Raw genomic sequence first — 57,671 nt, forward strand, 5'->3', positions numbered from 1 at the left:
CGCTAATGCTAAAAGTTACAACGTCACGTTAACCCGCGATAAAATTCGTCTTGAAGATCGTGCGGTGAAGTCGGAAGTGATCGCGCGCGGCGAAGATAAAATTGGTGTACTCACGGTACCGGGGTTTTATGTCGGCTTAGCCGATGATACCAAAAAAGAATTGGCAAACTTACAAGAGAAAGATGTCAGTGGCATCGTTGTCGATTTACGTAATAACGGTGGCGGGGCGCTGAGTGAAGCAACGGCGCTCAGTGGTTTGTTCATCGACAAAGGCCCGATTGTGCAAGTAAGAGACAGCTACGGTCGAGTGAAAGTCAACGCCGACAGTGATGGCAAAAGCTATTACGATGGTCCAATGACCGTGCTGATAAATCGCTATAGTGCCTCTGCGTCGGAAATTTTTGCCGCTGCCATGCAGGATTATGATCGAGCGGTAGTGATTGGCGAACAATCGTTTGGTAAAGGAACAGTGCAACAGCATCGTTCGCTCAACCATATTTACGATTTGTTCGATAACCCACTGGGTTACGTGCAATATACAATCCAAAAGTTTTATCGCATCAGTGGCGGCAGTACCCAAAATAAAGGTGTCGTACCTGACATTGCGTTTCCATCGCCTGTATCGCCTGATGAAACCGGTGAAAGTATGGAAGACAATGCATTGCCTTGGGATCGTATTGAAAAAGCGGATTATCAGGCACAGTCTTTGCCTGAATCAGTGATTGATACCCTCGCGCAACGTCATCAAGCAAGGATTGCTGACGATCGAGAGTTCGGTTTTATTCGTCAAGATATCGCGCGCTATCAAAAAGAGAAGGACGACAATACCTTGTCTTTAAATGAGAAAGTACGACGTCAAGAGATGGATGACGAAGATGCAGACCGCTTAGCGCGTTTAAATGCACGTCAAGAAGCCATGGGTGAGCCTCGCTTCAAGTCACTCGATGATGTACCTAAAGAGTATGAAGAGCCCGATGCCTACCTAGACGAAGCCGCCAGTATTACGCGAGATCTGGTTAATCTCACGACATCGCTTAACAAGTCATCTCTTAACGAGTCATCTCTTAACGAGTAGTGCGCCCGAAAAAGACACGACTGTGATCACTACAAGCCTGGGTCATCCGACCTGGGCTTTTTTTCACTCAAAATGAGAACTAGGTCTAATCTTAGTAATAAGGCATCACCATCAGTAGGGGGAAGGTATGCGTTATTTCTACGGGATCACACTTGCCATGTTTATGGCATGGCCAGTGCATAGCGAGGATTTAGGGCGCTTTGACGTTCCTTTGCTGCTGGGGCAATGGTACTGGTTTAGTGAAGCAAGCGAAACATCAACCCCTCATCCTTATAAAGCAATTAATATCTCCTTTAACTCCCACTATGAATTTCGTATCGATATGTTACGTCGTAACGGAAAGCTGGAAACAGCGGCCGGCCAATATAGCGTTACTCAGCAAACACTGAGGCTTTATGATGAGAATGGCACGGATCAGGTACATGCTTATCAACTGAATCATCACCAGTTGCAATTACAGGGGGCTATCTTTACGAAGTTGCTTCCAGACAACCTGAGTGGTTTGTGGCGTTCAAACAGTATTGAAGGTGATGATGTTAGCGAAGACGTAGACGGTGTGTCGCTAAAGTTGCGTCCAGACTTTTTGTTTGCGATGCAAGTAAGAGGCGATAGTGGCCGTTCAGTGACCCATCGAGGCGTCTATTTGGTCGAGGGGGATCACTTAATGTTGATTTACAAAGAAGGGCGTCATTCGTCGCAATACCAACTGGCCGCTGATACTTTGCGATTAACCAATGATGTATTTGGTATGGAAGCGGTATTACAACGGCAACGCCAAGAATAGCAGTGTCAAGAATCGTTCAGCCCTTAAAAGTCGGTTATCGTCACGGCATTTTACGGGCCAAAGCAGTGATTCACGGCGACAAATTAAATGCGGCCTTTAGTGCCGATAAATGCGCCTCATCCTTACAAATCGCCTTGTTCGGTTCATCCGATATTTTGGCAACCGGTTTGCCTTGGCAGCTGGTCAGCTTGATCACCACATTTAGTGTTTTCACATTGGGTAGATCACAAGTCAGTTGTGTGCCAATCCCAAACGACGTACTCGCCTTACCCGCAAAGTGTTGATAAATATGAATGGCTTTAGCCAGTGTCAAGCTATCTGAAAAAACGAGTGTTTTATCTTTGGGATCGATATGGTGGTGGCGATAGTGCGCAATGGCTTTTTCGCCCCAGATGATGGGATCGCCGCTGTCGTGACGTAAGCCACTGAATGCCTGAGATAGAGACGCATCAAGATCGCGCAAAAAGGCATCCATATTGATACAGTCGGTAAGGGCGATCCCAAGACTATTCGGATACTCGCGTAGCCATACATTAAGCGCGAGCTGTTGAGAATCTGCTAGATCGCCCGCCAGTTGTTGGTGGGCTTGAAACCACTCATGCGCTTGTGTGCCAACCGGAGGAAGCCCTAGCTGCTTTGCTAACCAGCAATTCGAGGTCCCCTTTAGCGGTGGATAAACGGCGTGTAAACGCGTGACGATAGCCTGATGGACATCGCGCGAAAAACGACGGCGTGTACCAAAATCAACCAGATGAAAGTCATCCGAGTAGCCATCGGCCGGTAAGTGTGCCAGTTTGTCGTCAAGGCGCGCTAAGGCATCCGCGACTCCCAATTCTGGATAGCAAGCGCGATTGCGTAGCTCACAGATAATCGCAAGCAGTGGCACTTCCCACAGAATAACGTCACACCATGGCCCATCGATATGCACAGCAAGTTGCCCCTCTTCAATGGACACCGTCACCTGTTGAGGGTTGAGCTGGAAGTGCGAGAGGTAGGCGAGAAAATCAGCCTGATACAAATCTAACGAGGAGAGATAATCAATCTCGTCCGCTTGGAAACGGAGTGTCCCCATGTGGTGAATATGGTCGATAAGCTGTTCGCGCAGATAGGCAAGGTTTTCATCACTGCGGCAATAAAAGTCCGCACTGACATGAACGTCAGGGTAATGATGAAAGACAGCCTGCTGCATATTCAGTTTATAAGCATCAGTATCCAAAAGCGATGTGATGATCGGATTGTGCATGCGTGAGGAACGCCTTACGGGTTACAAAACGAAATTGGCTTCATAGTACCGTAATTTTCAAAAAATTTAACCGTCGTCACATTATATTTCCGCATGGATTGGCAGGCTTCGTTGACATTTTGTTGCGCTTTTAACCACTACCGTTTGTTTTTAGTACAGCGATGTGTCTTTGTCTGTCTCCCATTGAGCGGGCGTTAATCCTTTGTCGCCATCGCGTTAAATGTAAACGCAAACATTTGATAACAAACTGTTAAACCTATAGTCATCTTTGCTCAGCCGCGGTATGGTATGGCATGCACATCGTCCTAAAGGCGAATGAATACAATTCGTTGGCTGAGGTACACCCGATAAAAAGGAAATAACATGTCTCAACAACCTACCGCCAAATACCGTGATGACTACCGCGCACCGGACTTTACTATCACGGATATCAATCTTGAGTTCGATCTTGATCCGAATAAGACCCTGGTGACAGCAGTCAGTCAGATAAAACGTCTTAATGAACGCGCGACGGATCTCGTACTCGATGGTGATGATCTGACTCTGGTGCGCCTGGATATTAATGGTGACACCTGGACGGCATACAGCGAAGAAGCGGGTAAATTGATTATTCGCGATGTCCCCGCCGCCTTTACTTTGACCATTCAAACCCAGCTAGATCCGGAGAATAACTCTGCGTTAGAAGGGTTATACATTTCTGGCGGTGCGTATTGTACCCAGTGTGAAGCAGAAGGCTTCCGTCGTATCACCTATTACCTAGACCGTCCTGATGTACTGGCGCGATTTACCACCAAAGTGATTGCGAATAAAGCGACGTACCCTTATTTGCTTAGTAACGGTAATAAAATGGCGGCGGGTGATCTTGATGACGGCCGTCACTGGGTTGAATGGCACGATCCCCATGCTAAACCAAGCTATCTATTCGCCTTGGTGGGCGGTGATTTTGATGTCTTGCGAGACACGTTTGAAACGCGCTCAGGGCGCAATGTCGCGTTAGAAATATTCGTCGATAAAGGCAATTTAGATCGTGCCGACCACGCCATGGTGTCACTGAAAAACGCCATGAAGTGGGACGAAGAGCGATTTGACTTAGAATACGATCTCGATATCTACATGATTGTTGCCGTCGACTTTTTCAATATGGGCGCGATGGAGAACAAAGGCCTAAATATCTTTAACTCCAAGTATGTGCTTGCCAATGCAGAGACGGCAACCGATACCGATTACCTGGGTATTGAAGCGGTGATTGGCCACGAATACTTCCACAATTGGACAGGCAACCGTGTTACCTGTCGGGATTGGTTTCAACTTAGCCTCAAAGAAGGGTTAACGGTTTTCCGTGATCAAGAGTTCTCCTCTGACTTGGGGTCGCGCTCCGTCAACCGCATCAGCAATGCACGCATCGTGCGTGGCCCGCAATTTGCTGAAGATGCAAGCCCCATGTCTCATCCAATCCGCCCTGAAAAGGTGATTGAGATGAATAACTTCTACACCCTAACTGTGTACGAAAAGGGTAGTGAAGTCATTCGTATGATGCACACCATTCTCGGTGAATCTGCTTTCCAAAAAGGGATGAAGCTGTATTTTGAACGCCATGATGGTACCGCATCGACCTGTGATGATTTCGTCCAAGCGATGGAAGAGGCATCAGGCATTGATCTTACCCAGTTCCGTCTGTGGTATAGCCAGTCAGGTACACCGGTGCTGACCGTTTCATCCACCTATGATGCGGCTACCAAGCAACTGGCGCTGCATGTGACACAGCACACGCCGGCGACGGCTGATCAGCAAGAAAAGCAGCCGCTGTATATTCCGCTCGATATCGAAATGTACCGTCAAGATGGCAGTGTGATTGAGTTACAGCGTCACGGAGAGTCGGTTTCTAACGTATTGGCGGTCACACAAGCAGAGCAAACCTATCTGTTTGATCATGTCGATGAGCAACCGGTCCTATCGCTACTACGCGAATTCTCAGCACCGGTTAAACTCGAATATGATTATCAGGACGATGAGTTGGCGTTCTTATTGCAGCACGCTCGGAATGACTTTGCGCGCTGGGATGCGGGCCAAAGCTTACTGGCTAAGCATATCAAAGCGAATGTAGCGCGTGTGCAAGATGACCAACCGATCGATGTGCCCTTATCCGTAGTTGATGCCTTCCGTGGTGTGTTGCTGAGTGACAATACCGATCCTGCCTTGATTGCTGAAGTGCTCAATTTACCTTCAGAGACAGAGGTAGCAGGTTGGTTTGAAACGGTCGACGTGGATGCTATTCACCAAGTGATGGCAGCGTTTAAACAGCAGTTTGCTGATCATATGGTGGATGAGCTTGCTGCTGTGTATCGTCAGTATGCACAAACGGATTATCAAATCACACACAAAGCGATGGGTGAGCGTGCCTTGCGTAATGCCTGTTTGAGTTACTTGGCCCATACAGAAAATGGCAATGGCTATGTTGAGCAGCATTATCAAGAAGCGCACAATATGACAGATACTATGGCAGCCCTGAGCGCAGCAAACAGTGCACAATTGCCTTGCCGAGAGCCGCTGATGAAAGGCTTCAGTGATCAGTGGCAGCATGATGGGTTGGTAATGGATAAATGGTTTATGCTGCAAGGCGCCAATCCAGCCGATAATGCGTTAGAGCAAGTAAAAGCGCAAATGTCGCACCCAGCATTTACGTTGAAAAACCCTAACCGTATACGGAGTTTAATTGGTGCATTTTGTAATCGTAACCCGGCACGTTTTCATGCTAAAGATGGTGCAGGGTATCGATTCTTAAAAGAGATCTTGGTGACGTTAAACCAGTCTAACCCGCAAGTGGCGTCGCGCTTGATTGATCCGCTATTGAAACTGGCGTACTACGACTCAGCGCGTCAACAGCAAATGCGTAATGTACTGCAAGAGCTCGCCGATATGGATAACTTGGCGAACGATTTGTATGAAAAAGTGGAAAAAACACTTGAGCAGTAACCAATAAGTTGGGATAAAATCAAGACGTACGACAAGTGAACCTCAAAAGCCGCCTGGTTGGGCGGCTTTTTAACGAATAAACTTATGAGCGGATTAAAAAGTGAACCATGGAGTACTTTTTTAGCGTCTATATTGCCTATTCTGAGTATCAGCATTACTACAGTGGTGCAGCTGCGAATGTGGTTGTGACTACGGACCAAGGGCTGCGCTTACAAATCCCGGCGTCTCGCTTTCGGCCTTTTCTTTCACAGCTTGGCATTAGGGGGCGTTTTAAACTGACGACGGACGCGCACCACCGCTTTCAATCGTTAATGCGCGTTGCTTAATAGGCGTTGGTTAAAGCCTCATCCAATCTCTAATTAAATAGCCACACCAGTCACATTCTCGCGAAAATCGCGTAAATCCAGCCGTTTATCTATAACGTTTTTGCTATCCAAGCCTTACACTAGACAGTGCGTTTGTTAACGCAATGTTTACCTCTGATGACGACTCACAATGATAATGTTCTAAAAAGGACAACGGAGTGCCAGAATGACCTCGCGTGACCCTATAGTACCAGTGTTACTTGAGAAGGTTTATCAACTCATCGCTGATAAACTCGATGATCCTCAACAACCACTTGTCGATGCGTTAGCCAAAAGGATATTGGGTCAAGTATCTGATGACGATTTGCAGGAACGCAATGAGTCAGATCTTTATGGTGCAGTAATGAGCTTATGGCACCATCTCAACACGTTTGAACAAGATAAAGTCTTTGTTAAAGTTTTTAACCCAAGCCTGAGCGGAAATGGATGGCAATCAACCCATACGATTGTTGAAATCCTCGCCCCAGATGCCCCCTTCCTTGTCGATTCTGTGCGTATGGCCCTTAATCGCTTAGGTATCACAACGCACTTGATGCTGAATAGCCCGATCAAAGCGCGCAAGAATGAGCAGGGAGATGTGGTCGGCATTGGCAGTGAGGACGGCCAATTCCAAAGCACGTTCCATATTGAAATCGACAAGATGTCAGATGACTCAGAGATGGCAGCACTTGAATCTGAGCTCTCTGAAACCTTGACCGATGTCGTAATGGTGGTGAACGACTGGAAGCCAATGCGCGCGCAAATGCTTGAGCTATTAGCATCATTAAAAGAGACCCAATTACCGATTGATGATGAGCGCCGCCAAGAAGCCGTCGAATTCCTAAGTTGGATCACGGACAATAACTTTACCTTTATGGGCTACAAGTGCTTTGACCTGGTTCCGGTTGAAGGCGATTACGAGCTTCGCGCAAGCAGTGACTGTGACGCACTAGGTTTAGCTAAAAAGCACAAATCCCCCCAGGCTCTGCGTTTATCCGAAATGCCTGAATCAGCCCGAGCAGAAGCGCTGAAAAAAGAGCTGTTAGTGCTTACCAAAAGTAATGCGAAATCTCGGGTTCACCGTCCGGCTTATGTCGATTATATCGGGATCAAAAAGTTTGATAGCAACGGTAATGTGATCGGCGAGCACCGGTTTACTGGGCTCTATGCATCGTCTGCTTATAACCAGTCTACCGCTAGCATTCCGGTGCTGCGTAATAAAGTACGCCGTATCCTTGATAACAGCGGTTTTTATCGCGAATCACACGCGTGGAAAGCGCTGGCTAATATCCTAGAAAACTACCCGCGTGATGAGCTGTTCCAAGCGACAGAAGACGAAATGCGCAATGTGGGAATGGGCGTGGTACAAATGCAAGACCGCGACATGCTCCGTGTATTTGTGCGTCGTGATCCGTTTGGTCGTTTTTTCTCGTGCATGGTGTATATCACCCGAGAGCGCTATAACACCGAGTTCCGTCGTCAAACCCAGCGTATTTTTCAGCAATACTTTGGATCAGATCAGACGGTTGAATTTACCACTTTTTTCTCGGAAAGCCCGCTGGCGCGGACGCATTATATTGTCCGAGTGGAAAATAATAACTTCGATATTGATGTGAAAAAAATCGAACAAAACCTCACAGAGGCAGCGTCATCGTGGGATGATCGTTTACAAGAAGCCGTGATTGCTAATTTTGGTGAAAATCGTGGTACACCGATCGCGAAACGGTACTTGCGCGCATTTCCGCGTTCTTACAAAGAAGCGATGTTACCAGGGTCAGCAGTGGCGGATATTGAGCGCCTAGAAGGGCTCAGTGATGACAATAAACTCGATATGTTGCTCTACAGGCCGCAAGAAGTTAGCCATCAATCTAATGCCATTAGCCTAAAGCTTTTCCAAAAGGGGGAGCCGATCCATTTATCGGATGTGATGCCGATGCTAGAAAATCTAGGGCTGCGTGTGATCGGCGAATCGCCGTATGAGGTTGAAACCAGCCAGGGGGATGTGTATTGGATTCTCGACTTCTCTATGTTGCACAGTGCGGGAGCAGCGTTTGATCTTGGTAATGCGCGCGATCGCTTCCAACATGCATTTGCCGACATTTGGCATGGCCGCTTGGATAATGACGGTTTTAACCGCTTGGTATTAAACGCGGGGTTATCCGGACGAGAAGTCACGATTCTACGCGCCTATGCTCGGTATATGCGCCAGATTGGCTTTCCTTTCAGTCAGGCGTATATCGAGGATACATTAGCTTCGCACCCGCATCTTGCTGGGTTCTTGGTCAGGTTGTTTAATCGACGCTTTGACCCTGCGGGTAAGCAAAACAAGCGAGAACGAGATGCGATTATTCACGAGATTGAAGAGGCACTCGACAATGTTGAGAGTTTGGATGATGACCGTATTATTCGTCGATACATGGAAATCATGCTCGCGACCATGCGCACAAACTTTTTCCAGAAAGATCCGGACAATGGCCAAGACAAACCCTATCTATCGCTAAAACTGCAAGCATCGGATATTCCGGATATGCCTAAGCCGGTTCCCGCGTTTGAGATCTTTGTTTACTCCCCCGATGTAGAAGGGGTGCACTTACGCGGTGGTAAAGTCGCGCGTGGTGGACTTCGTTGGTCCGATCGCCAAGAAGACTTCCGTACCGAAGTCTTAGGCTTGGTGAAAGCGCAGCAGGTCAAAAACACCGTGATTGTGCCAGTCGGGGCGAAAGGGGGCTTTGTCTGCAAGCGTCAACATCAGTTAACTGAGCGGGATGCGATCATTGCTGAGGGTAAGCGATGCTATCGAATCTTTATCCAAGGGTTACTTGATATTACCGATAACATTGTCGAAGGCACCTTGACGCCGCCTGACCATGTGGTCCGTCATGACGACGATGACGCCTATTTAGTCGTCGCGGCAGATAAGGGAACGGCAACTTTCTCTGATTTAGCGAACAGTGTCTCAGCGCAATATAACTTTTGGCTGGGAGATGCTTTTGCGTCCGGTGGCTCGAATGGGTATGACCACAAAAAAATGGGGATTACGGCCGCAGGTGCTTGGGAATCGGTAAAACGCCACTTCCGTGAAATTGATATTAACTGTCAAACCACGGACTTTACCTGTGTCGGCATTGGCGATATGGGCGGCGATGTGTTTGGTAATGGCATGCTGCTGTCCAAGCATATTCGCTTAGTCGCAGCGTTTAACCACATGCATATCTTTATTGATCCCGATCCAGATGCCGCGAAAAGCTGGGAAGAGCGCCAACGTCTCTTCAATTTGCCGCGGTCAACTTGGGAAGACTACGATACTCAGTTGATAGCCAAAGGTGGGGGGGTGTTTTCTCGCCGTGCGAAATCAATCACCTTAACGCCGGAGATACAAAAGCTGCTCGGCACCCGTAAGCAGACGATGGCGCCTAACGATCTGATTAAACAGATCGTAAAAGCCAAGGTTGATCTGCTTTGGAATGGCGGTATCGGCACCTATGTTAAGTCATCGAGCGAAACCCATACCTCGGTAGGTGACCGTGCTAATGATGGTTTGCGTGTCAACGGCAATGAAGTGGGTGCTCGTATCATTGGTGAGGGCGGTAACCTTGGCATGACCCAATTAGGGCGAATTGAGTATGCGCTTAACGGCGGTCGAGTGAATACCGACTTTATTGATAATGTCGGTGGTGTCGATTGCTCGGATAACGAGGTCAACATCAAGATCCTGCTTAATGGGCTGGTGGCGGCCGGTGATCTGACCATGAAAAAACGCAATGAGTTGCTGGAGCGAATGGAAGACGAAGTGTCTGACATCGTGCTCGAGGATGCTTATAGTCAAAGTGAGTCGATCTCTGTCACCCATAACCAGCAGGCCGCTTTGTTAAAAGAGCAAATCCGGTTTATTCACTATTTAGAGAAAGAGGGTAAGCTCGATCGGGCGCTTGAATATCTGCCAGACGATGAAACCTTGTCTGAACGTAACTTGCGTGGCACCGGTTTAACGCGCCCAGAAATTGCTGTATTGGTTGCCTACGGCAAAATGGTTCTCAAAGAGCAGCTGGTTGTTGATGATGTCACGCAAGATGCTCACTTCGGACAGCTACTCCCTAGTTACTTCCCTAAAGAGTTACAACGTCACTATAGAGGCGAGATGGAATCTCATCCACTGCGTGGTGAGATCATTGCCACCGCACTGGCGAATCAAATGTCGAATGACATGGGTTTTAACTTTGTGACCCGCATGCAAGATGAGACCGGCGCCAGTGTGAGTGATATTGCTAAGTCTTATGCCATTGCCAGAGAGGTGTTTGGTTTTGAGCAGCTATTTGATGATGTGCGCGAGCTCGATAATCATGTGAGCGCCAAAGTGCAGTATGACATCATATTCCGCTGTCGCCGAATGTTACGCCGTGCAACCCGTTGGATGTTACGTAACAAACGCAAAGGAGAGAGTATTGAGGCTCAAGTTGGCTTTTATCGTCCCGCATTGCAAAACTTGGTGGATCACCTCGATCAGTATTTGGTTGAGGGTGAGATCACTGAGCATGATCAACAAGCGGAGGCATTGATAAAAGCGGGTGTACCTGATGCGCTTGCGAACAAGGTTTGTCGCCTGACGAGCGTGTTCTCGGGATTAGATCTTGCCCAAGTGTCAGAACAACTCGACAAGCCATTCGAGCTAGTGGCGCGCTTGTACTATGTACTGGGTGATCGTTTATCACTGCACTGGTTCTTGAAGCAAATCAATAACCAGCCGGTTGATAACCACTGGCAAGCGCTTGCCCGCGCCTCGTTCCGTGAAGATCTTGACTGGCAACAGCGCTTATTGACCGCTCGCATCGTTTCAGAGATGGATTCACAACACGATGCCGAGACAGGGTTAACGCAGTGGATGGATGATCATGCTGTAATCCTGAGCCGTTGGCAAAGCATTGTCGATGAGTTCAAAGTCGGTTCTATGCATGAGTTTGCCAAGTTCTCTGTCGCGCTGCGTGAATTGTCGTTACTAAATTTAAATTGAATTAGTGCGCCAATAACGCAATAATCTAGCCCCGTTTATAACGGGGCTTTTTTATTAGGAGGGATAATGCTATACCGCCTCGCCAGACCGGCTATCTTTCAGTTAGATCCAGAAAAAGCACACGACTTAACCATCAAAACGCTTTCCCGTTTCCATCACACACCGCTTCGCTTTTTATACTCTCAGCATCTTCCTCCTCGCCCAGTGACTGTCATGGGACTGCATTTTACCAATCCAGTAGGCTTAGCCGCAGGGTTAGATAAAAATGGTGAGTGTATAGAAGCGTTTGGCGCCATGGGGTTTGGCTTTGTGGAAGTGGGGACGGTTACCCCACGCGCCCAACCAGGTAATGATAAACCGCGCCTCTTTCGCCTTAAAGCGGCGGAAGGAATTATTAACCGAATGGGGTTTAACAATCATGGTGTTGAGGCCCTGATTGAAAACGTGAAACAGGCGAAAAATTTTACGGGTGTGCTCGGTATTAATATCGGTAAAAATAAAGATACACCCATTGAGCAGGGCACCGATGACTACATTGCCTGCATGCAAAAAGTATATCCGTATGCTGATTATATTGCGGTTAACATTTCCTCACCGAACACTCCCGGGTTACGAAGTTTGCAATATGGCAACATATTTGACGAGTTGCTCAGTGCGTTAAAAAAGGAACAAGGTCAATTAGCCGAAACACACGGCAAATATGTCCCCCTTGCAGTGAAGATTGCACCTGATTTAAGTTGTGATGAGATCCAACACGTCGCTGATAGTTTGGTTCGCCATAACATTGATGGCGTGATTGCGACCAATACGACGTTAGAGCGTTCGCTGGTGGATGGGATGCCGCACTACCGTGAAGCTGGTGGATTAAGTGGCCGGCCGGTACAGTTGAAAAGTACGGAAGTGATTCGTCAACTTCATCGCGCACTCAATGGAGCAATGCCGATCATTGGCGTTGGTGGTATTGACTCAGTGACAGCGGCACGTGAAAAGTTGGAGGCTGGAGCTGATTTAGTGCAACTCTATTCAGGACTTATTTATCAAGGTCCAGGCTTAGTGAAGCAAATCGTTCGTCATATTTAATTTAAAAAATAAAGTCTTAAGGCGAAAAGGGGGAGGGTTTCTTCCCCTTTTTTTTTGCCCTCAACCCATTACACTTCAGTCAATGGCAGTCTTGATATCGCCAGACCCCCAGTTTTTGAGTCTTCGCGGGAGCTGAAGTATGTTAAAACCTAACAATGCATGGAGATGGTATTTCGATGATGCATCGACATCACTGATGCTCGATTTGGGTGATGACATGGTTTTTCGCGTGGCGATCAATGCCAAACATCTCATCCCTGATGCGTTCTCGACATCCCCATTTTCAGTTGAGGACGCATCGCTTTTTCAGTATCTGACAGATCCTCTGTCATTACTGTCACTGTCCGGGCCGCGCCGGGCAGAGCTTGCTTTGAACGCAGTGGCAGCCCATCGCTTCCACAAACCTGTGCTACCCAAAAGTTGGTTTTTTGAGACGCAACAAGAAACGATCGCCGCACCCGAGTGGGGGCAGATTGTCGAACTCACGAGCCAAACCGGGGACAGGGCGCCATTTATTATTATAGAAAACGCCGGTTCAGCCTCGCTATGCATGCTCGCTCGCGAAGCCGATTTTGAACTGAGCGCAAATAAAACCATGGCGTTTTGTGGTGCGATTAAAGTAATGAACGACCGGCTATCGCAATCTAAACACCAAACTAATAGCCAAAAAGGTCGCTTTGCGTTAGTGGGCTGAGTGGCTTTCACTCAGCTCACGTTTTCTTTTATCCAACCTTCCCCCTAGATTTGACGTCACTATTCCCACTTCTTTTTGCGCGATTAATGTTTCTGATACCAAACAGGTGCGTCTAAAACCTGTGATCTCTCTTCACGTTTGAGCAAAAAGCGTGCACCAATAATGTCTAAAATTGGGTATTTTCGTCGCGTTTTTATCCGCTTTAACGGCAAATCTTTACAGCTTTTTCCTGTTTTACAGCAATAATCCTTTCCTTAATCGCTTCCTGGTATATACCAGTTTTTTAGAGGCTAACCTAATTCCTAGCGGGAAATAATCGAATTCTGCACACCTATCAACCCGCCATAACTGGCCTCTTAAGGCAAAGTGAATGCTTACACGTTATATTTTCTAACACATCATGCTAGACGTGGCGCGCCTTGATTAGGTCGTGTTTCCACCAGGAAACGTAGTCGGTCAGGGTTTGCTGAGATAGGATTCCTGAGGGAAACAATAATCATCGGGTGATTGATTCTTTACAGAAACAGTGGGGTGGCGATTAATTCACCATTCAACGGAGATTGTTTCGCCTTGGGTCAACGGGGCGGGTCAGATTGATGTATAATCGGCGCCATTATGACAACCACGCCCAGAGGGTGTAGAGACTCAATGAAACACTATCTCGCTATAACCGCTCGAGGTCTCGAGCATTTGTTGGCTCAGGAGCTTGAACAGCTTGGTGCATCCAGCCTTAAGCAAGTCCATGCCGGTGTAAAATTTAAAGCCGACGATTCCACGCTTTATCAATGTTGTTTGTGGAGTCGGGTTGCATCCCGTTTTGTGCTGGTGCTGGGTGAGTTCGCGGTTCGCGATGATATGGATTTATACCTTGGCGCTACGGCGATTAATTGGCCGGATCATTTCCATTCCAGCCAGCGGATAGCGGTTGACTTTAACGGTACTAACCAAGAGATTCGCAATAGCCAATATGGTGCCCTAAAAGTCAAAGATGCGATTGTCGATAAATTTGAAAAAGCCAATCTGCCACGGCCAAGTATTGATCGTGAGCAACCAGACTTACGCATTCATATGCGCTTGTCGAAAGATAAAGGTGTGCTCGGTATTGATATGGTTGGCAGTGGTTTGCACCAACGAGGATATCGTACTCAGGCAGGGGCGGCTCCTTTACGCGAAACCCATGCAGCAGCGTTAGTGTTACGCAGTGGGTGGCAAAGCGGGCAACCTATGATGGATATCATGTGTGGTTCCGGAACGCTTCTGATTGAAGGGGCGATGATTGCCGCGAATGTCGCTCCTGGGCTTAAGCGCAAACGTTGGGGCTTTGAATCACTGCTTGATTTTGATGACGAGGCTTTTAAAACGATCAAAGCAGAGGCGAGCGTTAAAGCTAAACGCGGTGTGAGCCAATGCCAAACGCGTTTTTATGGGACAGATAATGATGCACGTATGATTGAGACGGCCCGGGCAAACGCCCGACGCGCGGGTGTCGCAGAATTGATCGAATTTGATGTCGCAGATGCCACTGAGGTCGTCCCGCCAGAAGACTTCACCGGAGGGCATATTATCTCAAATCCCCCTTATGGTGAGCGTTTAGGCACGACGCCTGGACTGATTGCGTTGTACACGCAGCTGGGTGACCATCTTAAGCACGCGTTTGCAGGTAACACTGTCTCTTTATATTCCGGCTCGGACGAGCTGCTTAGTTGTCTGCGGATGCGTGCCGATGACAAGTTTGCACTGCGCAATGGCGCCCTTGATTGCGTAATGAAAACGTATGCCATTACCGCGCGTGGCGAGAAAGAGGCAGGAGATGCGGCCCCGACGGTTGACGTTGCCCCTGACTTTGCCAATCGGCTCCGTAAAAATATGACAAAATTGGATAAATGGGCGAAAAAAGAGGCCATCGAGTGTTATCGACTCTATGATGCTGACCTGCCGGATTACAAAGCCGCGATTGATCGCTATCGCGACTTTTTAGTGATCCAAGAATATGCGGCACCTAAGACGATCGCCCCAGAAAAGGCACGTCGGCGATTGCTGGATATGGTGCGTGCTGCCATTGCTGTCACAGGTGTTGATGCGAATAAAGTTGTGCTCAAAACGCGTGAGAAGCAAAAAGGGAATAATCAATACCAAAAGCTGTCAGGTGCCGCGCATACTATGACCGTACAGGAATACGGTGTAACACTTGAGGTTAATCTTTATGACTACCTCGATACCGGCTTGTTTCTCGATCATCGCTACACGCGTCGACTAATTGGCGAGAAAGCGGCTGGAAAAGATGTACTTAACCTGTTTGCTTATACGGGAAGTGCATCGGTACATGCAGCGGTCGGTGGTGCACGGTCAACGACCACCGTGGATATGTCGAAAACGTATCTTGCGTGGGCTGAGCGCAATATGAAGCTTAACGGAATGGTCGGGCGTCAGCATCAGTTTGAACAGGCCGACTGCTTGCAGTGGATAGAGCAATCGGACCAACAATTTGATCTTATTTTTGTTGATCCACCGACTTTCTCTAACTCGAAGCGGATGCAGACAACCTTTGACGTGCAACGCGATCACATCGATTTACTATTGGCTCTCAAAGCACGGTTGCGTCAAGGGGGCGAAATTATTTTCTCTAATAACAAACGCCACTTTAAGATGGATCTTGAGCGATTGGCCGATGCCGGACTTAATGCAGAAAATATGAGTAAGCGTTCGATCCCAGAAGACTTTGCACGTAATCCCCATATTCACAATTGTTGGATTATTCAGCATCAGGACGTGGTTGCATGACACTCGTGTTATTCAGTACCGAAGGCTGTCATCTGTGTGAGCAAGCCTGGTCACTTTATCAATCACTCGGTTATCAAACGCCACTTGCAACCCAAGATATTGCCTTTGACGATACGCTCTTTGAGCGTTACGGCGTCACTATTCCGGTGATTGCAATTCGCAATCAAGCAGGAGAGGTGAGCGCAGAGTTAGGCTGGCCGTTTGATCACATACAACTACAAGCTTGGTTATCGCAAAATGGCATTAATTAAAATTACCGCTGCGCAGTTAGCGTATGGCGACAATCCATTGTTAGACAAAACAGACTTCATTCTCCAGCCCGGAGAGCGTGTTTGTTTGGTTGGACGTAATGGCGCAGGCAAGTCTACGTTGATGAAGGTCATCGACGGACAAGTGCAACTTGATGATGGCACTATTCAAAGTCAATCCGAGCTTAAAGTCTCACGACTGGAGCAAGATCCACCTCGAGATAGCCCAGGTTCCGTGTTTGACTATGTCGCGGAAGGGCTTGCCGATGCGGGCGATAAGCTTAAGCAATACCATCAACTGATCGCAACGATCGAAACCGATCCTAGCGATCGAAACATCGCCGAGCTGGCAAAGGTACAAGAAGCGCTAGATCATGCCGATGCATGGCGCTTTGATAACCAAATTATGGTGGTTCTTGGTGCCCTTGGGCTGGATGGTAATACCGCGCTCAACGCGTTGTCAGGTGGCTGGCAGCGCAAGGCAGCATTAGCCCGGGCTCTGGTTTGCGAGCCCGATGTATTGCTCCTCGACGAGCCGACTAACCATCTTGATGTATCGACCATTCTGTGGTTAGAGCAATTTTTGAAAGACTTTCGGGGCGCGATCGTATTTATCTCACACGATCGTTCGTTCATCGGCGCCATGGCAACACGCATTGTCGACTTAGATCGCGGTAAGCTGACATCCTGGCCGGGGAATTATCAAGCCTACCTTGATGGTAAAGAAGAGGCACTACGGGTTGAAGCTGAGCAAAACGCTGAGTTTGATAAAAAACTGGCCCAAGAAGAATCATGGATTCGTCAAGGTATTAAAGCACGTCGTACTCGTAATGAGGGAAGGGTGCGAGAACTGAAAGCGTTACGTCAAGAGCGCGCTAACCGCGTAGAGTTACAAGGTAACGCCAACTTGCAACTGGATGATGCAACGCGTTCAGGAAAAATTGTTTTTGAAGCTGAAAACGTGACATTCACTTATCAAGATGAACCGTTAATTAAACCGCTGAGCTTTACGGTGATGCGTGGTGATCGCATCGCGCTAATCGGCCCCAACGGATGCGGAAAAAGCACACTGCTAAAACTGATGCTAGAGACGCTGACGCCCGACAGTGGCTCTTTACATGTTGGCACCAAGCTGGATGTGGCCTACTTTGACCAATACCGCGAAAAACTCGATCCCGAAAAGACCGTGATTGATAACTTGGCGGGAGGAAAAACAGAAGTTGAAGTCGGTGGGCGTAAGCGCCACGTGATGGGGTACCTGCAAGATTTCTTATTCCATCCACGACGTGCACAAACTCCGGTAAAGGCCCTCTCGGGAGGAGAGAAAAATCGCTTACTGTTAGCCAAACTTTTCCTCAAGCCTGCGAATCTCTTAGTGCTTGATGAGCCAACAAACGATTTGGACATTGAGACGTTAGAGCTGCTGGAAGACTTACTCTCTCAGTTCCAAGGAACCTTGTTGTTAGTCAGTCACGATCGACAGTTTGTTGATAATACGGTGACCCACAGTTGGATATTTGAAGGGGACGGCACGATCAATAAGTTTGTGGGTGGCTATCACGATGCGCAGCAACAACGTGAGCAATACCTCAAAGCGATTACCCCAAATGATAAAGGTACCCCATCAAACCGTCACGCTGATACGGAACAAAAGACGGCAAAACCGAAAAGTAAACCGCGGAAGCTTTCGTACAAATTACAGCGTGAATTGGAAGGTTTACCTGCGCAGCTTGAAGCATTAGAAAACGAAATTGAAGTCTTGCAATCAGAGATGAATGATCCTGATTTTTTCTCGAAAAGTCAGGAGATTACTCAGCCTAAACTTACTCGATTGGCAGAGGCGGAACACGAGCTTGAGCAAGCGTTTGAACGTTGGGAAGCCTTGGAGGCAATGCAACAAGAGAGTGAGTGACGGTGTCACTTTTGGGGGGAGATGACTCACAGTTTGTCTTTTACAGCAGCGATAGTGCTTGATTAAAAAATGTTCATGATCGAAGCTGTAGTTGATGCTTCATAAAAACGTCATGGACGGGAGCATTCTTGCGAATAGCAAGCGCAGCATTGAACAAGATGGAATGAAGAGGGCGACCCTATGAAAAGACAGAAGCGAGATCGTTTGGAACGCGCACAGTCAAAAGGCTTTCAAGCGGGAGTAAACGGTCGATCGTCTGAGATATGTCCTTACCAACAAACTGATGCAAGAAGCTACTGGCTTGGCGGATGGCGCGAAGGCAGAACAAGTAAATCAGAGATGATGAAGTAGTCCATTTCCGTAATATGTTTGGCCTTATCTTATGATAAGGCCTTTTTAATAGCCACCTAACGCACTATAACTTTAAAAATATAGTCTTATTTCATTAGTCACCTATATAAAAATTATAAAATCATTGTCACGTTAACGTAAGTCTCAAAAGGGAAAGGGAAAGGGAAAGGGAAAGGGAAAGGGAAAGGGAAAGGGAAAGGGAAAATTAACGGGGGAGAACAAATAAAAGTAAAGCCGGCGAAGGCACCGGCTTTACTGAAACACTTAGAATGCTGATGTGTCTTGGAAAAGACCGACTTTTAAATTTTTAGCGACGTAAATCTCTTTATCATCGACAAAGACATGGCCATCACCGACACCCATTACCAGTTTGCGATTAATTACACGCTTCATATGAATCTCATAACGAACCCGTTTAGCAGTAGGGAGAACTTGGCCTGTGAATTTTACTTCGCCAACCCCGAGGGCTCGGCCTTTGCCTTCGCCACCGATCCAGCCTAAGAAAAAGCCAACTAGCTGCCACATCGCATCCAAACCCAGACAACCAGGCATAACAGGGTCACCAGGGAAATGACAATCGAAAAACCATAGATCGGGATTGATATCCAATTCAGCGACAATTATGCCTTTATCAAAGTCACCGCCTTGATCGGTAATGTTGGTGATACGGTCCATCATCAACATGTTAGGGGCAGGAAGCTGTGGACGTCCTGGACCAAAAAGCTCACCTTGGCTCGATGCGAGTAGATCATCGCGATTATAGGAATTTTGGCGTTTCATTATATCTAAACTGCTCCTTATTCAATTGCGAGCAGTTTAGCGTACACGTGTACGCCAAACAACTCGGATCAGTACTGGCCAAACCAGTTTTTTATGCGTTTAAACAAACTGTTGCAGCTTTGTTTTTCATCAGTATGAAAATGATTTATTCGATTAGATATTTTTCTTAGTAATGTCTCGTCTTCTTCTCCTGAGAATGGGAGACCCGTCACAAGAGGTAGAGCCTGCTCGACATCATCTACCGCCCAAATATGAAACTGTCCAGCTTTAATGGCTTCAACGACATCATTGCGTAAACAAAGGGATGATAGATTCGTTTTCGGCAACACCACACCTTGCTGGCCAGTTAATCCTCGGTGTGCGCAAACTTGATAGTATCCCTCAATTTTTTCGTTGATTCCGCCAACGGCCTGAACGCGACCAAATTGATCGACGGCTCCCGTTATCGCAATGGCTTGATTAATCGGTTGTTGAGAAAGGGCGCTGACAAAAGCACACAGTTCGGCCAATGACGCACTGTCTCCATCGACCTCGCTATAAGATTGCTCAAACACAATGGATGCCGAATAAGGAAGGGGATCATCAAGATTTAGGGCCACGCTCACAAAGGCTTGCATAATCATCATTCCTTTGGCGTGAATATTGCCGGCTAATTCCGCTTTGCGCTCAACATCGGCAATATCACCGTCGCCAGAGTGAACCACACATGATATCCGAGCTGGCTCGCCGTAGCTCAATGGATGACCGGGCACCTCAATCACAGTGAGACCATTGATTTGACCAATATGTTCACCGCGAGTATCAATAAAAACTTGTCCTTTGTGTATGTCTTCAATGGCACGCTCTGGCAAATACGCAGCTCGCTGATAACGGCGCGTAATGGCCGCATCAATCGCATTGCCGTCTAATACCTCATCGACCGTCATCAGTGATTCAGCCAATAATTGATGATACCAAATAGGACAAAGTGGCATACGTAACTGATCTTCACTTTCTCGTGCACCCGCTTGGAGTAAACGCACCAGCGCGGAGTCGGAGACACTTAAAGCGGTCAGTGTGGTGACAATACCTTTTAACCAAGAAAAGTAGGGCGTGATATTACTTGCGTTGAGCTCAATGTCTTGTTCATACTCAGCATAAGCAGATAAGCCATCGTAAAGGTCAGGCTCGTTGGTTTCAAAATCGGCCAGCCACTGCCTATCGCCAACCAATACCAGTCGAACATCAAGGCTTTCATCGGGCAATTCGGTTATTTGATCGGGACGCGCTGTTTGCCAAGCCAGATTACCTGTCGATAAAAATTGCTTCAGACGCACCCAAACACGAGGTTGTTGCAAAATATCGGCAACTTTTAAAATTAAAACGCCACCGTTGGCTTGATGGAGTAAGCCCGATTTTTTTTGTGACGCTGTCACATTTTTATTATTATTATAAGCAAACCCGAATAGCGTCGACTCTGTAACGGCCTCACCAATTAAAACAGGCGAACTCGGGCATTTTGCGACTAGCTCATCCCGATATGCATTAAGATAGTGTGGAAGATCAGCAGACATGACGGTCAGGCAACGTGTCGGGCACGAAGATGACATCAACCACTGCAGAGCCTGGGTTAAACGTGACTGCAGCGACAGTAGCGTGGCGGCCTCTAAATACTCAAACTGTGCGATGTCTGGGGAAAACTGAGAATAATGTGGTTTGGCATCACGCCAATCAACTTCATGCATGTCTATGATTACTGACTAAGATTAGAATGGTTAAAGCATAAAGGATAACACACTACGGTAATAAAATGGCGCCATAACGAAGGGATAAATAACCAACGGGTAGGGTGCGTATCTAGGTGTGTGATAATTGAACAGGCAGCGAGTTAGTGTTACGCTGTCACTCATTGGCGTGACTGAAGCTTGGCATATGAAATATCAACAACTCGAAAACCTTGAAGCAGGCTGGAAATGGGCCTATTTGGTAAAAAAATGGAAAGATGGTGACGCTGTCACAAAATACATCGACGCAGACGAGGCAAATACTGCCGTTAATGCGTTGCTGGCCCTTGAGCATGAACCCACGCGAGTTGAACAGTGGATTGACAAGCACATGGCGCCATCATTAGATAAAAAACTCAAGCAAGCCATTCGTGCCAAGCGAAAACGCCACTTTAATGCTGAACAAGAGCAAACGCGTAAAAAGTCGATCGATTTAGACTATCGCGTATGGGAAAAGCTGTCGCAAAAGGCCCATGAGCTTGATGCGACCTTGTCTGACACGATTGAATATTTATTGTCTGAGGCTAACCGCTCAGAAAGTGCCAATAAGCAAGTGGATACGCTAAAGCAAGATCTTAGCAACTTGCTGGATATGTAAAACCTTTTATCAATAAGTGAGCATGCAGTATGGGCTACTTTTTACTGATTTCTTTTGCCATATTTCTCGCATTTATGTTGATCGACCGGCCATTGCTGGTGATAGCGTTTAAGGATGGCCAATTAGTGCGTCATAAAGGCAAAGTACCGAAAGGTTTTTTACATGATTGCCAAGATATCGCGAAACGTCATCCGTTTACGGGGACAGTAAAGGTATATAGCAATCGGTTTAAGCCCGCAAAAGTCGTGCTGTCGCGCAGTATTGATCATCGTACTCAGCAACGAATTAAAAATGTGTTCCCGCATCAGTCATTCAAATAATTACAATGCACACATTGAGCATCGAGGCGATACGGCGTGAATGGCTCAAACAAGACATGACTAAATGACTCATTTACACTCCCAACATCAGTGCGCATTATATAGATTATGTTAAATACGGTACTAGATAAGGTTTCTATGTGGGGTCATGCTATCGCGCACTGCTCTTTTTGATTGCCATTGAACGTAATTAGCTATTTACCATAAAATAGCTAATTACTACTTCCTTTAATCGTCATTATTCCAACACGTTTGGTCTAATTCGATTCAACTCAGCGGTAATTAGTGATCAGAAAGCGTTAACGGCTGATGCGTGTAAAGCACCGCACTCAGACTCGCTGCTCGCACTGGTTTAGTGACAAAATCGTTCATGCCAGCCCGAACACAGCGTTGCTTGTCCTCGTCCATGGCATTGGCGGTTAAAGCAATAATGGGCTGCTTAAAGCCAGATGCGCGTAACGCTTTTGTTGCGGCAATGCCATCCATGACTGGCATCGACATATCCATTAAAACAATATCAAATTCAGTCTGCTTTACATGCTCTAGCGCTTCTTCGCCGTTTGATGCAAGCACCACAGTGTGGCCTTGCTTTTCTAACATCAAACGCACAACCATCTGATTGGCGCGGCTATCTTCAGCGACTAAAATCACCATAGGTTGCACATTGCCTGCCGGTATCGCCGGCGTTGGCTGATGTTTTTCGGCATCTTGTGGGGTCGCAACAATGGGCAAGCGAACACAAAAGTCTGTGCCCTGGCCAAGCTCACTGTCTACATCGATACGTCCACCCATCATCTCAACCAGTTTTTTACAGATGGATAAACCAAGGCCTGTTCCACCAAACCGACGAGTAATGCTGCCGTCTGCTTGGGTAAAGGGATCGAAAATTCGTCCAATCTGGCTTTCATCAATGCCAATTCCCGTGTCTTTTACCCTCAGGATCAGTACATCACCATCCGTGTTAAGTGACACTGTCACACCGCCTTGGTCGGTGAACTTTAACGCGTTGGCTATTAGGTTAAGTAAAATCTGAGTAAAGCGATTCTCATCCATATAAAGCGTATCAGGAACAGAGGGAGACACTGATGCGGATAAATGGATACGTTTTTTATCGGCACGATCAATGAGCTGTTGATAAACGTTAGTGACACAGTCACTTGGCTTCATCAACGAGGGAGAGAGGGAAAAGCGATTTGACTCAATTTTAGATAAATCAAGCACATCACTGATTAATGTCAATAGCAGTTGAGCGGATTTATCCATCTGCCCTACCCACTCTTTTTGCTCTAAGGTTAGCCGCGAATGTTGTAGTGCATCAATCAAGCCCAATACCGCATTTAGCGGCGTCCGTATTTCGTGGCTCATTACAGCAAGAAACTGTGATTTGGCATTATTGGCCAGTTCAGCCTGACGGCGCGCTTGTTGCAGCTCGACAACGCGACGCTTGGTGGCGGTAATATCTTTGGCGGTGCCGCGATAGCCTGACAATTGCCCTTTTTTATTGTAGCAAGGTCGGCCAGAGAGGCTCACCCAGTAGTCATGCGCACGAGATGCAATATGCCACTCAATGTCACTAAAAGATTCTTCGCGGGATATAAGCTGTTCAAGCCGTGCTTTTAGTTCTTTATCTGATTTTATTTTCGCCAGCAATGCCTCGGCATCAATATGGATATCTGTATTAGGCGAAGATAGATACGTGAGCTGAAACGCATTATCAAGCTCCCAAAACCAGTCACTTGCTGTTTGTGCAAAATCCTGGAAGCGTTGACGACTAGCATTAAGCTCCTGGGTTCGGCTACTGACAAGCGCATGCAAGCGGTGTCGATAGTCGATATCCATAATGGTCCGCTCGATCAATGGACGAAATCGATCGACGACCTGCTGAGCTTCGTTATTGAACGAATCACGACGATGTGAAAATAAAATCAGCATGACTTCGCTGTCATTGACCGTTAAGCCGCTGATCAGTGCTGTACCTTGAAGATAACTGGCATATTGATGGGTTAAGCAGTGAAGCTCTTTGATCATGCCTGGCTTATAAATAGCAACCGTCTCTCCTTTTACACAACGGTGAAACACGTCCCCTGTTTGCCACGTTACCGTTTCTAGCAATCGCTCCGTAGACACTAAACAGCGAAACGCATCTTCCGTTTCACGATTGCGACTCAGCGCGACCGCACTATCAAAACTCACATAGCGATGAATAACGTCGAGCAATGACGCAAAGATATCTGTCTTTGATGTGGCTTCTGTCATAGCAGAAATGGCAGACAGAATTGCATCGTTCTCTTCTCTTAGCCGTTTTTCTCTGGCCTCAACGCGGCTGAGTTCAAATAAGGTTTCTTGCAACGATTCAGAGTCTGAACGTTCAGAAGCCGATAAGCGTTTCGACATCTTGATTAATCCTTATGAAATAGCACAGCCGAGATCATTAAGTTACCGTGAGATAACTCTCCCCCTTTAAAGAGCCCTTGCTCGCCAAACGTAAAGGGGCATACAAAAGGAGCGTTATACAAGGCCGTATTGATATTATCAGCCACTTGGTCGAGGCGATCTTTTACATGCAACATGCATCCAGCGCAGTAGATCGCTAATCCACCCAGAGGCTCAGGCTGACACAATGCATGATCATTTGCTGATTCCACCACTCGACTGGCTCGCGAAATGAGTCCCTCGCTGGTTCCCGACATGAAATAGACAGTTTGGCCAACCTCAAGCTGAGAAAATAACTCCATATGACCTTGCGCATTAATAAATGTCGGATGCGACAATGTGTAGTATGGCAAACCATGTATTGTGCCGGTTTGAGTGCCTAGCGGATAAAGCGTAGATTGAGAGAAAAGCGAATCTGTAGGATCAAGAGTCAATCCAGTTTCTGACTCGTACCAGCGTTTATACACTTCGGCAGCAGGTTGATGATTTAAGCTCACCAATGCGCGACCACGCACATCCGTCACCGTCGCATGCCTTTGAGTCGGCGCATAGCCAGAATGGAACGAGTAACTGACCCGAGCTGAGGGATAAAAAACGCTGATCGCGATGCCGGACGTTGCTGTTTCCTTGTGATCGAAAATAGCCCAGTTTCCACCGACTGTTTCTGCCGCTGCCGAACCACCGATGACGGGAACAGATACGCCTAGCTCTTCTCGGATTGCCGATAAGGTTGCCTCTTCTTCACCAGGCGTGCTGTGCAACGCAATCAATTTGGGTAACTCGCCGCATCGCCCACTTTCTTCAATCGCTTGAGTCAGTGCCATACGCGCCGAGTCGCGCACATGGCGGTGTGCTTGATGGGAGACTAAGGCTGAGCCATAACTCCCTTTATCATCACTGCATGCCCAGATAGCTGCCGCAGGACCGCTGGTACATCCATTTTGGGTCATCACGCCATAACACGTAGAACAGCCGATGAGTGGTACGCCCGGAAAAAGACGATATAAGGTACGTTGAAGCGCTTGAACGTCATAATGCTCAGTAAAGTAGATCATCAAAAGCTTAGGCGTACTGATACGCGTTTTGATGGTGCGCGCCAATGCATAGGCGGCTTGTACTGCGTCATCAGCTTGAGTTCGTGCCGTTGCTATCTTCATGTCACCGTTACGTTGATAGGAATATGAGTGTATGACAGTGCTAATGATACATGTATCAAGCGATCAATTCATTGTTCTCGGTGGCTGAAATAGATTCTAAACTGACGTATCCTATACGCCCTTTATATCAATTGAGCGTTGAACATGGATTGTCGACCCGTTGCGCTATTGGGTGGCGCGAGCACTTTAGGCGCCACGATTGCTTATCAACTTGCCGCTCAAGGCTATACCCCCATTATTATCGATCACAATCAGGCCTCTGCACTTGATATCGTTGCTCATGAACCTAGAGTTCGATTTAAATCAGTTCCGGCGCTTACCGTCGACGCTCTTACCGCTGCCTTATCGCAAAGTGTATCTCAACTTGCACCGCTAACTGGCGTAGTTCAGGTTGCCAAAGACGGTGAACGGTACATGCGACTGTTGGGGTATCCAGTTTTAGATCAATTTTGTCAAGCTGACGCGGCTTGTGTCATGATTTCTCCACATGGGGGGCTAATAAAGCCCCGTCTCGATGACATACCGGACACAAATTTCTTGCAACGGATTAACAGTGTCACTTTCTGGTTGGATCACAATTTTAACAGTGGTGATGAAACATTATCAGTGCGTGAAAAGTGCGAAGTTTTATCACCACTGGTTTGCTTTCTTTTAGGGGAAGAATCAAAACGCATTAATAATCAAGTTTTTAGCGTTAAACTGTAACTGTGTAAATATAAAAACCACCATAAATAAGCATTTTCTTTAGTAATAAAGCACTGCATCGATAAATACGATATAAACCGCACTTATTTATCCTTTTTCTGGGTAATTAAATTTAAATTGATACCGATCAAAGACAACGTTAAATATACCCATATCGGTAGGGAGATCGTGACGAGACCATTGCCAATTAGTCCGGTATCCTTCCCCTTCTTGAACCTGTTTTATGCTTAGCTCAGGTGATTGCTTCCCCTTTTGATCCCAGTACGCGGAGTGAGGTTTACTCTCTGAAACTAAAGAAAAATATATAGTGTCATTCTTCCTTATCCATTCATACGCGACTTTTTCTTGAGATTGTGATGTGCCACAAAAACCAGTCGCATCCTTACAATCTATAATTGTCAGTCCTGGCGTATAAATGACTGTGCGCCAAAAGAAGGCGATCACTAAAAGTGTAAGCATAACGATAATTTGCGCTAATCGCCCGCGAGTGAGTTTTTCTGCTGCCATGTGTGGCTTTCTCCATGTTACAGAGGTCAAAGTTTTATCAGAAAGGGAGGTAAGCCTCACGAAGTGTGTGGGTTAGCCCCTGTTTTTTAACCAGTATCTACAGTATGATTCTGGTCGAAAATGCCATTTTTACAAAGAAATAGCAACGGAGTGTATAAAGCGGTTAAAATCCGTACGCAGCCGAGCGATTTAGTAAAAAAGGTATGTTAATAGACGAAGCGGAGGCTTCGTCCGTATCAAACGTGAGTGTAGTTAACCAAAAGTGGAAGCATGCAATATGAGCCAAGTTAAGCAGCTTGAACAAGACTACAACTACCGCGTTGTCCGCCAATTTACTCTAACAACCATTTTGTGGGGTATTGTGGGCATGGCGGTAGGTGTACTTATTGCCGCTCAGTTAGTGTGGCCTGCACTGAACTTTGATGTTCCGTATTTGACGTACAGCCGTTTGCGTCCACTGCATACTAACGCAGTGATTTTCGCATTCGGTACCAGTGCGCTGTTTGCAACGTCGTATTATGTTGCACAACGTACTTGTCAAACACGGTTATTCGGAGGGAAGTTAGCAGAGTTCACCTTCTGGGGTTGGCAAGCCATTATCCTTTCAGCAGCTATCTCGTTGCCAATGGGATACACCACCTCCAAAGAGTACGCTGAACTAGAGTGGCCAATCGATATCGCCATTGCGGTGGTATGGGTGGCATACGCTATCGTGTTCTTTGGCACATTAATTAAGCGTAAAACCTCGCATATTTACGTTGCGAACTGGTTCTTCGGTGCCTTTATTCTGACCATTGCTGTCTTGCATATCGTTAACAGCATGGCAATCCCAGTTTCACCGATGAAGTCTTACTCCATTTATGCCGGTGCAGTCGATGCAATGGTACAGTGGTGGTATGGACATAATGCGGTCGGGTTTCTATTGACAGCTGGCTTCCTGGGTATGATGTATTATTTCGTTCCCAAGCAAGCCGGTCGTCCTGTTTATTCCTACCGTTTGTCTATTGTCCACTTCTGGGCGCTCATCTCACTGTATATCTGGGCGGGACCTCACCACCTTCATTATACGGCTTTGCCTGACTGGACTCAGTCGCTGGGTATGGTGATGTCGCTGATCTTATTTGCGCCTTCTTGGGGCGGTATGATTAACGGTATTATGACCCTCTCTGGCGCATGGCATAAACTACGTTATGACCCGATTCTGCGTTTCTTAATCGTGTCTCTGTCCTTCTATGGTATGTCGACATTTGAAGGGCCGATGATGTCAATCAAAACGGTGAATGCGCTATCGCACTATACCGATTGGACGATTGGCCACGTGCACTCTGGTGCGCTCGGCTGGGTTGCGATGGTGTCAATCGGCTCTATCTACCACTTGATTCCAAAACTGTTTGGTCAAGAGCGTATGTACTCCGTTTCACTGGTAAACGTACACTTCTGGCTAGCCACCATTGGTACCGTACTTTACATCGTCGCGATGTGGATTTCTGGTGTCATGCAAGGCTTGATGTGGCGCGCAGTGAATACAGATGGCACATTGACGTACAGCTTTGTGGAGTCATTAGAAGCCTCCTACCCGTTCTATTTTGTCCGCTTTATCGGTGGTGCAATTTTCCTATCAGGCATGTTCTTGATGGCTTACAACGCATATAAAACGATTCGTGCGCCGGAAGCTAGCTTGAAATCGCTTGAGCCTGCGGTGTAAGGAGGACGATTAAATGAGTTCAAATCGCCACGAGATAGTAGAAAAAAACACAGGCTTGCTCGCGATCTTAATCATTGTCGCCATTAGTTTTGGCGCCTTAGTGGAAATCACACCACTGATTTATCAAGAGCAAACCACTGAACCGGTTGATAACCTTCGTCCGTATACAGCCTTAGAGATGGAAGGACGTGATATTTACATCCGTGAAGGCTGTAATGTTTGTCACAGCCAAATGGTTCGTCCATTCCGGGCCGAAACTGAGCGCTATGGTCACTACGGCGTTGCAGGTGAAAGCGTGTGGGAGCATCCATTCTTATGGGGTTCTAAACGTACAGGTCCTGATCTCTCCCGTGTTGGGGATCGGTATTCTGACGAATGGCACCGCGTTCACTTGATTAACCCACGTGACGTCGTGCCTGAATCGAATATGCCTGGTTTCCCATGGCTAGCAGAAAATACGCTAGACGGAGAGACAACGGCTGCGAAGCTTGAAGTGTTCCGCGATCAATTTGGTGTGCCATACACCGATGAAGATATTAAGAACGCAGAAGCCGCGGTTAAAGGCAAAACGGAGATAGAAGCGTTGATTGCTTATCTTCAGTCACTAGGTCACGCAATGAAGTAATAAGGAGGGCCTATGGATATCGGCACCTTTCATAGTATTTGGACCGTGGTCCTATTTGTTAGCTTCATTGGGATCGTTGTTTGGGCTTATAGCAAACGTCGCAAAAAACACTTTGATGAAGCGGCTAACCTGATTTTCGACGAAGAAGAAAAGGGTCAGGATAAGCCCAATAACAAGACAGGAGATAATCGCTAATGAGTACGTTTTGGAGTATCTTCGTAACAGTCATCGTACTCGGCACGATTGCTGGCTGTGCTGCCCTTATCATTTGGACGACCAAAGATAAAATGGGCGTCGCAGAGGGCGATGACATGGGTCACGACTACGATGGTATTCGTGAGCTGAATAACCCACTTCCCAAGTGGTGGTCATACATGTTTTGGGCCACATTGGTATTTGGTTTGGGGTACCTCATCCTTTACCCGGGGTTAGGTAACTTTGCTGGTGTATTAGGTTGGAAGAGCTCTTACCAAAATGTTAGCAACGTTGATGAATCACGCGAGTTAATGGCGAAGGCACAAGAAGCTCAGCACATTAACCAATACGCGATGGAACTCGACGCTGCAGACAAAGTGTTTGGTGAGGCATTCCGTCAACTCGCTTATCAAGAAGATGGCAAGTCACTGCGTCCGATAACACAAATTGCGCGCAATGAAGAAGCCTTAAAGGTTGGCCAACGTTTGTTTAGCCAAAACTGTGCTGCTTGCCATGGGTCGGATGCACGAGGTCAAGCCGGCTTCCCTAACCTAACGGACGATGCTTGGCTATACGGTGGTGAACCTGAAACCATCAAAGCCACTTTGCTCCACGGCCGAAAAGGCAATATGCCAGCTTGGCTAGATACCATGGGTGAAGAGGGTGTCCAAGAAGTTGCCGCTTACGCGTTAAGTTTGTCAGGCCGTAAAGTCGACCCGCAAATGGCTGCAAAAGGTAAAACCCGATTTGTGGTATGTGCCGCTTGTCATGGAACAGATGGTAAAGGTAACCCTGCTTTCGGTGCGCCGGACTTAACCGACAACATCTGGCTATACGGTGGCTCACGTCGAGCGGTGGAACAAACCATTCGTGGTGGCCGTCAAGGTGTTATGCCCGCATGGGAAGCGCATCTTGGCGAAGAAAAAATTCAGATACTCTCTGCCTATGTATGGCGTTTGAGTAATCCTGAAGTAGAATAGAGACTTACGTATAAACTGGCCCCTGCTTGCAGGGGCTTCCTAATGCTCATCCCAAGGAGCTTCAGATGATACCCCCCTGGTACAAGCAGTTTTGGCCTTGGTTCCTTATCGCCCTACCAGCGACTGTCGTCGTCGCGAGTCTATCTACCTTTGCGTTATTTCAAAAAAATGCGGTTTCTCTTGTTGCGGAAGACTATTACAAGAAAGGAAAAGCCATTAACCTTGATTTATCGAAGTTGAAAGTCGCAGACCAACTTGGTATTTCAGCGCAACTGTCAGCGACTGAAGACGCAATTGCCATCGCACTTGATAAAGGGCAACTTGATACATTTCCGACGCTGAAAGTTCACATACAACATCGTACCTTAGAGCGTAAGGACGTGAATGTCATGGTAAACCCAAATCAAGCTGGGATTTATCATATCGATTTGGCCGAGCCTATGTCCGGCCCTTGGTTTATAGAACTGGCGTCGTTTGACAAACAGTGGAAGGTCAACGGTCGTATTAATTTCCCTCTCTCGAATACTCTGACGTTAAGCGGTAAACAATAACCATGACTACTCCCTGTTATCACTGTGGTGATCCTGTTTTAACAGGCGACACCTTCCAAGTCGTGATCTTCGATAAACCTCGCCTTATGTGTTGCCCTGGCTGCCAGGCTGTGGCAACCACTATCGTAGACAGTGGTTTGAGCTCTTATTATCAGTATCGTACCGAGAACGCAGATAAAGCAGAGTTGGTGCCAGAAGAGCTTAAATCACTGACTTTGTATGATAACCAAGATATACAACAAGAGTTTGTTCGTGATGTTGCCGATCAAAAAGAAGTCCCCCTTTCATTAGATGGCGTTTCTTGCGCGGCCTGTGCATGGCTGATTGAAAAACAATTGCAGAGAACCAAGGGGGTTACCCATATTCAAGTTAACACCACCACCAACCGTGCCCTGGTTCGTTGGGATGATAGCGAAACATCACTGAGCACAATACTCACACGCATTCATCATCTTGGGTATAAAGCTGCCCCTTTTGAAGCGGATAAGCAAGAGCAGCAATACCATCGTAATATGAAACAATATCTCTATCGGTTAGGGATTGCTGGCCTCGCGACAATGCAGGTGATGATGTTAGCGGTGGCAATGTATTTCGAAGTGTTTGGCGATATGGATGAAACCTTTCGCAACTACTTCCGCTGGATTAGTCTTATTTTTGCCACCCCTGTTCTACTTTATTCCGCCTTACCTTTTTACACAAATGCATGGCGTAATCTAAAAGCCAGAACGCTCGGTATGGATGTCCCCGTTTCGATTGCCCTACTCTTTGCCTATTTCTCGAGCTTATACGCAACGGTAACAGGTAAAGGTGAGGTCTTTTTTGAATCGGTGGCAATGTTCACCTTCTTCTTATTGTTGGGGCGCTTTTTAGAAATGCGCGCCAGGCGTACAGCGGCAGCAGCCAGTGCCAATTTATTGAAATTGGTGCCGAAGATGGCACGTCACCTTACGGGTGAAACCGTTCCGGCCAACAGCTTAAAGGTCGATGATCACGTTCGGGTGTTACCGGGAGAGCCTTTTCCCGCCGATGGGCGAATCCTGTCAGGCAAAACATCAGTAGACGAATCCATGTTGACCGGAGAGTCGTTGCCACAAACCAAACAAAGCGGTGATACCGTGTATGCCGGCACCATGAATGTTGAGGGCAATGTTGACATCACCGTCATTAATAACCATAAAGAATCGCTCGTCGCGCACATTGTTCGCCTACAAGATGAAGCACAGATGGCAAAGCCTAAAGTCGCTGTTTTGGCGGACCAAATTGCGCGTTATTTTGTCGCTGCTATTCTTATTATTTCTGCATCGACGTGGCTCTATTGGCACTTTTCTCGACCTGATGATGCTTTTTGGATCATGCTGTCGGTGCTCGTTGCAACCTGCCCCTGTGCGCTGTCGTTAGCGACACCTACCGCGTTGACCTGCTCGACGTCAACATTTGGTCAACTCGGCATTATGTTGCGTCGAGGACATGTCTTAGAAACGTTAACCAAAGTGAACCGATTAGTGGTCGATAAAACCGGCACATTAACCGAAGGCACCGTGCAAATCAGTACGATTGAGATCAACAGCGACACGTTGACAGAGCAACAGGTGATCAATATTGCCGCTAGCCTGGAAGCGTTCGCCAATCACCCGATAGCGAACGCATTTCAGGCTCGGGCCACGGAAAAAGTCAACGTCGGCGCTGCCGATAATCATATCGGGCAAGGCGTGAGTGGCACTATCGATGGCCAATATTGGCGCATTGGTAAAGCCAGTTTCGCGTTATCAGACGGGGCTGAAAGCTACCAATCGTATCCGGTCATACTCAGCTGCGATAACAAACCGGTCGCGGCATTCTCGCTTATCGACCCCATCCGGCCCAGTAGTGCCAGATTACTTGCCGCGTTCAAGGACGCGGGCATCCAAACGACAATGTTAACCGGCGATCAGTCACGCAATGTCAAACAAGTCGCTGATGAGCTCGGTATAGACTCTGTTGTTTCTGGCGTGTCTCCTCAAGGCAAACTATCATATCTTCAAAGCCTTGATAGTCGTACAATTACCTTGATGATCGGCGATGGTGTAAATGATGCGCCCGTTTTAGCGGGTGCTCATTTATCCGTTGCCATGGGAGGCGGAACCGATATCGCGAAGTCATCCGCCGATATGGTACTTCTTGGTGATGATTTAGAAAAACTGCTAACTGCAAGACGTCTTGCTCAACAAACGCGACGGATCATTCGAGAAAACTTAGCCTGGGCATTGGGCTACAACGTGACCATTTTGCCTTTGGCTGTCATGGGCTTTGTCGCGCCATATGTTGCTGTGGTCGGAATGTCTGCTAGCTCCATTATTGTGGTGTCTAACTCGCTGCGCCTGCTCAATAAAAAATAAGGATAGCGTTATGGCTAGTTTGTACATCTTGATTCCGATTGCGATCATGCTGGTGTGTGTCGCCGGCGTCGTCTTTATTTGGGCGGTAAAATCCGATCAGTTTGAAGATCTTGAGCGTCAAGGCTCTTCTATTCTTTTCGATGAAGAAGAACCAGAGAAAAAGCCCACTCCTCAGTCAAATGACGCTGATAACACTGACTCTTCACATCATGACAAACGTTGATTTTATCGGTGCATTAGGGATTGGCTTGCTCGGCGCTGGCCACTGCCTCGGTATGTGTGGCGGTGTCGCAGCGGCCATGTCCTTCGGGGTGCCTGCTGAGCGTGCCAAATGGCCCTATATTCTTTTGTACAATTTAGGCCGGATAACCTCTTATATCGTAGCGGGCACACTCATTGGGGGCGCAGTTGCCTCGTTGCTCGCGCTCTCTGACCTCACTCACCACCTTGCCGTATTGCGACTTTTTGCCGCAGTAATGATGCTATTGCTGGCCGCTTATATGGCGCAATTATGGAATGGTCTGAGTTATATTGAGCGTATCGGTAGCAAGCTCTGGCGCTATATTTCGCCTCTTTCTTCTAAGTTGATGCCGTTGCGCTCTCCCCTCTATGCCTACCCTTTTGGTGTGGTGTGGGGCTGGTTACCCTGTGGCCTTGTCTATTCAGCACTCAGTTGGGCTGCCGTTGCGGGAAGTGCGTCTGGCGGCGGATTAGTTATGCTAGGGTTTGGGCTCGGAACGCTACCGGCAATGTTAACGGTTGGCGCGTTTGCAGAACGAATTAAACCAATACTGAATAATCGTCTAGTACGCTTGACATGTGCCATAATGTTGGCAGTTTATGGCCTCTACACCTTACAAGGTGCATTGAAACTCCTTATATAAGGTCGACCTAGCACACGATAATGGTGTAATATGTTAATTGACGTTTTCAAAATCAGGCAGGTGTATGGTGTCGAATAAGATCATCACTCGGCGGGTTCAGTCTGGTGGCTGTGCGATCCATTGTCAGGATTGTAGTATAAGCCAGCTTTGCATTCCCTTTACGTTAAATGAGCAAGAGTTGGATCAACTGGATAGCATCATTGAGCGCAAAAAACCTATTCAGAAAGGCCAAGAATTGTTCAAAGCCGGTGATAATCTTCGAGCGCTCTATGCGATACGCTCAGGAACGGTTAAAACCTATACCATCACTGAACAAGGTGATGAGCAAATTACGGCTTTCCATCTCGCAGGCGATTTAGTTGGCTTTGATGCCATTAACGATAATGAGCATCCAAGTTTTGCTCAGGCGTTAGAAACATCGATGATTTGCGAAATCCCCTACGATACGCTCGACGATTTATCTGGCAAGATGCCAAAGCTTCGTCAGCAAATCATGCGACTAATGAGCAACGAGATAAAAGGTGATCAAGACATGATCTTGCTTTTATCGAAGAAAACAGCAGAAGAGCGTTTAGCCGCTTTCCTGTATAGCCTTTCAAAACGCTTTGCACAACGTGGGTTTTCACCGCGTGAGTTTCGACTAACCATGACTCGTGGTGACATTGGTAACTATCTGGGTCTAACGGTGGAAACCATTAGTCGTCTATTAGGCCGTTTCCAAAAATCAGAGATTCTCGCGGTAAAGGGTAAATACATTACAGTGTTAGACTTAGAAGAGCTGGCACGCCTTGCTGACGAAGAGTGTTTGGTTTAAGCCTACTTTGGGTAAATAAGTTGTTAATAAATGGCGCTTTAATGCGCCATTTCTCTTTTTTGCTATCGGAACCATGAATTATTTCGCGCTACCCGGTCAACTAGGTTAAAGTGACAGTAACCGATGCATCTGTGCAAAGGAGGCAGATATGTCCAGGTACAGCAACCTTCTCGTCGTTATTGATCCTTCCCAAGAACAACAACCCGCGTTATCACGTGCGGTCACGCTCAGCCAACGAAGTGATTCTGCGGTTAAGCTTACGCTCTTTCTCGCCATTTACGACTTTTCTTATGAAATGACCTCGATGCTTTCGTCTGATGAACGACAAGCCATGCGTCAAGGAGTCATGCACCAGCGTGAAGAATGGATGAATGAGATCATTCAGTCCCACAATGCACAAGACTGTGAGATTGAAAAAGTCGTCGTTTGGCACAACCGTCCTTACGAAGCGATTGTCGAGCGCGTACTCAGTCATCAGCATGATCTTGTCGTCAAAGCGACGCACAAGCACGACACGCTAGGTTCAGTGATTTTTACCCCAACGGACTGGCACTTACTCCGTAAATGTCCCAGCTCTGTGTTATTGGTAAAAGAGCATGGTTGGCCGGATAAAGGTAAAATTGTCGCGTCCGTTCACGTGGCTTCAGAAACAGAAACCCACGCCGAACTCAACGACAAATTAGTCGATGAAGGCAACGTGATGAGTGCGATGCTGGGCGCTGAGCTACACCTTGCGAACGCCTACCCAGCAACACCGGTGAATATTACTATTGAGCTACCTGACTTTGATCCTAGTGCTTATACCGATGCCGTCAGAGGCCACCATCTCACCGCCATGAAGGCACTGCGTCAGCGCCATCACATCGAAGAGACGCGAACCCATGTTCAAGAAGGCTTGCCAGAGGATGTCATTCCTAATATCGCACGAGAGTTAGATGCAGAGTTGGTGATCCTAGGAACAACTGGCCGCACTGGACTATCGGCTGTCTTTATCGGCAACACAGCAGAGCATATGATTGATCAGCTCGACTGCGATCTGCTTGCGATCAAGCCTGATGGATATATCAGCCCGCTCGATCCCCGAGCCAACGACTAAGTCATTGTCACCCGCCCATACAACAGGCAGTGCAGCTCACCGCCTGTTGTTGGCTGTCTTGTTTATATTCATCCCGCCTTTATAGTGACTAGCATTTATAGTCAAAATCCGTATCATACCCGCCATTCATGCACACTGGCAGCTTAATGCGTTTAGACTGCCTGACAACGCGATAGTACTTATGAGCACGCAAGAGCTGAGCAAAGCACAAAAATACGGGTTTAATAAACTGCAAAAGCGCATTCGCCGGAATACAGGTCAAGCCATTGCAGATTTTAATATGATTGAAGATGGCGACCGCATTATGGTTTGCCTTTCAGGCGGGAAAGACAGCTACACCCTGCTTGATATGTTGCAAAGTCTGCAAAAAAGTGCCCCTGTCTCGTTCGAGTTAATCGCCGTTAACTTGGATCAAAAACAGCCCGGCTTCCCTGAGCACATTCTCCCCGAGTATTTAGACGAATTAGGGGTCGAATATAAGATTATCGAAGAAGATACCTACTCGATTGTTAAAGAAAAAGTGCCAGAAGGAAAAACCACGTGCTCACTGTGCTCGCGTCTGCGTCGTGGCATTCTATACCGCACGGCGAAAGAGTTAGGCGCTACCAAAATAGCGCTTGGACACCATCGTGATGATATTCTGGAAACGTTGTTTTTAAATATGTTTTACGGTGGCAAACTAAAAGGCATGCCGCCCAAGCTCGTCTCCGATAATGGCGAACACGTTGTGATTCGTCCACTGGCCTATTGTCGCGAAAAAGATATAGAACGTTATTCAGAGCAGAAAGCGTTCCCTATCATTCCTTGTAACCTGTGCGGATCTCAGCCTAACTTGCAACGCCAAGTGATCAAAGACATGTTACAGGGCTGGGACAAACGTTACCCGGGACGCATTGAAACCATGTTCCGCGCGATGCAAAACGTGGTGCCCTCACACCTTGCCGATGCGACATTATTCGACTTTAAATCAGTCGTAGCAGGCATGGCTTATGAAGGTGATGGCGATACCGCATTTGATAAGGAAAGCTTTACTGACCCGGCGCCTGACTCAGAAGCGGTCGTTGAAGTAGACCCTGAATTATCACTCGATATTGTCAATCTCAAGGCATAAGATCACAGTGTGATCACTAAATTACAAAAGCGCTCACTGGTCTAGTGAGCGCTTTTTTCTTTCCCTAATCGTTCGAATTTAACCGCTCTTAGCGTTAACAACCTCTAAGATCAGCAAGCAGTTAACCGTTTTTCGGGAGCCAAGGCGATACTTTAATGGGTGCCTCAGGCAGAGTTAATTTAACCTCTTGCCCAAGGCCGCTAGCATCAATGATAGCTTGATGATCATCAATGGTATAATCCTGCCCTTCACTGCTGGTTATTTTCCCTGTCGCCGAGGGCGAAAAATGGATCACCACCCCCTGCGTTTTAGGCATAAACCAAGAGGCAAACATCCCACCCAGGTTTTCCATCATGGTATCCATTTGTGGTAGCCAGTCGCGAACTTGTTGGCTGGTTAGCGTCTTTCCGACCGGCTTATCCACCAACACTTGGAATGAAATATCACAATTTAGCGTTGACGGTGTTTCAACAAAGACATCGGGATTCACTTTACGCAGCTGGTTATCCAACGGCAACGGCAACGCTTGCGAGGCAGGAATGGTAAATTCCTCATAATGCTCTTTTTTTCGCATCCAAGCTCGTGAGATGGGACAGACCTGACCAGAATCCGCTGATACCATAAAGTACGCCACACCGATATCAGGGTGACCCTCTTCGGTATTGTGCTTTAGTTGGGTAAAGAGTTTGCTATAACTAAAACGGTATGTCTCGGCACTTGCAGGGAAACTGATCATCCCCAATAGCGCCAATACACTGATTACTTTTTTCATCGATACTCCACATACGGGCTTAGCGTGGTTCAGGCATCAAATGTATCCTGGCCTGACGAGGGTGATGACGCGTTTGATTTGTCGGGATTATTCTCGCTTTTTGGTGACACGGTCACTTCGACCCCTACGCCAAACATTTCTCGGTAAATCACGCCTTTAACATTGAAAAGGAAGGGTAACGCCCAAACCAATGCAAAGCCAGCCGTGGCAAAAGAAATGAGAAATAGCACACCCACCACCGCATAAATGGTTGCCATCTGAAACAGCTTTTTGTTTACCGCGCGGAAAGACACACTCAAAGCTTTCATGGGTGTGACACGCTTCTCGCAAATTAATAACGGCGCCATGGAAAAAACCATCGCAACATAAAGGCTAAGCAGCGGAAAAATCAAACTCGCGACACTTTGCAGCGTAGCGGACAAACAAATCACCACAGTGACGGGTAATGCGAAAGCTAACCCTTTTAGCAGATGACGAGGCTTGGAACGAAAGCCGATCGCATGGCTAAGTCCCATCAAACTTGCCCCAGCATATAAAGGTGCAATCAACACCTCTGACGTGAAGTTAGCTAGCCACACGGAGGAGATCATATCGGTGGTAAGCTCTCGTTGCCCGACAAGCGCCTCAAACAAATGCGAGGGTGCGCCCAGCAACAAAGTAAGCATTAGCATTAGAATACCAATTTGAGTCGCAAATAAGCCCAGCGCCGCGGGTAAGAAAGACCAGAAGTGTTTTAAGGTCTGCGAGAAAGCCTCTTTAATGATCTCAAACGGATCGAGGCGGTAACGGCCATTCAGTGCGGTTTCTATCGACCCGCCCATGTGTATCGCATTATCGTATTCTTGTTGACTCATAATCGTTATCTATCATGACTGATGCACACAGTATATCTGACTGTCGCCCATAGCTAAAAATCATTCTGACGGATCCGGGAAAAATAACCCAAAGTTGTCTGTGTGAGCACTGAAAAGCGTCAAGGATGCTATCCACGCCAGTCATGAAAGGAAATGCACTAAATGGGGAGAAAAATTGCTTTAACTTCGACTTGTGCGCGTCTATTATGCGCCGTCTGTTTTATGGGTACGTATGTACAAGACAATTTGCCAGGTAGAGAGAGAACGAACCATTGAATCACACCCATCTATCTCACAAACCGGTTGTCGAGCTGGCGTCATTAACCAAAAGTTTCGACGGCAAAGAAATTATTTCCCGCTTCAATTTAAGCGTGAATGACGGTGAATTTCTCACCATTCTCGGTCCTTCGGGTTGTGGTAAAACAACCGTATTACGCTTAATTGCGGGGCTTGAGGACGCTGACAGCGGCCAGGTTATCATTGACGGTCAAGATGTCACCGATTTGCCTGCCGAACAACGCAACGTCAACACTGTGTTTCAAAGCTATGCCTTATTTCCCCACATGAGTGTGTTTGAAAACGTGGCATTTGGCTTACGTATGCAAGGTGTGAACCGCAATGAGATCGAACCGCGTGTGATGGAAGCACTGCGCATGGTGCAGCTGGACCACTATGCCTCACGCAAGCCCCACCAGTTGTCAGGCGGTCAGCAGCAGCGTATTGCGATTGCGCGTGCTGTGGTGAATAAACCAAGCGTCTTACTGCTCGACGAATCGCTCTCTGCACTCGATTATAAACTGCGTAAGCAAATGCAAATGGAGCTCAAGCAGCTTCAGCGTAAACTCGGCATTACGTTTATCTTTGTCACCCATGATCAAGAAGAAGCGTTGTCGATGTCTGACCGTATACTGGTCATGCGTGAAGGCGAAATCGAACAAGACGGCTCACCACGAGAGATCTATGAAGAGCCAAAGAACTTGTTTGTCGCCCGGTTTATTGGCGAAATCAATGTCTTTGATGCCACCGTGATTAAACGCATCGATGAAAACCGCATTTGGGCCAGTATTGAATCCCGTGAGTGCGAGGTATTCTGCAAGCTTGATGTGAAGCCTGACGATAAGGTCAAGGTATTGCTGCGCCCTGAAGACATTCGCCTACAAGAAATTAGCGATGATGCGGAGCCTAACGGTATTGTCGGCTACGTACGCGAGCGTAACTATAAAGGCATGACCCTGGATTCAGTACTCGAGCTTCCGTCAGGGCAAACCGTGATGGTCAGTGAGTTTTTTAATGAAGACGATCCAGATGTTGATCACTCTCTGAATCAAAAAGTCACCTTGACCTGGGTAGAGAGCTGGGAGGTGGTATTGGCCGATGAAAAAGCTTAATCTTCAAACAGCCATTATTGGTTTGGTGGTCGGCTGGTTGTTGGTATTTGTTTTTTTGCCCAACCTAATGATCATCGTCACCAGTTTTTTAACCCGCGATGACGCCAATCTTATCGAGATGACGTTCACGCTGAGTAACTACGCAAAACTTCTCGATCCTCTCTACGCTAAAGTGGTGTGGCATTCCTTCTACATGGCAGCGTTAGCGACGCTGATTTGTCTGCTTATCGGCTACCCGTTTGCCTTTATTGTTGCCAAGATGCCCAAAAAAATGCGTCCAATGATGCTCTTTTTAGTCATTGTGCCATTTTGGACTAACTCATTAATCCGCACATATGGCCTCAAAATCTTTCTGGGCACGAGAGGGTTACTCAATGAAAGCCTAATGTGGCTTGGGATCATTGAGCGCCCTATCCGTATTATGTACACCGAATATGCGGTCATGATCGGTCTCGTTTATATCTTGCTGCCGTTTATGATTCTGCCGTTGTACTCCAGCATTGAAAAACTGGACAACAGCTACTTAGAGGCGGCACGCGATCTGGGCGCCAACAAGTTACAATGCTTCTTGCGCGTGATCTTACCACTTACTACGCCAGGCATTATTGCCGGTAGTTTACTGGTGATTCTTCCAGCCCTCGGCATGTTCTACGTCTCTGACTTATTAGGTGGGGCGAAAAACCTATTGATCGGTAACGTGATTAAGAGCCAAATCCTCAATGTTCGCGATTGGCCATTTGGTTCCGCGGCCAGTATTTCTCTGACGGTGCTCATGGGGCTGCTGCTATTTGCCTATTGGCGTGTGGGGAAATGGATGAATCGTAAGGAGGCATTATCATGAATCGCTTTGTTAAAGGCAGCTTCCTCTCTTTGGTTTATGCTTTTTTATATATCCCAATTCTGATTTTGATCGTCAATTCGTTCAACGCGAGCAAGTTTGGGATGAGTTGGAAAGGCTTTACTTGGCAATGGTATGAGGAACTTGTAAATAATCATAGCCTGATGCAAGCCGCGGGGAACTCACTGACCATTGCTATTTTTTCTGCTAGTGCGGCCGCTATTATAGGTAGCTTAACCGCGGTAGCACTGTTTCGTTATCGCTTTCGCGGCAAGCAGTTTGTCAATGGTATGCTGTTCGTGGTGATGATGTCGCCCGATATCGTGATGGCTATCTCGCTGTTGGCGCTCTTTATCTTAATGGGCGCACAATTAGGATTTTTGACCTTGCTGCTGTCACACATTACTTTTTGCCTGCCGTTTGTAGTCGTAACGGTTTACAGCCGCTTAAATGGTTTTGATGTCAAAATGCTTGAAGCCGCACGTGACTTAGGCGCGAGCGAATGGGTTATTTTGACCAAAATCATCCTACCGCTTGCCGCTCCCGCGGTTGCAGCGGGCTGGTTACTAAGCTTCACCTTGTCACTGGATGATGTCATCGTCAGCTCTTTTGTCACCGGGCCAGGTTATGAAATCTTGCCGCTCAAAGTTTACTCCATGGTAAAAGTCGGCGTGTCGCCAGAAATTAACGCCCTTGCCACCATTATGCTGATTGTGTCACTCGTACTGGTCATGTGCTCACAATGGCTAGCCAAAGATCGACTAAAATAATCCATTCCCCAGGGCAGTTGACAGGTCAGCCGCCCTCCTTTTTGTGTTACGAGGAGCTCACCATGGTTAAATGGTCCCCCTTTTTTGCGCTTACCCTGTTCGGTGCATTACTTACGTCTACCGCGACCGCCGCGAACAATGATGTTTTGTATTTTTACAATTGGTCTGAATATATCCCTAATTCGGTTATCGAAGATTTCACCGATGAAACGGGTATTGAGGTGATGTACTCCACCTATGAGTCCAATGAGACCATGTATGCCAAATTGAAAACGCATCCTGAGGGCTATGATCTTGTGGTGCCGTCAACTTACTATGTCGCTAAAATGCGTCAGCAAGGCATGCTACAAAAAATCGACAAATCGCAACTCCAGCATTTTTCAGGTCTGGATCCGGTTAACTTGAACAAACCTTTTGATCCTAACAATGATTATTCTGTGCCCTATATTTGGGGAGCGACAGGTATCGGCGTTAACACCGACTTTATGGACAAAGCCGATGTCTCGAGCTGGGCAGATTTATGGGATCCCAAATGGCAAGGCCAACTGTCGATGATGGATGATGCCAGAGAGCTATTTCACATTGCCCTGCGAAAACTCGGTTACTCAGCCAACACCACAGATCCGGAAGAAATAAAAGCGGCCTATGAGTCACTTAAAGCGTTGATGCCAAATGTATTGCTCTTTAATTCTGATTTTCCGGCTAACCCGTTTTTAGCGGGCGAAGTCACCCTAGGCATGCTTTGGAATGGCAGTGCCTACATGGCGCGTCAAGAAGGCGCATCGATCGACATGGTGTGGCCAGAAGAAGGCGCAATTTTTTGGATGGATAGCCTCGCGATTCCAGCGGATGCTAAAAACGTCGATGCCGCGCATAAAATGATCGATTTTCTCTTACGTCCGGAAAACGCCGCTAAGCTTGCCCTGCAGATAGGTTATCCAACGCCCGTGAAAGCCGCCTATCCGTTATTGCCTGCCGCGTTTAAAAATAACCCGCAAATTTATCCACCACAGTCGGTGATGGCTGCCGGCGAATGGCAAAACGATGTAGGTGACGCCAACCGACTTTATGAAGATTATTTTCAACGCTTAAAAGCTGGTATGTGATCCCGCGTGCTGTTCTAGACTGTCAGGGGCAAAGACGCCCCTGATTTATCGCTCAAGCGCCAGTATCTCATCCACCAGCTCAGGCACTAAAGTGCTTGCTTTGCCGTAGCGCCGTTCATCAAACTCGCTCTCAACCGCACTGGGTTCGAGGTTGATTTCAATTGTATGCGCGCCATGCATTGCCGCTTCATGCACAAAGCCCGCCGCGGGATACACTGCCCCCGATGTCCCTATAGAGATAAACAAATCCGCTTTATTTAACGCCTCATGAATTTTCCCCATGCCCCATGGCATTTCACCAAACCAAACAACATGAGGCCGCAAAGGTGCCGGCATTTGACAACAGTGACAGTGGTCAGAAACCGAAATATCACCTTTCCAATCAATGGTTTGCTGAGAGTGACTACAGCGTGCCTTTAATAGTTCGCCATGCATATGAATAATATGATGGGTGCCAGCTCGCTCATGGAGATCGTCAATATTTTGTGTCACCACCAGCACAGAGGCATGGGTTGTTTTTTCCAAGTAAGCCAAGGCGTTATGGGCGAGGTTTGGGCTCACTCCCGACTGTAATTGTCGACGGCGATCATTATAAAACTGCTGCACTAACGTTGGATTGCGCTCAAACCCCTCAGGCGTTGCAACATCTTCAATGTGGTGTTCTTCCCACAAGCCATCTTGATCACGGAATGTTTTTATCCCTGATTCCGCTGATATGCCAGCGCCGGTTAAAATTACGATATGTTGATAAGGGAATGTCATACGCCTATCCTTGATAATTCATTAACCTACGCCATTTATACCACTCTCGCCTTTACCATTGAAGCATTGTGGTTTTAGACCTTAGTCGTTGACATAACTCACAAATAAGCGATGTAACGACTGGCTAGACCAATGCTTGGTACTGCTTGGGTTACAATGGCCGCTTATTTCTCGTATCTGTTACTCACTATGAATTTAGAACATTATTATTCTGAGCAAGATGGAAAACTGATTTTTACTCGCCAACAAGCGAGTGACTTTGCGAAACGCGTTGCCGGTGACTTTAACCCCATTCATGATACCGATGCGTCACGATTTTGTGTGCCGGGAGATCTGCTCCTTTCTATTTTGCTCGCAAAAACGGGGATCAGTGAGGAAATTGAAATTCAGTTTAATGGCATGATCAGTGCCAACACCCCTTTAACTATCGTTGAAACAGATGAGGAAGTCACTGTCGTCGACGATGATCAAAAGCGCTACCTAACAATGACTCGACGCGGCGCGGTGCGCCATGATCAGGCATTGGCGACCGAAATAGCTACTCATTATGTTCAGTTTTCTGGTAAGAACTTCCCCCACATCATGGTGCCACTGATGCGTGAGCAACAGATGATGATAAACACCGATCGCCCATTGGTGATGTATGAAAAAATGAGCCTAGCATTCGACGATTTATCGATTGCCTCTGCGCAAGTCGAGCTCTCCGATTCAGCAATGCATGTCAGCGGAAAACGAGGAAAAGTCGAGCTCGCCTTCGATTTTATCGTTAACGGCCAACAAGTCGGTCACGGATGCAAGACCATGGTAGCCAGTGGATTACGCCCCTATTGCGAAGCGGCAATTCAAGACCTGGTTGAGCGATTTAATCAGCGAAAAGACGCTTACAGCACCATATAGCCCCGTGACTTAATAGTGTCCTATCGGCCCTGAAGCTCGCTAGTCAGGGCCACTCACAGTGATGAAATCGCCCAGTGAATACTGATTCCCTAGAAGCCGTGCCAACTAGAAGCAGTGCTGAATAGCCAAATACTTATTGCGAATATGCTCAATCAATAAGCGTACCTTTTTCGGCGGTTGACGTGTAAACGGATAAACCGCGTAAATCCCAAGTTTTTTTCCCACTTGATCAGGGAAAAGATCAATCAAATCCCCTTCGATTAAATCGTTATACACCAAACAGCGCGGCACATAAGCGATCCCATGACCACTCAACGCTCCCTGGCGCAATGCAATCGGGTTATCCGTAGACAGATTACCTGTCACTTTGATGACTTGATTTTTATCCTCGCCTTTAAACTCCCAATCACTCGCACCTGTGGTCTGATACGCGTATTGCAAGCAGTTATGCTGTTTAAGCTCAATGGGGTGCTGAGGCCTGCCGTGGCGAGCAATATAGCCTGGTGCTGCACATACGACCCACTGAGAATCGAGAATATGGCGAGCGATAAGACTCGAGTCTTCCAAGTACCCTGTACGGATCACTAAATCGAAGCCTTCATCAATCAAATCGACGAAGCGGTTGTTCAAAGACATATCAATATTCAAGCCGGGATATTGACCACAAAACTCAGCGACCGCTTCGGCTAACAATAACTCACCCGAGATTGTCGGGACGGATATCTTTATCTGCCCAGTAATCGCTTCTCCTAGTCCTGCAACAGCATCAAACGCTTCATCAGCGGCCTGCTTCACAGTTTTTGCACCTTGGTACAAGGTACGCCCTGCATCAGTAAGGGTCAGTTTGCGCGTTGTACGGTACAAAAGCTGCACGCCTAAGCCTTCTTCAAGCTTTTTAACACGTTTGCTAACTACGGAATTTGTCAGGGAATTTATTTCCGCGACCTTACTAAAAGAACCATACTCAACAACTTGAGCAAAAAGAACGAGATCATCTGTTTTAGGCATATTGTGTCAGTAATGGAAGTAATTATTTTCATTATTTCCATATATCAGAGAAATGTAAACGCGTAATGTCACACCTTGTTAACATTACGTCACCGAGCTGTCAGCAAAATAACAACACATGAGTGACGCCACTTTTTTACGTGATTTAACGGAAGAGACGCCTAACTAAGGAATACTTATGACAGATACCCTCTACGCCCTCGTTGCGTTCTCACCCATTGTGGTGGCTGCTATTTTACTGGTGGGGTTAAACTGGCCTGCCAAAAAGGCGATGCCGGTTGCCTTTATCATGACAGTCTTGATCGCACTATTCCAGTGGCAAATGAGCGCAGCGCGCGTATCGGCCTCTATTGCCCAAGGACTCATTATCACCGCCGCTGTCCTGTGGATCGTGTTTGGTGCCATCCTTTTACTTAACACGTTAAAGCACACAGGCGCGATCACCGTGATTCGAAATGGTTTTACCACTATCTCGGACGACAGGCGAATACAAGCCATTATCATCGCTTGGTGTTTCGGCTCTTTTATTGAGGGAGCATCTGGGTTTGGGACACCTGCTGCAATTGCCGCGCCACTCTTGGTTGCCATCGGTTTCCCTGCGCTTGCAGCGGTAGTGGTCGGCATGATGATCCAGTCAACCCCTGTGTCATTCGGCGCCGTGGGGACCCCCATTATCGTCGGGGTTAATAAAGGATTAGACAGTCATGCTATTGGTCAGACCCTCACCGCCAACGGCAGCGATTGGGCCACCTACTTGCAGGCAATTACCACGCAAGTCTCGTTTATTCATGCGGTGATCGGCACCCTTATGCCGCTGCTCATGGCTATGATGCTGACCCGTTTTTTTGGAAAAAATAAAAGCTGGAAAGAAGGCTTGGCGGTCGCGCCTTTTGCGATTTTTGCTGGTTTAGCCTTTACGGTTCCCTACGCGCTCACCGGCTGGCTGCTCGGCCCGGAGTTTCCATCACTACTCGGCGGGCTCGTCGGTATTGTGCTGGTCACGATAGCCGCGCGGAAAGGATTTCTTGTTCCCAAGACGCAGTGGGACTTTGATGATGAATCCACGTGGCCGACACATTGGCTAGGATCATTAAAAATGGACCTTAAAATCCAAGATAAACCCATGAGCATGGCTATGGCTTGGACGCCCTATATCCTATTAGCTGTCTTCTTGGTGATTAGCCGCGTCAGCCCAACCGTTAAAACCGCACTCACGGATGTGAGCTTAAGTTTCTCCGCTCTGTTTGGTGAAACGGGCATCAATGCCGCCATTCAGCCTTTATATCTCCCTGGGGGCATTCTGGCATTTGTGGCCTTACTCGCCGTCTTATTACAAGCTCGTCAATTAGCCCCACTAATGACAGCTGCACGCGAGTCGAGTAAAACACTGATCGGCGCCGGCTTTGTCTTGGTCTTTACGATTCCAATGGTGCGTATTTTTATCAACTCAGGCGTGAATGGTGCCGAACTCGTCAGTATGCCCGTGATGACCGCACGATTTGCCGCTGATCTGGTCGGCGATGGCTTCCCAGCGCTGAGTGCAACAATTGGCGCATTAGGCGCATTTATTGCCGGTTCAAACACCGTTTCGAACATGATGTTTAGTCAATTTCAGTTTGAAGTCGCACAGACCCTGGGCGCATCGACGGTGGTTGTCATTGCTCTACAAGCCGTTGGCGCGGCAGCTGGCAATATGATTGCAATACACAACGTCGTCGCCGCCTCTGCAACCGTTGGCTTACTTGGGCGAGAAGGCGCGACGCTCAGAAAAACGATTTTACCCACGCTGTATTATTTAGTCGCGGCCGGCATTATTGGCATTATATTGGTGAACATACTGCAATTTGCTGATGTGCTCACTGTAGCGTAATCTCAATCCATCAGGCCGAGCGTCTCTCGGCCTGCCTGACCACAAGCGGGCCAGCTAGGCTGACCCCAGCCTTTGTAAACATGAAGGAAAGGAACGCTTATGAATACTCCATCACGTTTGTCGTCAACCCAGCAGCAAACTTTTCTCTCGACGTTGACGGACATCGTGGGCAACGACAACCTCCTTACCGATAAAAGCCAAACCCAGCACTATCGCATGGGGTGGCGCTCTGGGGGCGGATCGGCACTGGCCGTGATCTTTCCAACCTCGTTAGTGATGCAATGGCGCGTGCTACAAGCTTGTGTTGCAGCCGATGTGGTCATGATTATGCAAGCGGCTAACACGGGGTTAACCGAGGGCTCTACGCCCAAAGGGGATGACTATGATCGTGATGTCGTTATTATCAACACCACCCGCCTCGACGGATTACAATTGATTGATGATGGCAAGCAAGTGATCAGTTTCCCTGGCACCACACTGCATCACTTAGAGAAAACGTTGCGTCCCCACCATCGAGCGCCTCACTCGGTCATAGGCTCGTCGTGTATTGGCGCCTCAATTGTCGGCGGCGTGGCGAACAACTCAGGGGGAGCGCTAGTGAAGCGTGGCCCAGCTTATACGGAATATTCGCTATTCGCGCAACTGACTGAACACGGTGAATTAGTACTGGTCAACCATTTAGGTATTGCCCTGGGTGACGACCCAGAAACCATACTCTCTCGCGTTGAAAAAGGGGATTACCGTCGCGAAGACGTTGTGTTTGACGACCGTAAAGCCTCCGCCCATGACTATGAGCACATCTTGCGTGATGTCGATGCCGACAGCCCTGCTCGTTATAACGCAGATAAACGTCGCCTGCATGAAGTAAGCGGATGTGCCGGTAAACTCGCTGTGTTCGCTGTGCGACTAGACACCTATCCTATCCCCGAGCGCGAGCAAGTTTTTTATCTGGGTACCAATGATCCAGATGTCTTCAATACGCTGCGTCGACGTGTACTGTCTGAATTGTCGCATTTGCCAGAGGTCGGTGAATACATGCACCGTGATGCCTTTAATATCGCCGAGCGTTACGGAAAAGACGTGTTTCTCGCGATTGGGCAACTGGGTACCGATTCAATCCCCAAGATGTTTGCCTTAAAAGCCCAGATCACCGCCTGGTTAGACAAAGTACCGCTGCTGCCTAAGTCCTTACCCGACAAAGTGATGCAGTATGCCAGTCAATTATTTCCTCAGCATTTACCCAAACGCATGTTGGCATTTCGCGATCGATATGAGCATCACTTGATCGTGAAAGCCTCTGACGAGGGCATTAATGAGATATCCGCCTTTTTAAGCCGCTTTTTTGCCGAGCACCCAGACAGTGACTATTTTGCCTGTAATGCGGATGAAGCCAAAAAAGCGATGTTGCATCGTTTTGCCGCCGCCGGTGCAGCGATCCGCTATCACATTATGCACCACCGGGATAGTGAAGACATTTTGGCTCTCGACATTGCACTAAAACGTAATGAAACCGAATGGCAAGAACACTTGCCCGAAGAGATTGAACAAAACATAGTGACAAAGCTCTATTACGGCCATTTCTTCTGTCATGTGTTTCACCAAGACTATGTGATCAAAAAAGGCGCAGACGTGGCAGCAATCAAAGCTAAGATGCTGGCGCAATTAGAAACCCGCGGCGCGAAATATCCGGCAGAGCATAATGTGGGACACCTTTATGCGGCAGAGCCCGATTTAGCCAACTTTTATCATCAGCTTGATCCAACCAACAGCTTCAACCCTGGGATCGGAAAAACCGGCAAGAAAAAGTACAGCACCGATTGCCAATGTCTTGACCATCAATTGCGGCACCCAACCTCGGATACCGTGACCAAGACAGCAACGTCAGGCTCATCGACAACCGCATCTCACTAGCCGCCGAACAACAAGCGAGTCAAGTCGCGCCTAGAGTGCGACTTTTTCTCGTATAAAGCGGGCAAAACGTGGGATCCCTTTATCCGTCACGCCGTTATAACGTACGACAATGGTCTGCCCCTGCTCAGGCGGGCGTTGACGCTGTTGATCGGTAAAACCAGAGCCAACGTTAAACACAGTGCCATCCGCCATCTGCACTTGGAGTGATCCCATCATTCCGGTCAAACGTCCCTGCCCCGGATTCATTCCCACCACAGACACATCGACTTCTTGGTACGCCTTAAGCTTGACCAAGCTATCAACGCGCGCGCCAAGGTATAAACTCTCTGGATGATGCAGCATCAGCCCTTCGCCACCCGCGTCGGTGATTTGAGCCAAGCGATCGGCCAGTGCTTGGTCATTGGCCACCGGCTGCTGCTCAACCCACTGGATCACGTCGCCTCCTTGCTCGGCCAGACGTTTTAATGCCAGATAGCGCTCAGCAAAGGGGCCTGGATGTTGTGGAAGATCGAACACGTAAAAACCAATACGTTGCCAGTCACTGTCATTTGGCGTCTTATCAAGCACCGTTCGCAATACGGTTTGAAATTCACCGCGCCCAGCCCATAACTCCCCATCAAGGGGCACATTAGGCAAGGCAGCCAGAAACGATTGCGGTGCATGAATGGGATTCCCCTGGCGCGTCAACAATTCCGTGCCGGTCCAGTAGGCCCGAATGCCGTCTAGCTTCTCACTCGCCCAAAAGCCTTGATAGCTTTGTGACGCTAACTGCCCATCCACGCCGTGCATCAATGCCGGTGCCGATGGAGCACTCAATGATATGGCCGGGGATAGCACACAAGCAAAAAGCAAACCAATACTGAGCCGGTTAATATATCGCATCATTGTCCTCCTTATCGCATAAGGCTAAAGGCTAACCAGAATCTAAGCCTAAGCGGTAAAAGGAAGATGATTTTGGCAGTAAGCTAGCAACAGTTATTGTTCGGTAGTGAGCTTTGCAATGCATCGTGATAACTGACTCGCGGGCTTTTTTATGCCTGGTGGGAAAAGGCATAGATGAAGGTGCCATTTTTGATCACATCAATCACACGAGATGATAAATCAGTGGGTAATGCCGGGCATCCCCAGCTTCGTCCAAGACGACCGCTTTGCTCAATCATGGCGGGATTGGCATAGTCAGCACCGTGAATCACAATTGCCCGTTCACGCGCCTTATCATTCAAACCTTCAGAGAGGCCATCTAAGCGCAGCGAATAGCCGTGTTTGCCGTGATACGTTTCCGCTGCACGATAAATGCCGAGGGATGTTTGTCGCGAATTGACGCGATTAGAAAACGTCTTGGCATACAGATTCCCGCTGTTCTTGCCATGCGAGACGTACGAACGAAAAAGGACATTACGCGTTTTGACATTAATCACCCAAAAGCGTTTCTCGGTCGACGGCTTACCATAATCAATCAACGTCATCACAGGTTTGGCACTGTGATGCTGGGAAAAGTGACGGTAGGCATCGGCAAAAGCGTGATAAGACACCTCTCCTTCAAGGTGAAGGGATTGATATAGCCCACTGACGTCATCTTTAAAGCTGGCCAATACGGGATGAGAGATGCTCAACGTAAGTAAGCCCAACAGCCCAAGTCCCCAAGAGGGAAGAATGAATCGCATCATGATGTGCTCCTTGTTTTGCCACTGCAATACAGGCTATCTAGTTAGCGTGCCTGTATTGACAAAAACAAAAACCGTGCCATAAAGACACGGTTTCATTAGCTATTGATAGTTAAGTAATTTAATCAGCTCACCGCAGACCGACGTACACGCGCAAGTCGACGGTGGCAGAAGGTTGCCACAATTAAAGCGCAGCCATTGCGTTTTTGATCCGCTTATCAGAGACCGGGTACGGGGTACCCAATTGCTGAGCAAAGTAACTCACGCGTAGCTCTTCAATCATCCAACGAATCGCCTTCACCTCATCAGGCACCGGCTTTCCTTTTGGCAGCTTGTTATACAGCGTTTTATAGTCGTTCATGACCGACTCTATCTTGAGCATATGGTTACGATCGCGCGTCGGATCGACGGGTAATTTTTCTAGTCGACGCTCTATCGCCTTCATATAGCGCAAAATATCCGGCAGCCGCTCCCAACCACAGTAGGTGGCAAACCCTTTGTATATCAAGCCTTCCAATTGCGCTTTAATATCAGACATAGCAAATGCCATCGACAAATCTACTTTGCCTTTCAGTTTTTTGTTGATAGTAAACGCATGCGTCAGGATTTGCTCAACGTGCTGAGCAATGTCGACCACTGTATCGCCTAGCTCTGCACGCACGGTTTCTTTTAACGACTCAAACTCGGCCTCTTCCCAAGTAAGGCCGCCGTGCTGAGCAATTAATTTATCGACGCCACAAGCAATACAATCATCGATTAAATCCAGCACACGCCCATAGGGGTTAAAGTACAGCCCCAGCTTTGATTTGTTGGGTAAATGTGCATGAAGATACTTAATCGGCGATGGCACATTGAGTAAAATCAACCGGCGCTGTCCGGCCTGCATCGCTTTTAGTTGCTGATCTTCCGTTTCAAATAAGCGAATCGCGACGCTGTCTTTTTCATCCACCAGTGCCGGGTAAGCCTTGACTTCAAAGCCATGTTTTTTTTGCTGATAACGCGATGGCAAACGGCCAAAGTGCCATTGCGTGATCCCTTGCTGCTCAATGTCATCATCTGCCACGTCCGACAAGGTGGCCTGAACCTGATCTTTGAGTGACACCTTGAGCGCGTTCAGATCTTCGCTTTCCGCGAGGGTTCGATTTTTATCATCGACGACGCGGAACTGCATCCGCAAATGCTCTGGAAGTTGGCTGAAGTTCCAGCTTTCACGCGCAATCGTCACCCCTGACATCTGCTTAAGGGCTTTTTCCATACTATCTAGCAAAGGCGCCTCTAGTGGCGTCACGCGCTGTAAGATTGCATCGGCATAGTTGGGGGCCGGGACAAAGTTACGACGTAACGGCTTAGGCAAGGATTTGATCAATGCGACAATCAGCTCATGACGCAGACCCGGCACATGCCAATCAAAGCCCTCTTCAGATACCTGGTTGAGAATTGGTAACGGAATATGCACCGTGACCCCATCATGATCTTGCCCAGGTTCAAACTGATAACTGAGCTTGAGTTTGACGTTATCTTGATACCAAACGTTGGGATAATCTAACTCGGTGACATGGCTCGCATCACCTTGCAGCAGCATGGCTTTTTCGAAATTCAGTAAATCGGGATCGTCCTGACGGGCTTTTTTCCACCAGCTATCAAAGTGGCGACCACTGACCACACTGTGATCGAGACGCTGGTCATAAAAATCAAACAAGGTGTCATCGTCTGCCAAAATATCGCGGCGACGCGATTTAAGCTCTAGCTCTTCTACCTCTGCAAGCAGCTTTTGATTTTGACGGAAAAAGGCGTGCTTAGTCTGCCAGTCGCCTTCAACCAGCGCCGAGCGAATAAATAGTTCGCGGCTGAGCACAGGATCAATCGGGCCATAGTTTACTTTGCGGCTGGCAATAATCGGGATCCCGTATAAGGTCACTTTTTCGCTTGCCATGACCGCCGCCTGCTTCCGAGACCAATGCGGCTCACTGTAGGTGCGCTTAATCAGATGCTGCGCCAAGGGTTCGACCCACTCGGGTTGGATCCGCGCGGCAATTCGCCCCCATAATTTGGAGGTTTCGACCAGCTCGGCCACCATCACCCATTTAGGCTGTTTTTTAAATAAGCCCGATCCAGGAAAAATATGGAAACGTGCATTGCGGGCACCTTGGTAATCGTTCTTCTCTTGGTCTTTTAAACCAATATGACTCAACATGCCGGCGAGTAAAGCCATATGCACAGCCTGATAGTTTGCCGGCTCTTGGTTAAATGCGCTGTTTTGCTCTTTCATTACCTGGGTAATTTGGTAGTGGACATCTTGCCACTCTCGTACACGCAGGTAGTTGAGGTAGTCTTTTTTACACTGCTTGCGGAACTGGTTATTCGACAGCAATTGTTGCTGCTCTTTCACGTAGCCCCACAGATTGACATACGCTAAAAAGTCGGATTCTTTATCGGCAAACCGGCGGTGCTGCTCATCGGCTTGTTGCTGTTTGTCCGCCGGACGCTCACGCGGATCTTGAATCGCCAGCGCGGCAGCAATCACCATCACTTCATTGAGTGCCCCATACTTAGGCGCTTCAATCACCATGCGCGCTAAACGCGGATCAATCGGAAGCTTGGCCAGGGTTTTGCCCACTCCCGTCAGCTGACGCTTGGAGGCCACTTGTCCGGATTTAATTGCCCCCAGCTCTTCGAGTAAGCGCACACCGTCTTTAATGTGACGGCTATCAGGTGGCTGAACAAACGGAAAGGCTTGAATATCACCCAGACCAAGCGCCGTCATTTGCAAAATCACCGACGCCAGATTGGTTCGAAGAATTTCCGGATCGGTAAACTCAGGTCGACCTAAAAAATCGTCTTCGCTATAAAGGCGAATACAAATCCCTTCTGACACACGCCCGCAACGGCCCTTACGCTGGTTGGCACTGGCTTGCGAAATTGGCTCAATGGGCAACCGCTGTACCTTGGTGCGGTAGCTATAGCGTGAAATGCGCGCCGTACCCGGATCAATCACATACTTGATCCCCGGGACCGTCAACGAGGTTTCTGCGACGTTGGTGGCCAGTACAATCCGTCGCCCAGAATGAGATTGAAAAACACGATTTTGTTCGCCGGCAGAAAGCCGAGCATAGAGCGGTAAAATCTCGGTATCCCGTAACTGGCGACGTTGCAAGTGATCGGCCGTGTCACGAATTTCTCGCTCACCATTCATAAAGATCAGAATGTCGCCTGGCCCTTCGGTGCAAAGCTCATCGACGGCTTCGCTAATCGCTTCAAGCTGATCGCGGTCGCTTTCATCGTCTTCAGCAGCCAACGGACGATAGCGCACGTCAACCGGATAAGTGCGGCCAGACACCTCAATCATGGGGGCATTGTTGAAATGCTTAGAAAAACGTTCTGGGTCGATGGTCGCCGAGGTGATGATGACTTTTAAGTCGGGACGCTTTGGCAGCAACTCGCGCAAATAGCCGAGAATAAAGTCGATATTGAGGCTACGTTCATGCGCTTCATCGATGATAATGCAGTCATACTGATTGAGATAACGATCATGCTGAATTTCTGCCAACAAAATCCCGTCAGTCATCAGCTTTACTTGAGTCGCATCTGACACCTTGTCGTTAAAACGCACTTTATAGCCGATACTACGGCCAAGCTCGACATCAAGCTCATCGGCAATGCGAGAAGCAACAGATCGCGCCGCCAAGCGACGTGGCTGCGTATGACCAATGGTCCCTGCAACACCCAGCCCTAATTCCATACAAATCTTGGGTAGCTGAGTGGTTTTACCCGATCCCGTTTCACCGGCAATAATCACTACCTGATGGTTGGCAATAGCCTCGGCAATATCGTCTTTTTTCTGACTAACGGGCAATGCCTCAGGATAACTAATGGTGGGCGTGCTCGTTTGTCGTGATAAAAGGCGCTGCATGCTTTGCGCCATATCCGCGGCGATTTGATCGTAAACGGCCTGTTTGGCATCGTTTTTATTGATTTTCTGCGCACCGTGAATGCGTTTTTTAAAGCGAAAACGGTCTTGCAGCATACAATCGTTTAAGGCTGCAAATAGCGTGTCTGGCGTGTTGTGATGACGTGAACTCAAGGCGATTCCTGCTTACTGCTTAATCTTTTAAGGCGTTTATCAGTGTCACAGCCGATAAATAAGGTTGATTGGTGTCGCATCCTATCACAAAGTAAAAAGAATCAAACCTGCATAGGATTCGCACCGTATTCTATGACAGACCTAAATGACTTCGCAGTAGGGAGAAGCGCCATGCTTAAACAGCTATTTAGTAAATTAGAATCTGCCTTTGCGGCCGATCTGGGGCAACAGGGCGATCAGGCAGGCTTATCACGGCATCAAGCGATGGCTGGCCTGCTCAGTGAAGTCGCCATGGCGGATCATGATATTGATGAAAGGGAGAAGGAGACCAAGAAAGCACGGATCTGCCAACTGTTATCGCTTGAGACCACGCAAGCTGAATCGTTACTTGAGCAAGCACGACAACACAGTGAGCATGCAACGTCACTCTATGAATATACCGACAAATTACGCGATCTCGACCCGCACACACGGATTTTGCTTATCGAAGCCATGTGGTCGGTGGCTTACGCTGATGAAAACATCGACCCCTTAGAGGAAGCCGTGATTCGAAAAACGGCCGATCTACTTTATGTCGATCATGCTGACTTTATTCGCGCCAAATTAACGGTTATCGACAACGATGAACGTGACTAGCAACGCGTGGTAGTTAACTCGTTCGCGCACGCATAATCACGGGGCCATTTACCGTGGAGACTTGCTCGAGCGGGGTCGCAAACACCTCTGAAAGTTGGCGATCGGTTAACACCTGCCCAGGGCGCCCAGTGGCAACAAGGCGTCCCTGGTTAAGCAATAATACCTTATCGGCATGTACCAATGTCCGGTTGAGATCGTGATTCGCCATCACAATCGCAATGCCATAAGTTGCTGCCATCATGCTAATTTCTTGGTAGATGATTTCTTGTTGTGCCACATCAAGCCCAGTTGCCGGTTCATCCAGTAATAGCAGACACGCATGAGGGTTAAGTGACGGCAACACTTGCAACAAAGCGCCGGCGAGACGAACACGTTGCCACTCTCCTCCGGACAAGCTATCAATGCGCCGATGGAGTTTATCGGAAACAGCTAAACGCGAGGCGATATGATTCACCGCCTCATCACGTGCACTGCCAGCCATTTGCTGTAAGCTTTGTCTTGGTAAGCTATCAAGCACCAGACTAAGGTATTCAAACACCGCCATGACGAACGCCGGACGTTGATGCTGCATCAGGTAGCCGCGCCACTGCGCCAATGTTTGCCGGGTTTGACCGCCGAGACGTTGGCTATTGATCGCGATGTGACCAGTCTCTGGCATCTCTAATCCCGAGAGAAGCTGTAACAAGGTACTTTTGCCACTGCCATTAGGCCCAATTAAATGCACCACCTGCCCGGCTTCAACGGATAGGGAAAGGGGGAAAAGCCTCGGCGGCAAACTCACATCTTGCGCATGAACCACCATTACCCCGCCCTCACTAACATCCAAATAAACAAAGGTGCACCAATCACACTGGTCACCACGCCGACAGGTAACTCCGCCGAGGGAATAATAAGCCGTCCAATGGTATCCGCACAGACGAGCAATAATGCGCCGGCAAGCGCCGACATTGGCAACAAGTAGCAATTACGGCTGCCCAACCATAAGCGCAAATAATGCGGCACAATTAGACCAATAAAGCCGATCACACCGGCCGTCGCAACCGATACCCCAACCAGTATGCTCACGAGCACAATCAACTGCCAACGCAGCCGATGAGTATCAAGTCCCAATTGCTGTGCTTGTTGGTCGCCAAGCATGAGTTGATCGAGTTTTTGCCCGTAGCGCCATAATAGCGCAATACAAGGTAACGTTATCGACAATATCGCAACATGCTCTAAACGCATGCCCGATAGCGATCCCATTAACCAAACCATTAATTGGCGTAGGTTAAAGTCGGTGCTGAAATAAAATGCCAATGTCACTCCCGAGCCGGCTAAGATGCTCAGGGCAACCCCCACCAATAAAATTCGGGACGTGGCTAATGCCCGGCGTGCCAACATCACCAATATCAAGGTAAAGGTACTGGCGCCTAGCATCGCAGCAATCGCCATATGCGAGCTTGATGCCCACGTAGGCGCAAGCAGTAATAATAAGACGACCGCAATGCTCGCCCCACCGGAGATCCCAAGCACACCCGGCTCAGCCAAAGGATTACCCAGCAATACTTGCAAGCTGGCTCCCGCCATCGCCAGCGACGCTCCTATCAATAATGCAGCTAACACCCGAGGCAAACGCAGCTGGATCAGCAGTTGTTGCGCCAATGGCGAATCGGGCGCGAGCGGATTAATCCAGAGCTCTCCCACACTTAGCGCCACGCCACTGGCTAACAACAAAAGACAGGAAAAAAGACATAACGCGCGCCGCCAACGGATATGTTGGCGGGCGGTGAGTGATGACACTTGCATGGGTCGTTCGACCATCTATTTAGCACATAATAATGCAATGTACTTTACCGACTGAATCAACGGTTGAAAAGCGCTAACGACCAGCGTGTGGCAAGAGTACGCAATTACGCTGATGTTGTATTCACATACAAGGGCTGGTCGGCATCAGGGCGAAAAGGCGTGGCTAATAATCCAGCACGATGGCCAACAGGCACATTCGCATTGGGGAAGATCACGACTTCACCGTCTTGCTCAGCA

General features: G+C 47.9%; 49 protein-coding genes (2 of these 49 cut by a window edge). 33 read left to right on the forward strand and 16 right to left on the reverse strand.

Annotated features, from left to right (window positions below; translation table 11 throughout):
- Both prc and BZJ21_RS02820 read left to right on the forward strand, forming a co-directional pair.
- Positions 1-1,075, forward strand: the 3' portion of a protein-coding gene (prc, locus tag BZJ21_RS02815) for a carboxy terminal-processing peptidase (protein WP_077669080.1). It extends 968 nt beyond the left edge of the window; 1,075 of the gene's 2,043 nt are visible here — the last part of the coding sequence; its start codon lies off the left edge, out of view; its stop codon occupies positions 1,073-1,075.
- Between the two features lie 127 nt (positions 1,076-1,202).
- A complete protein-coding gene (locus tag BZJ21_RS02820; protein WP_077460561.1) occupies positions 1,203-1,859 on the forward strand; it encodes a hypothetical protein in 657 nt (218 codons plus the stop codon).
- Between the two features lie 70 nt (positions 1,860-1,929).
- Here the strand turns inward: BZJ21_RS02820 and pncB are convergent, their stop codons facing one another.
- Positions 1,930-3,102: a nicotinate phosphoribosyltransferase gene (gene pncB, locus BZJ21_RS02825; RefSeq protein ID WP_077669081.1), complete on the reverse strand. Its 1,173-nt coding sequence runs from the start codon at positions 3,100-3,102 to the stop codon at positions 1,930-1,932.
- Positions 3,103-3,465: 363 nt separating this feature from the next.
- On the opposite strand from pncB, the gene pepN reads away from it, so the two are divergent.
- The 9 genes from pepN to rmf all read left to right on the forward strand — a co-directional run bounded on the left by pepN (position 3,466) and on the right by rmf (position 18,493).
- On the forward strand, positions 3,466-6,075 hold the full coding sequence (pepN, locus tag BZJ21_RS02830) for an aminopeptidase N (RefSeq protein ID WP_077669082.1): 2,610 nt from the start codon (positions 3,466-3,468) through the stop codon (positions 6,073-6,075).
- A gap of 107 nt (positions 6,076-6,182) precedes the next feature.
- Positions 6,183-6,401 carry a DUF2835 domain-containing protein gene (locus BZJ21_RS02835; RefSeq protein WP_021023225.1) on the forward strand — a complete coding sequence of 73 codons (219 nt, stop codon included), beginning with the start codon at positions 6,183-6,185 and terminating at the stop codon, positions 6,399-6,401.
- A gap of 205 nt (positions 6,402-6,606) precedes the next feature.
- Positions 6,607-11,427: an NAD-glutamate dehydrogenase gene (locus BZJ21_RS02840; protein WP_077669083.1), complete on the forward strand. Its 4,821-nt coding sequence runs from the start codon at positions 6,607-6,609 to the stop codon at positions 11,425-11,427.
- 66 nt (positions 11,428-11,493) lie between these two features.
- Positions 11,494-12,507 carry a quinone-dependent dihydroorotate dehydrogenase gene (gene pyrD / locus BZJ21_RS02845; RefSeq protein ID WP_077460557.1) on the forward strand — a complete coding sequence of 338 codons (1,014 nt, stop codon included), beginning with the start codon at positions 11,494-11,496 and terminating at the stop codon, positions 12,505-12,507.
- Between the two features lie 139 nt (positions 12,508-12,646).
- Complete coding sequence (locus BZJ21_RS02850; protein WP_021023222.1) at positions 12,647-13,201, forward strand: cell division protein ZapC; 555 nt, start codon at positions 12,647-12,649, stop codon at positions 13,199-13,201.
- 648 nt (positions 13,202-13,849) lie between these two features.
- Positions 13,850-15,982: a bifunctional 23S rRNA (guanine(2069)-N(7))-methyltransferase RlmK/23S rRNA (guanine(2445)-N(2))-methyltransferase RlmL gene (gene rlmKL, locus BZJ21_RS02855; RefSeq protein ID WP_077669084.1), complete on the forward strand. Its 2,133-nt coding sequence runs from the start codon at positions 13,850-13,852 to the stop codon at positions 15,980-15,982.
- Positions 15,979-16,233 carry a glutaredoxin family protein gene (locus tag BZJ21_RS02860; protein WP_021023220.1) on the forward strand — a complete coding sequence of 85 codons (255 nt, stop codon included), beginning with the start codon at positions 15,979-15,981 and terminating at the stop codon, positions 16,231-16,233. The genes rlmKL and BZJ21_RS02860 overlap by 4 nt, the downstream gene beginning before the upstream one ends.
- Positions 16,220-18,142 (forward strand): ATP-binding cassette ATPase Uup, encoded by a 1,923-nt coding sequence (gene uup, locus BZJ21_RS02865; RefSeq protein ID WP_021023219.1) that lies wholly within the window; start codon positions 16,220-16,222, stop codon positions 18,140-18,142. Before BZJ21_RS02860 ends, uup begins: the two co-directional genes overlap by 14 nt.
- Positions 18,143-18,322: 180 nt before the next feature.
- Positions 18,323-18,493: a ribosome modulation factor gene (gene rmf, locus BZJ21_RS02870; protein ID WP_077460554.1), complete on the forward strand. Its 171-nt coding sequence runs from the start codon at positions 18,323-18,325 to the stop codon at positions 18,491-18,493.
- Positions 18,494-18,757: 264 nt separating this feature from the next.
- On the opposite strand, the gene fabA is transcribed toward rmf, so the two are convergent.
- Positions 18,758-19,273: a bifunctional 3-hydroxydecanoyl-ACP dehydratase/trans-2-decenoyl-ACP isomerase gene (fabA, locus tag BZJ21_RS02875; protein ID WP_077669085.1), complete on the reverse strand. Its 516-nt coding sequence runs from the start codon at positions 19,271-19,273 to the stop codon at positions 18,758-18,760.
- Positions 19,274-19,341: 68 nt separating this feature from the next.
- Positions 19,342-20,997 (reverse strand): AAA family ATPase, encoded by a 1,656-nt coding sequence (locus tag BZJ21_RS02880; RefSeq protein WP_077669086.1) that lies wholly within the window; start codon positions 20,995-20,997, stop codon positions 19,342-19,344.
- A gap of 187 nt (positions 20,998-21,184) precedes the next feature.
- Between BZJ21_RS02880 and matP the strand changes: the two genes are divergently transcribed.
- Together matP and BZJ21_RS02890 are read left to right on the forward strand one after the other, a co-directional pair.
- A complete protein-coding gene (gene matP / locus BZJ21_RS02885; protein WP_077460551.1) occupies positions 21,185-21,634 on the forward strand; it encodes a macrodomain Ter protein MatP in 450 nt (149 codons plus the stop codon).
- Positions 21,635-21,663: 29 nt separating this feature from the next.
- Positions 21,664-21,954 (forward strand): DUF3634 family protein, encoded by a 291-nt coding sequence (locus BZJ21_RS02890; protein ID WP_021023215.1) that lies wholly within the window; start codon positions 21,664-21,666, stop codon positions 21,952-21,954.
- A gap of 282 nt (positions 21,955-22,236) precedes the next feature.
- On the opposite strand, the gene BZJ21_RS02895 is transcribed toward BZJ21_RS02890, so the two are convergent.
- Together BZJ21_RS02895 and BZJ21_RS02900 are read right to left on the reverse strand one after the other, a co-directional pair.
- Entirely contained in the window at positions 22,237-24,348 is a 2,112-nt protein-coding gene (locus BZJ21_RS02895) for an ATP-binding protein (RefSeq protein WP_077669087.1), read from the reverse strand.
- Between the two features lie 5 nt (positions 24,349-24,353).
- Positions 24,354-25,544 (reverse strand): FIST signal transduction protein, encoded by a 1,191-nt coding sequence (locus tag BZJ21_RS02900; protein ID WP_077669088.1) that lies wholly within the window; start codon positions 25,542-25,544, stop codon positions 24,354-24,356.
- A 168-nt stretch (positions 25,545-25,712) separates the two neighbouring features.
- On the opposite strand from BZJ21_RS02900, the gene BZJ21_RS02905 reads away from it, so the two are divergent.
- On the forward strand, positions 25,713-26,249 hold the full coding sequence (locus BZJ21_RS02905) for a hypothetical protein (RefSeq protein WP_158009949.1): 537 nt from the start codon (positions 25,713-25,715) through the stop codon (positions 26,247-26,249).
- An 87-nt stretch (positions 26,250-26,336) separates the two neighbouring features.
- On the opposite strand, the gene BZJ21_RS02910 is transcribed toward BZJ21_RS02905, so the two are convergent.
- Positions 26,337-26,756 carry a hypothetical protein gene (locus BZJ21_RS02910; RefSeq protein WP_077669089.1) on the reverse strand — a complete coding sequence of 140 codons (420 nt, stop codon included), beginning with the start codon at positions 26,754-26,756 and terminating at the stop codon, positions 26,337-26,339.
- 277 nt (positions 26,757-27,033) lie between these two features.
- On the opposite strand from BZJ21_RS02910, the gene ccoN reads away from it, so the two are divergent.
- From ccoN to ttcA, 11 genes are all read left to right on the forward strand, one after another.
- Positions 27,034-28,461, forward strand: coding sequence for a cytochrome-c oxidase, cbb3-type subunit I (gene ccoN, locus BZJ21_RS02915; protein WP_077460527.1), 1,428 nt, complete (start codon positions 27,034-27,036; stop codon positions 28,459-28,461).
- A 13-nt stretch (positions 28,462-28,474) separates the two neighbouring features.
- On the forward strand, positions 28,475-29,086 hold the full coding sequence (gene ccoO, locus BZJ21_RS02920; protein ID WP_077460526.1) for a cytochrome-c oxidase, cbb3-type subunit II: 612 nt from the start codon (positions 28,475-28,477) through the stop codon (positions 29,084-29,086).
- Positions 29,087-29,098: 12 nt separating this feature from the next.
- Positions 29,099-29,281, forward strand: a complete 183-nt coding sequence (locus BZJ21_RS02925) for a cbb3-type cytochrome oxidase subunit 3 (protein WP_077460525.1) — start codon at positions 29,099-29,101, stop codon at positions 29,279-29,281.
- A complete protein-coding gene (ccoP, locus tag BZJ21_RS02930) occupies positions 29,281-30,261 on the forward strand; it encodes a cytochrome-c oxidase, cbb3-type subunit III (protein ID WP_077647425.1) in 981 nt (326 codons plus the stop codon). Before BZJ21_RS02925 ends, ccoP begins: the two co-directional genes overlap by 1 nt.
- Before the next feature lie 65 nt (positions 30,262-30,326).
- Complete coding sequence (locus BZJ21_RS02935; RefSeq protein ID WP_077669090.1) at positions 30,327-30,812, forward strand: FixH family protein; 486 nt, start codon at positions 30,327-30,329, stop codon at positions 30,810-30,812.
- Between the two features lie 2 nt (positions 30,813-30,814).
- On the forward strand, positions 30,815-33,187 hold the full coding sequence (locus BZJ21_RS02940; RefSeq protein WP_077669091.1) for a heavy metal translocating P-type ATPase: 2,373 nt from the start codon (positions 30,815-30,817) through the stop codon (positions 33,185-33,187).
- 10 nt (positions 33,188-33,197) lie between these two features.
- Positions 33,198-33,410 carry a cbb3-type cytochrome oxidase assembly protein CcoS gene (gene ccoS / locus BZJ21_RS02945; protein ID WP_077661177.1) on the forward strand — a complete coding sequence of 71 codons (213 nt, stop codon included), beginning with the start codon at positions 33,198-33,200 and terminating at the stop codon, positions 33,408-33,410.
- Entirely contained in the window at positions 33,397-34,071 is a 675-nt protein-coding gene (locus tag BZJ21_RS02950; RefSeq protein ID WP_077576005.1) for a sulfite exporter TauE/SafE family protein, read from the forward strand. Before ccoS ends, BZJ21_RS02950 begins: the two co-directional genes overlap by 14 nt.
- A 64-nt stretch (positions 34,072-34,135) precedes the next feature.
- On the forward strand, positions 34,136-34,885 hold the full coding sequence (locus BZJ21_RS02955) for an FNR family transcription factor (RefSeq protein WP_077460521.1): 750 nt from the start codon (positions 34,136-34,138) through the stop codon (positions 34,883-34,885).
- Positions 34,886-35,033: 148 nt separating this feature from the next.
- Positions 35,034-35,981 (forward strand): universal stress protein UspE, encoded by a 948-nt coding sequence (uspE, locus tag BZJ21_RS02960; protein WP_021023201.1) that lies wholly within the window; start codon positions 35,034-35,036, stop codon positions 35,979-35,981.
- Positions 35,982-36,162: 181 nt separating this feature from the next.
- On the forward strand, positions 36,163-37,092 hold the full coding sequence (gene ttcA / locus BZJ21_RS02965) for a tRNA 2-thiocytidine(32) synthetase TtcA (protein ID WP_077669092.1): 930 nt from the start codon (positions 36,163-36,165) through the stop codon (positions 37,090-37,092).
- 121 nt (positions 37,093-37,213) lie between these two features.
- Here ttcA and BZJ21_RS02970 read toward each other — a convergent pair whose 3' ends face one another.
- On the reverse strand, positions 37,214-37,864 hold the full coding sequence (locus tag BZJ21_RS02970) for a DUF2987 domain-containing protein (RefSeq protein WP_077460519.1): 651 nt from the start codon (positions 37,862-37,864) through the stop codon (positions 37,214-37,216).
- A gap of 29 nt (positions 37,865-37,893) precedes the next feature.
- The gene (locus BZJ21_RS02975) at positions 37,894-38,718 is read right to left on the reverse strand and encodes a DUF2189 domain-containing protein (protein ID WP_077661173.1); all 825 of its coding nucleotides are present in this window, start codon (positions 38,716-38,718) and stop codon (positions 37,894-37,896) included.
- A 272-nt stretch (positions 38,719-38,990) separates the two neighbouring features.
- On the opposite strand from BZJ21_RS02975, the gene potA reads away from it, so the two are divergent.
- The 4 genes from potA (at position 38,991) to BZJ21_RS02995 (ending at position 42,820) form a co-directional block, all read left to right on the forward strand.
- Positions 38,991-40,106 carry a spermidine/putrescine ABC transporter ATP-binding protein PotA gene (gene potA, locus BZJ21_RS02980; RefSeq protein ID WP_025744391.1) on the forward strand — a complete coding sequence of 372 codons (1,116 nt, stop codon included), beginning with the start codon at positions 38,991-38,993 and terminating at the stop codon, positions 40,104-40,106.
- Entirely contained in the window at positions 40,093-40,947 is an 855-nt protein-coding gene (gene potB, locus BZJ21_RS02985; RefSeq protein WP_077460518.1) for a spermidine/putrescine ABC transporter permease PotB, read from the forward strand. The genes potA and potB overlap by 14 nt, the downstream gene beginning before the upstream one ends.
- On the forward strand, positions 40,944-41,714 hold the full coding sequence (gene potC / locus BZJ21_RS02990) for a spermidine/putrescine ABC transporter permease PotC (RefSeq protein WP_077460517.1): 771 nt from the start codon (positions 40,944-40,946) through the stop codon (positions 41,712-41,714). The genes potB and potC overlap by 4 nt, the downstream gene beginning before the upstream one ends.
- Positions 41,715-41,776: 62 nt before the next feature.
- Positions 41,777-42,820 carry an extracellular solute-binding protein gene (locus tag BZJ21_RS02995; protein ID WP_077669093.1) on the forward strand — a complete coding sequence of 348 codons (1,044 nt, stop codon included), beginning with the start codon at positions 41,777-41,779 and terminating at the stop codon, positions 42,818-42,820.
- Positions 42,821-42,865: 45 nt separating this feature from the next.
- On the opposite strand, the gene cobB is transcribed toward BZJ21_RS02995, so the two are convergent.
- On the reverse strand, positions 42,866-43,582 hold the full coding sequence (cobB, locus tag BZJ21_RS03000; RefSeq protein ID WP_021023193.1) for a Sir2 family NAD+-dependent deacetylase: 717 nt from the start codon (positions 43,580-43,582) through the stop codon (positions 42,866-42,868).
- Between the two features lie 189 nt (positions 43,583-43,771).
- On the opposite strand from cobB, the gene BZJ21_RS03005 reads away from it, so the two are divergent.
- A complete protein-coding gene (locus tag BZJ21_RS03005; RefSeq protein ID WP_025744392.1) occupies positions 43,772-44,479 on the forward strand; it encodes a DUF3581 family protein in 708 nt (235 codons plus the stop codon).
- Positions 44,480-44,584: 105 nt separating this feature from the next.
- Here BZJ21_RS03005 and BZJ21_RS03010 read toward each other — a convergent pair whose 3' ends face one another.
- Positions 44,585-45,487 carry a LysR family transcriptional regulator gene (locus BZJ21_RS03010; RefSeq protein ID WP_077460515.1) on the reverse strand — a complete coding sequence of 301 codons (903 nt, stop codon included), beginning with the start codon at positions 45,485-45,487 and terminating at the stop codon, positions 44,585-44,587.
- Positions 45,488-45,665: 178 nt separating this feature from the next.
- On the opposite strand from BZJ21_RS03010, the gene BZJ21_RS03015 reads away from it, so the two are divergent.
- Both BZJ21_RS03015 and dld read left to right on the forward strand, forming a co-directional pair.
- A complete protein-coding gene (locus tag BZJ21_RS03015) occupies positions 45,666-47,357 on the forward strand; it encodes an L-lactate permease (RefSeq protein WP_077669094.1) in 1,692 nt (563 codons plus the stop codon).
- Between the two features lie 99 nt (positions 47,358-47,456).
- Positions 47,457-49,268, forward strand: a complete 1,812-nt coding sequence (gene dld / locus BZJ21_RS03020; protein WP_077669095.1) for a D-lactate dehydrogenase — start codon at positions 47,457-47,459, stop codon at positions 49,266-49,268.
- A gap of 30 nt (positions 49,269-49,298) precedes the next feature.
- On the opposite strand, the gene BZJ21_RS03025 is transcribed toward dld, so the two are convergent.
- From BZJ21_RS03025 to hrpA, 3 genes are all read right to left on the reverse strand, one after another.
- Positions 49,299-50,153 (reverse strand): DNA ligase, encoded by an 855-nt coding sequence (locus BZJ21_RS03025; RefSeq protein ID WP_077669096.1) that lies wholly within the window; start codon positions 50,151-50,153, stop codon positions 49,299-49,301.
- Positions 50,154-50,299: 146 nt separating this feature from the next.
- Complete coding sequence (locus BZJ21_RS03030) at positions 50,300-50,935, reverse strand: murein L,D-transpeptidase catalytic domain family protein (RefSeq protein WP_236719505.1); 636 nt, start codon at positions 50,933-50,935, stop codon at positions 50,300-50,302.
- Between the two features lie 181 nt (positions 50,936-51,116).
- Positions 51,117-54,956, reverse strand: a complete 3,840-nt coding sequence (gene hrpA / locus BZJ21_RS03035; protein ID WP_236719508.1) for an ATP-dependent RNA helicase HrpA — start codon at positions 54,954-54,956, stop codon at positions 51,117-51,119.
- Between the two features lie 228 nt (positions 54,957-55,184).
- Here hrpA and BZJ21_RS03040 point away from each other — a divergent pair, with 228 nt between their 5' ends.
- Entirely contained in the window at positions 55,185-55,649 is a 465-nt protein-coding gene (locus tag BZJ21_RS03040; RefSeq protein ID WP_077661163.1) for a tellurite resistance TerB family protein, read from the forward strand.
- A 13-nt stretch (positions 55,650-55,662) separates the two neighbouring features.
- On the opposite strand, the gene btuD is transcribed toward BZJ21_RS03040, so the two are convergent.
- The 3 genes from btuD to BZJ21_RS03055 all read right to left on the reverse strand — a co-directional run.
- A complete protein-coding gene (gene btuD, locus BZJ21_RS03045; protein WP_077669097.1) occupies positions 55,663-56,451 on the reverse strand; it encodes a vitamin B12 ABC transporter ATP-binding protein BtuD in 789 nt (262 codons plus the stop codon).
- A complete protein-coding gene (gene btuC, locus BZJ21_RS03050) occupies positions 56,451-57,434 on the reverse strand; it encodes a vitamin B12 ABC transporter permease BtuC (protein WP_077669103.1) in 984 nt (327 codons plus the stop codon). Before btuC ends, btuD begins: the two co-directional genes overlap by 1 nt.
- Positions 57,435-57,538: 104 nt before the next feature.
- Positions 57,539-57,671: the final stretch of a succinylglutamate desuccinylase gene (locus BZJ21_RS03055; RefSeq protein WP_077661161.1), read on the reverse strand. Its footprint extends 899 nt past the window's final position; only the last 133 of its 1,032 coding nucleotides appear in the window; its start codon lies off the right edge, out of view; it ends in the stop codon at positions 57,539-57,541.

Origin of the sequence: Salinivibrio costicola subsp. alcaliphilus, assembly GCF_001996185.1 — a bacterium.
GTDB classification, from domain to species: domain Bacteria; phylum Pseudomonadota; class Gammaproteobacteria; order Enterobacterales; family Vibrionaceae; genus Salinivibrio; species Salinivibrio costicola.

Bases quoted from the DNA above. Each gene is read 5' to 3' on its own strand.
- BZJ21_RS02895 (WP_077669087.1), bottom strand. From the start codon at position 24,348: ATGTCGAAACGCTTATCGGCTTCTGAACGTTCAGACTCTGAATCGTTG.
- pepN (WP_077669082.1), top strand. From the start codon at position 3,466: ATGTCTCAACAACCTACCGCCAAATACCGTGATGACTACCGCGCACCG.
- fabA (WP_077669085.1), bottom strand. From the start codon at position 19,273: ATGAAACGCCAAAATTCCTATAATCGCGATGATCTACTCGCATCGAGC.
- BZJ21_RS02835 (WP_021023225.1), top strand. From the start codon at position 6,183: ATGGAGTACTTTTTTAGCGTCTATATTGCCTATTCTGAGTATCAGCAT.
- BZJ21_RS02880 (WP_077669086.1), bottom strand. From the start codon at position 20,997: ATGCATGAAGTTGATTGGCGTGATGCCAAACCACATTATTCTCAGTTT.
- BZJ21_RS02900 (WP_077669088.1), bottom strand. From the start codon at position 25,544: ATGAAGATAGCAACGGCACGAACTCAAGCTGATGACGCAGTACAAGCC.
- BZJ21_RS03005 (WP_025744392.1), top strand. From the start codon at position 43,772: ATGAATTTAGAACATTATTATTCTGAGCAAGATGGAAAACTGATTTTT.
- BZJ21_RS02925 (WP_077460525.1), top strand. From the start codon at position 29,099: ATGGATATCGGCACCTTTCATAGTATTTGGACCGTGGTCCTATTTGTT.
- BZJ21_RS03025 (WP_077669096.1), bottom strand. From the start codon at position 50,153: ATGATGCGATATATTAACCGGCTCAGTATTGGTTTGCTTTTTGCTTGT.
- ccoN (WP_077460527.1), top strand. From the start codon at position 27,034: ATGAGCCAAGTTAAGCAGCTTGAACAAGACTACAACTACCGCGTTGTC.
- matP (WP_077460551.1), top strand. From the start codon at position 21,185: ATGAAATATCAACAACTCGAAAACCTTGAAGCAGGCTGGAAATGGGCC.
- ccoP (WP_077647425.1), top strand. From the start codon at position 29,281: ATGAGTACGTTTTGGAGTATCTTCGTAACAGTCATCGTACTCGGCACG.
- cobB (WP_021023193.1), bottom strand. From the start codon at position 43,582: ATGACATTCCCTTATCAACATATCGTAATTTTAACCGGCGCTGGCATA.
- BZJ21_RS02975 (WP_077661173.1), bottom strand. From the start codon at position 38,718: ATGAGTCAACAAGAATACGATAATGCGATACACATGGGCGGGTCGATA.
- uspE (WP_021023201.1), top strand. From the start codon at position 35,034: ATGTCCAGGTACAGCAACCTTCTCGTCGTTATTGATCCTTCCCAAGAA.
- BZJ21_RS02860 (WP_021023220.1), top strand. From the start codon at position 15,979: ATGACACTCGTGTTATTCAGTACCGAAGGCTGTCATCTGTGTGAGCAA.
- BZJ21_RS03040 (WP_077661163.1), top strand. From the start codon at position 55,185: ATGCTTAAACAGCTATTTAGTAAATTAGAATCTGCCTTTGCGGCCGAT.
- pncB (WP_077669081.1), bottom strand. From the start codon at position 3,102: ATGCACAATCCGATCATCACATCGCTTTTGGATACTGATGCTTATAAA.
- rlmKL (WP_077669084.1), top strand. From the start codon at position 13,850: ATGAAACACTATCTCGCTATAACCGCTCGAGGTCTCGAGCATTTGTTG.
- btuC (WP_077669103.1), bottom strand. From the start codon at position 57,434: ATGCAAGTGTCATCACTCACCGCCCGCCAACATATCCGTTGGCGGCGC.
- BZJ21_RS02935 (WP_077669090.1), top strand. From the start codon at position 30,327: ATGATACCCCCCTGGTACAAGCAGTTTTGGCCTTGGTTCCTTATCGCC.
- BZJ21_RS02955 (WP_077460521.1), top strand. From the start codon at position 34,136: ATGGTGTCGAATAAGATCATCACTCGGCGGGTTCAGTCTGGTGGCTGT.
- BZJ21_RS03010 (WP_077460515.1), bottom strand. From the start codon at position 45,487: ATGCCTAAAACAGATGATCTCGTTCTTTTTGCTCAAGTTGTTGAGTAT.
- dld (WP_077669095.1), top strand. From the start codon at position 47,457: ATGAATACTCCATCACGTTTGTCGTCAACCCAGCAGCAAACTTTTCTC.
- btuD (WP_077669097.1), bottom strand. From the start codon at position 56,451: ATGGTGGTTCATGCGCAAGATGTGAGTTTGCCGCCGAGGCTTTTCCCC.
- ccoS (WP_077661177.1), top strand. From the start codon at position 33,198: ATGGCTAGTTTGTACATCTTGATTCCGATTGCGATCATGCTGGTGTGT.
- BZJ21_RS02820 (WP_077460561.1), top strand. From the start codon at position 1,203: ATGCGTTATTTCTACGGGATCACACTTGCCATGTTTATGGCATGGCCA.
- hrpA (WP_236719508.1), bottom strand. From the start codon at position 54,956: ATGCTGCAAGACCGTTTTCGCTTTAAAAAACGCATTCACGGTGCGCAG.
- rmf (WP_077460554.1), top strand. From the start codon at position 18,323: ATGAAAAGACAGAAGCGAGATCGTTTGGAACGCGCACAGTCAAAAGGC.
- BZJ21_RS02910 (WP_077669089.1), bottom strand. From the start codon at position 26,756: ATGGCAGCAGAAAAACTCACTCGCGGGCGATTAGCGCAAATTATCGTT.
- ccoO (WP_077460526.1), top strand. From the start codon at position 28,475: ATGAGTTCAAATCGCCACGAGATAGTAGAAAAAAACACAGGCTTGCTC.
- BZJ21_RS02950 (WP_077576005.1), top strand. From the start codon at position 33,397: ATGACAAACGTTGATTTTATCGGTGCATTAGGGATTGGCTTGCTCGGC.
- potC (WP_077460517.1), top strand. From the start codon at position 40,944: ATGAATCGCTTTGTTAAAGGCAGCTTCCTCTCTTTGGTTTATGCTTTT.
- BZJ21_RS03030 (WP_236719505.1), bottom strand. From the start codon at position 50,935: ATGATGCGATTCATTCTTCCCTCTTGGGGACTTGGGCTGTTGGGCTTA.
- BZJ21_RS02970 (WP_077460519.1), bottom strand. From the start codon at position 37,864: ATGAAAAAAGTAATCAGTGTATTGGCGCTATTGGGGATGATCAGTTTC.
- BZJ21_RS03015 (WP_077669094.1), top strand. From the start codon at position 45,666: ATGACAGATACCCTCTACGCCCTCGTTGCGTTCTCACCCATTGTGGTG.
- potB (WP_077460518.1), top strand. From the start codon at position 40,093: ATGAAAAAGCTTAATCTTCAAACAGCCATTATTGGTTTGGTGGTCGGC.
- BZJ21_RS02940 (WP_077669091.1), top strand. From the start codon at position 30,815: ATGACTACTCCCTGTTATCACTGTGGTGATCCTGTTTTAACAGGCGAC.
- uup (WP_021023219.1), top strand. From the start codon at position 16,220: ATGGCATTAATTAAAATTACCGCTGCGCAGTTAGCGTATGGCGACAAT.
- BZJ21_RS02995 (WP_077669093.1), top strand. From the start codon at position 41,777: ATGGTTAAATGGTCCCCCTTTTTTGCGCTTACCCTGTTCGGTGCATTA.
- BZJ21_RS02850 (WP_021023222.1), top strand. From the start codon at position 12,647: ATGTTAAAACCTAACAATGCATGGAGATGGTATTTCGATGATGCATCG.
- pyrD (WP_077460557.1), top strand. From the start codon at position 11,494: ATGCTATACCGCCTCGCCAGACCGGCTATCTTTCAGTTAGATCCAGAA.
- BZJ21_RS02840 (WP_077669083.1), top strand. From the start codon at position 6,607: ATGACCTCGCGTGACCCTATAGTACCAGTGTTACTTGAGAAGGTTTAT.
- BZJ21_RS02890 (WP_021023215.1), top strand. From the start codon at position 21,664: ATGGGCTACTTTTTACTGATTTCTTTTGCCATATTTCTCGCATTTATG.
- ttcA (WP_077669092.1), top strand. From the start codon at position 36,163: ATGAGCACGCAAGAGCTGAGCAAAGCACAAAAATACGGGTTTAATAAA.